General features: G+C 44.7%; 56 protein-coding genes (1 of these 56 only partly in view). 15 read left to right on the top strand and 41 right to left on the bottom strand.

Translation table 11 applies throughout. The features are described 5' to 3' along the window. The 8 genes from FHS57_RS13195 to FHS57_RS13160 all read right to left on the bottom strand — a co-directional run. A protein-coding gene (locus FHS57_RS13195) for an ArnT family glycosyltransferase (RefSeq protein ID WP_183974352.1) crosses the window boundary here: on the bottom strand, window positions 1-1,094 show its 5' portion. The gene continues 514 nt to the left of window position 1, outside the view; the window shows 1,094 of its 1,608 coding nt (coding positions 1-1,094); it begins with the start codon at window positions 1,092-1,094; the stop codon falls past the left edge of the window. A gap of 2 nt (window positions 1,095-1,096) precedes the next feature. Beyond that, a complete protein-coding gene (locus FHS57_RS13190) occupies window positions 1,097-1,420 on the bottom strand; it encodes a CU044_2847 family protein (protein ID WP_183974350.1) in 324 nt (107 codons plus the stop codon). A 23-nt stretch (window positions 1,421-1,443) separates the two neighbouring features. Then, window positions 1,444-4,389: a COR domain-containing protein gene (locus FHS57_RS13185; RefSeq protein WP_183974348.1), complete on the bottom strand. Its 2,946-nt coding sequence runs from the start codon at window positions 4,387-4,389 to the stop codon at window positions 1,444-1,446. Window positions 4,390-4,535: 146 nt separating this feature from the next. Continuing rightward, a complete protein-coding gene (locus FHS57_RS13180; protein WP_183974346.1) occupies window positions 4,536-5,291 on the bottom strand; it encodes a formylglycine-generating enzyme family protein in 756 nt (251 codons plus the stop codon). Between the two features lie 144 nt (window positions 5,292-5,435). Then, a complete protein-coding gene (locus FHS57_RS13175) occupies window positions 5,436-6,137 on the bottom strand; it encodes a formylglycine-generating enzyme family protein (RefSeq protein WP_183974344.1) in 702 nt (233 codons plus the stop codon). 150 nt (window positions 6,138-6,287) lie between these two features. Next, window positions 6,288-7,028 carry a formylglycine-generating enzyme family protein gene (locus tag FHS57_RS13170; RefSeq protein WP_183974336.1) on the bottom strand — a complete coding sequence of 247 codons (741 nt, stop codon included), beginning with the start codon at window positions 7,026-7,028 and terminating at the stop codon, window positions 6,288-6,290. 28 nt (window positions 7,029-7,056) lie between these two features. Then, on the bottom strand, window positions 7,057-9,426 hold the full coding sequence (pbpC, locus tag FHS57_RS13165; RefSeq protein WP_183974963.1) for a penicillin-binding protein 1C: 2,370 nt from the start codon (window positions 9,424-9,426) through the stop codon (window positions 7,057-7,059). A gap of 65 nt (window positions 9,427-9,491) precedes the next feature. Next, complete coding sequence (locus FHS57_RS13160) at window positions 9,492-9,794, bottom strand: DUF4286 family protein (RefSeq protein WP_183974334.1); 303 nt, start codon at window positions 9,792-9,794, stop codon at window positions 9,492-9,494. A 156-nt stretch (window positions 9,795-9,950) separates the two neighbouring features. Here FHS57_RS13160 and FHS57_RS13155 point away from each other — a divergent pair, with 156 nt between their 5' ends. After that, window positions 9,951-10,670, top strand: a complete 720-nt coding sequence (locus tag FHS57_RS13155; RefSeq protein ID WP_229601352.1) for an AlbA family DNA-binding domain-containing protein — start codon at window positions 9,951-9,953, stop codon at window positions 10,668-10,670. Window positions 10,671-10,895: 225 nt separating this feature from the next. Here FHS57_RS13155 and FHS57_RS13150 read toward each other — a convergent pair whose 3' ends face one another. Together FHS57_RS13150 and FHS57_RS13145 are read right to left on the bottom strand one after the other, a co-directional pair. Then, on the bottom strand, window positions 10,896-12,587 hold the full coding sequence (locus tag FHS57_RS13150; RefSeq protein WP_183974330.1) for an amino acid permease: 1,692 nt from the start codon (window positions 12,585-12,587) through the stop codon (window positions 10,896-10,898). A 73-nt stretch (window positions 12,588-12,660) separates the two neighbouring features. Beyond that, complete coding sequence (locus FHS57_RS13145; protein WP_183974328.1) at window positions 12,661-13,290, bottom strand: TIGR04282 family arsenosugar biosynthesis glycosyltransferase; 630 nt, start codon at window positions 13,288-13,290, stop codon at window positions 12,661-12,663. A gap of 74 nt (window positions 13,291-13,364) precedes the next feature. Between FHS57_RS13145 and FHS57_RS13140 the strand changes: the two genes are divergently transcribed. The 4 genes from FHS57_RS13140 (at window position 13,365) to FHS57_RS13125 (ending at window position 18,166) form a co-directional block, all read left to right on the top strand. Continuing rightward, window positions 13,365-15,314: a DUF3857 domain-containing protein gene (locus tag FHS57_RS13140; RefSeq protein WP_183974326.1), complete on the top strand. Its 1,950-nt coding sequence runs from the start codon at window positions 13,365-13,367 to the stop codon at window positions 15,312-15,314. A 59-nt stretch (window positions 15,315-15,373) separates the two neighbouring features. After that, window positions 15,374-15,922: an SPOR domain-containing protein gene (locus FHS57_RS13135; RefSeq protein WP_183974324.1), complete on the top strand. Its 549-nt coding sequence runs from the start codon at window positions 15,374-15,376 to the stop codon at window positions 15,920-15,922. A gap of 97 nt (window positions 15,923-16,019) precedes the next feature. Beyond that, window positions 16,020-17,135, top strand: coding sequence for a GDP-mannose 4,6-dehydratase (gene gmd, locus FHS57_RS13130; RefSeq protein WP_183974322.1), 1,116 nt, complete (start codon window positions 16,020-16,022; stop codon window positions 17,133-17,135). A gap of 107 nt (window positions 17,136-17,242) precedes the next feature. Beyond that, window positions 17,243-18,166: an Rpn family recombination-promoting nuclease/putative transposase gene (locus FHS57_RS13125; protein ID WP_183974320.1), complete on the top strand. Its 924-nt coding sequence runs from the start codon at window positions 17,243-17,245 to the stop codon at window positions 18,164-18,166. A 47-nt stretch (window positions 18,167-18,213) separates the two neighbouring features. On the opposite strand, the gene rlmB is transcribed toward FHS57_RS13125, so the two are convergent. From rlmB to FHS57_RS13105, 4 genes are all read right to left on the bottom strand, one after another. Further along, entirely contained in the window at window positions 18,214-19,002 is a 789-nt protein-coding gene (rlmB, locus tag FHS57_RS13120; RefSeq protein ID WP_183974318.1) for a 23S rRNA (guanosine(2251)-2'-O)-methyltransferase RlmB, read from the bottom strand. A gap of 87 nt (window positions 19,003-19,089) precedes the next feature. Next, window positions 19,090-19,350 (bottom strand): 50S ribosomal protein L27, encoded by a 261-nt coding sequence (rpmA, locus tag FHS57_RS13115; RefSeq protein ID WP_028524866.1) that lies wholly within the window; start codon window positions 19,348-19,350, stop codon window positions 19,090-19,092. Window positions 19,351-19,395: 45 nt separating this feature from the next. Further along, entirely contained in the window at window positions 19,396-19,707 is a 312-nt protein-coding gene (gene rplU / locus FHS57_RS13110) for a 50S ribosomal protein L21 (protein ID WP_028524867.1), read from the bottom strand. An 88-nt stretch (window positions 19,708-19,795) separates the two neighbouring features. Next, on the bottom strand, window positions 19,796-20,611 hold the full coding sequence (locus tag FHS57_RS13105; RefSeq protein WP_183974316.1) for an Fpg/Nei family DNA glycosylase: 816 nt from the start codon (window positions 20,609-20,611) through the stop codon (window positions 19,796-19,798). A 161-nt stretch (window positions 20,612-20,772) separates the two neighbouring features. Here FHS57_RS13105 and FHS57_RS13100 point away from each other — a divergent pair, with 161 nt between their 5' ends. Beyond that, window positions 20,773-22,038, top strand: a complete 1,266-nt coding sequence (locus FHS57_RS13100) for a DEAD/DEAH box helicase (protein WP_183974314.1) — start codon at window positions 20,773-20,775, stop codon at window positions 22,036-22,038. 9 nt (window positions 22,039-22,047) lie between these two features. Then, the gene (locus tag FHS57_RS13095; protein WP_221225623.1) at window positions 22,048-23,370 is read left to right on the top strand and encodes a hypothetical protein; all 1,323 of its coding nucleotides are present in this window, start codon (window positions 22,048-22,050) and stop codon (window positions 23,368-23,370) included. Here the strand turns inward: FHS57_RS13095 and FHS57_RS13090 are convergent, their stop codons facing one another. Next, the gene (locus tag FHS57_RS13090; RefSeq protein WP_183974310.1) at window positions 23,371-24,648 is read right to left on the bottom strand and encodes a sensor histidine kinase; all 1,278 of its coding nucleotides are present in this window, start codon (window positions 24,646-24,648) and stop codon (window positions 23,371-23,373) included. 6 nt (window positions 24,649-24,654) lie between these two features. Here FHS57_RS13090 and FHS57_RS13085 point away from each other — a divergent pair, with 6 nt between their 5' ends. After that, entirely contained in the window at window positions 24,655-25,359 is a 705-nt protein-coding gene (locus FHS57_RS13085; RefSeq protein ID WP_183974308.1) for a 2'-5' RNA ligase family protein, read from the top strand. 120 nt (window positions 25,360-25,479) lie between these two features. Here the strand turns inward: FHS57_RS13085 and FHS57_RS13080 are convergent, their stop codons facing one another. From FHS57_RS13080 to FHS57_RS13050, 7 genes are all read right to left on the bottom strand, one after another. After that, window positions 25,480-26,922, bottom strand: coding sequence for a sigma-54-dependent transcriptional regulator (locus FHS57_RS13080; protein WP_183974306.1), 1,443 nt, complete (start codon window positions 26,920-26,922; stop codon window positions 25,480-25,482). Window positions 26,923-27,148: 226 nt separating this feature from the next. After that, window positions 27,149-28,321 (bottom strand): ABC transporter permease, encoded by a 1,173-nt coding sequence (locus tag FHS57_RS13075; protein ID WP_183974304.1) that lies wholly within the window; start codon window positions 28,319-28,321, stop codon window positions 27,149-27,151. A 5-nt stretch (window positions 28,322-28,326) separates the two neighbouring features. Beyond that, on the bottom strand, window positions 28,327-29,577 hold the full coding sequence (locus FHS57_RS13070) for an ABC transporter permease (protein ID WP_183974302.1): 1,251 nt from the start codon (window positions 29,575-29,577) through the stop codon (window positions 28,327-28,329). 11 nt (window positions 29,578-29,588) lie between these two features. Next, window positions 29,589-30,254, bottom strand: coding sequence for an ABC transporter ATP-binding protein (locus FHS57_RS13065; RefSeq protein WP_183974300.1), 666 nt, complete (start codon window positions 30,252-30,254; stop codon window positions 29,589-29,591). 86 nt (window positions 30,255-30,340) lie between these two features. After that, window positions 30,341-31,798 (bottom strand): TolC family protein, encoded by a 1,458-nt coding sequence (locus FHS57_RS13060; RefSeq protein ID WP_183974298.1) that lies wholly within the window; start codon window positions 31,796-31,798, stop codon window positions 30,341-30,343. 7 nt (window positions 31,799-31,805) lie between these two features. Continuing rightward, a complete protein-coding gene (locus tag FHS57_RS13055; RefSeq protein ID WP_183974296.1) occupies window positions 31,806-33,056 on the bottom strand; it encodes an efflux RND transporter periplasmic adaptor subunit in 1,251 nt (416 codons plus the stop codon). A gap of 152 nt (window positions 33,057-33,208) precedes the next feature. Next, window positions 33,209-34,216, bottom strand: a complete 1,008-nt coding sequence (locus tag FHS57_RS13050; protein WP_183974294.1) for an Rpn family recombination-promoting nuclease/putative transposase — start codon at window positions 34,214-34,216, stop codon at window positions 33,209-33,211. 243 nt (window positions 34,217-34,459) lie between these two features. On the opposite strand from FHS57_RS13050, the gene FHS57_RS13045 reads away from it, so the two are divergent. The 4 genes from FHS57_RS13045 (at window position 34,460) to FHS57_RS13030 (ending at window position 39,522) form a co-directional block, all read left to right on the top strand. Further along, window positions 34,460-34,924 carry a (2Fe-2S)-binding protein gene (locus FHS57_RS13045; RefSeq protein ID WP_028524879.1) on the top strand — a complete coding sequence of 155 codons (465 nt, stop codon included), beginning with the start codon at window positions 34,460-34,462 and terminating at the stop codon, window positions 34,922-34,924. Between the two features lie 10 nt (window positions 34,925-34,934). Further along, complete coding sequence (locus tag FHS57_RS13040) at window positions 34,935-37,064, top strand: xanthine dehydrogenase family protein molybdopterin-binding subunit (RefSeq protein ID WP_183974292.1); 2,130 nt, start codon at window positions 34,935-34,937, stop codon at window positions 37,062-37,064. A gap of 130 nt (window positions 37,065-37,194) precedes the next feature. Further along, window positions 37,195-38,586: a dihydrolipoyl dehydrogenase gene (gene lpdA, locus FHS57_RS13035; RefSeq protein WP_183974290.1), complete on the top strand. Its 1,392-nt coding sequence runs from the start codon at window positions 37,195-37,197 to the stop codon at window positions 38,584-38,586. A 162-nt stretch (window positions 38,587-38,748) separates the two neighbouring features. Continuing rightward, window positions 38,749-39,522: a hypothetical protein gene (locus tag FHS57_RS13030; RefSeq protein WP_183974288.1), complete on the top strand. Its 774-nt coding sequence runs from the start codon at window positions 38,749-38,751 to the stop codon at window positions 39,520-39,522. A 3-nt stretch (window positions 39,523-39,525) separates the two neighbouring features. On the opposite strand, the gene FHS57_RS13025 is transcribed toward FHS57_RS13030, so the two are convergent. The 4 genes from FHS57_RS13025 to FHS57_RS13010 are packed head-to-tail and all read right to left on the bottom strand — an operon-like array spanning window position 39,526 to window position 42,878. Then, a complete protein-coding gene (locus FHS57_RS13025) occupies window positions 39,526-40,032 on the bottom strand; it encodes a hypothetical protein (RefSeq protein ID WP_183974286.1) in 507 nt (168 codons plus the stop codon). 57 nt (window positions 40,033-40,089) lie between these two features. Continuing rightward, a complete protein-coding gene (locus FHS57_RS13020; protein WP_183974284.1) occupies window positions 40,090-41,220 on the bottom strand; it encodes a hypothetical protein in 1,131 nt (376 codons plus the stop codon). A 37-nt stretch (window positions 41,221-41,257) separates the two neighbouring features. Next, on the bottom strand, window positions 41,258-42,409 hold the full coding sequence (locus FHS57_RS13015; RefSeq protein WP_183974282.1) for a Ppx/GppA phosphatase family protein: 1,152 nt from the start codon (window positions 42,407-42,409) through the stop codon (window positions 41,258-41,260). A gap of 19 nt (window positions 42,410-42,428) precedes the next feature. Next, window positions 42,429-42,878 (bottom strand): hypothetical protein, encoded by a 450-nt coding sequence (locus tag FHS57_RS13010; protein WP_183974280.1) that lies wholly within the window; start codon window positions 42,876-42,878, stop codon window positions 42,429-42,431. 370 nt (window positions 42,879-43,248) lie between these two features. On the opposite strand from FHS57_RS13010, the gene FHS57_RS13005 reads away from it, so the two are divergent. Further along, entirely contained in the window at window positions 43,249-43,908 is a 660-nt protein-coding gene (locus FHS57_RS13005) for a porin family protein (RefSeq protein WP_183974278.1), read from the top strand. Window positions 43,909-44,001: 93 nt separating this feature from the next. On the opposite strand, the gene FHS57_RS13000 is transcribed toward FHS57_RS13005, so the two are convergent. The 10 genes from FHS57_RS13000 to rplM all read right to left on the bottom strand — a co-directional run bounded on the left by FHS57_RS13000 (window position 44,002) and on the right by rplM (window position 50,705). Beyond that, on the bottom strand, window positions 44,002-44,382 hold the full coding sequence (locus tag FHS57_RS13000; protein WP_183974276.1) for a LytR/AlgR family response regulator transcription factor: 381 nt from the start codon (window positions 44,380-44,382) through the stop codon (window positions 44,002-44,004). A gap of 256 nt (window positions 44,383-44,638) precedes the next feature. Continuing rightward, entirely contained in the window at window positions 44,639-44,977 is a 339-nt protein-coding gene (mscL, locus tag FHS57_RS12995) for a large conductance mechanosensitive channel protein MscL (RefSeq protein WP_183974274.1), read from the bottom strand. A 58-nt stretch (window positions 44,978-45,035) separates the two neighbouring features. Continuing rightward, the gene (locus FHS57_RS12990) at window positions 45,036-45,926 is read right to left on the bottom strand and encodes a DUF3078 domain-containing protein (RefSeq protein ID WP_183974272.1); all 891 of its coding nucleotides are present in this window, start codon (window positions 45,924-45,926) and stop codon (window positions 45,036-45,038) included. Between the two features lie 33 nt (window positions 45,927-45,959). Next, complete coding sequence (locus FHS57_RS12985; RefSeq protein ID WP_183974270.1) at window positions 45,960-46,790, bottom strand: mechanosensitive ion channel family protein; 831 nt, start codon at window positions 46,788-46,790, stop codon at window positions 45,960-45,962. A 1-nt stretch (window position 46,791) separates the two neighbouring features. Then, on the bottom strand, window positions 46,792-46,995 hold the full coding sequence (locus FHS57_RS12980; RefSeq protein WP_037301054.1) for a hypothetical protein: 204 nt from the start codon (window positions 46,993-46,995) through the stop codon (window positions 46,792-46,794). A gap of 24 nt (window positions 46,996-47,019) precedes the next feature. Continuing rightward, complete coding sequence (locus FHS57_RS12975; protein WP_229598769.1) at window positions 47,020-47,640, bottom strand: RNA polymerase sigma factor; 621 nt, start codon at window positions 47,638-47,640, stop codon at window positions 47,020-47,022. A gap of 195 nt (window positions 47,641-47,835) precedes the next feature. After that, window positions 47,836-48,675 carry a translation elongation factor Ts gene (tsf, locus tag FHS57_RS12970; protein ID WP_183974268.1) on the bottom strand — a complete coding sequence of 280 codons (840 nt, stop codon included), beginning with the start codon at window positions 48,673-48,675 and terminating at the stop codon, window positions 47,836-47,838. Window positions 48,676-48,879: 204 nt separating this feature from the next. Continuing rightward, window positions 48,880-49,686 carry a 30S ribosomal protein S2 gene (rpsB, locus tag FHS57_RS12965; protein ID WP_028524894.1) on the bottom strand — a complete coding sequence of 269 codons (807 nt, stop codon included), beginning with the start codon at window positions 49,684-49,686 and terminating at the stop codon, window positions 48,880-48,882. Between the two features lie 186 nt (window positions 49,687-49,872). Then, window positions 49,873-50,259: a 30S ribosomal protein S9 gene (gene rpsI, locus FHS57_RS12960; RefSeq protein WP_183974266.1), complete on the bottom strand. Its 387-nt coding sequence runs from the start codon at window positions 50,257-50,259 to the stop codon at window positions 49,873-49,875. A gap of 2 nt (window positions 50,260-50,261) precedes the next feature. Beyond that, on the bottom strand, window positions 50,262-50,705 hold the full coding sequence (gene rplM / locus FHS57_RS12955; RefSeq protein WP_028524896.1) for a 50S ribosomal protein L13: 444 nt from the start codon (window positions 50,703-50,705) through the stop codon (window positions 50,262-50,264). A 276-nt stretch (window positions 50,706-50,981) separates the two neighbouring features. Between rplM and nadB the strand changes: the two genes are divergently transcribed. Next, window positions 50,982-52,565: an L-aspartate oxidase gene (nadB, locus tag FHS57_RS12950; protein WP_183974264.1), complete on the top strand. Its 1,584-nt coding sequence runs from the start codon at window positions 50,982-50,984 to the stop codon at window positions 52,563-52,565. A gap of 145 nt (window positions 52,566-52,710) precedes the next feature. Further along, on the top strand, window positions 52,711-53,961 hold the full coding sequence (locus FHS57_RS12945) for a DUF5690 family protein (RefSeq protein ID WP_183974262.1): 1,251 nt from the start codon (window positions 52,711-52,713) through the stop codon (window positions 53,959-53,961). Window positions 53,962-53,995: 34 nt separating this feature from the next. On the opposite strand, the gene FHS57_RS12940 is transcribed toward FHS57_RS12945, so the two are convergent. The 5 genes from FHS57_RS12940 to FHS57_RS12925 all read right to left on the bottom strand — a co-directional run. After that, a complete protein-coding gene (locus FHS57_RS12940) occupies window positions 53,996-55,396 on the bottom strand; it encodes a hypothetical protein (RefSeq protein WP_183974259.1) in 1,401 nt (466 codons plus the stop codon). A gap of 305 nt (window positions 55,397-55,701) precedes the next feature. Then, window positions 55,702-56,028, bottom strand: coding sequence for a type II toxin-antitoxin system RelE/ParE family toxin (locus tag FHS57_RS12935; RefSeq protein ID WP_183974257.1), 327 nt, complete (start codon window positions 56,026-56,028; stop codon window positions 55,702-55,704). Then, window positions 56,018-56,254, bottom strand: coding sequence for a hypothetical protein (locus tag FHS57_RS12930; RefSeq protein WP_183974255.1), 237 nt, complete (start codon window positions 56,252-56,254; stop codon window positions 56,018-56,020). The genes FHS57_RS12935 and FHS57_RS12930 overlap by 11 nt, the downstream gene beginning before the upstream one ends. A 182-nt stretch (window positions 56,255-56,436) precedes the next feature. Beyond that, window positions 56,437-56,664, bottom strand: coding sequence for a DUF8507 family protein (locus tag FHS57_RS32290; RefSeq protein ID WP_510186786.1), 228 nt, complete (start codon window positions 56,662-56,664; stop codon window positions 56,437-56,439). Window positions 56,665-56,733: 69 nt separating this feature from the next. Then, window positions 56,734-57,184, bottom strand: a 451-nt coding sequence (locus tag FHS57_RS12925) for a hypothetical protein (protein WP_183974253.1), incomplete at its 5' end; no start/stop codon positions are given.

Below are 57,184 nucleotides of genomic sequence, written 5' to 3'. Positions count from 1 at the left end.
ATCATCAGAAACGCCCCGTAGGTAAAATATAACTGCCTCCAGCCGTCGTACAACGTGGACTTCAACAAAATTACCAAAGCAAACGGAGCGGTGCTTATCACAAAAAAAGTCAGTTGCGTGCGCCAAGGCTCAAAGTTTTCCCAGAAAGCCGAGAAGTGCCTTACACTGTCTTTTAGTACATTTACTATCCCCAGTACCCATAGCACTACGTAAAGAAGGGGAGTTGTAATAATCACGTACCCGATGATGTAATACCACGGCAGCTCCATAGCGGGAATCCTGTCGCCAAAAAACAAAACGTCCATGTTGGCCCGAAACTTACTCATGTTCGCAAAGGCAAATTGAAAATTGGCAAGGGGAGCTTTCCATAAATACGGCCAGAACACCACCGTAAACATCGCCGTAAGCACAGCATAAGCTCCTAATTTGAGGGCAATAGGAGTTGTTTGTTTCCGTAAACGAAATAAATCAATTGCGCCCCATCCCAACGCAAGGGCAGGAATGATGACGCCCGTTAGGCGAATATTGATGGCAATGGCACTACAAATGCTAAACAGCAACAGGGGACGCCAAGCGTAGGTTTTGAGAAATTGGAGCAAAAAATAAGTACTAATGATAAAGGCCGAAAGGCAAATAATGTCTTTGCTATTGTAAAAAGACTCCGCAAATATCCTTGGGCTTGCAATAAGAAAGAGAGTTCCCAGCCACGGAAGCCACTTATTGGTAAAAACGCTGGCGGCAGTAGCGTAAAAAAAGAGGGTAGAAAGGAAGAAAACCAAAAAGGTCATCAAGTGACGGTAGTGGTACAATTGTTGGCTTTTGTCATCGGAATTGTAGCCGAGTGCTTTTTCGCCAATGACCAGCGGAACGTCAAACACCACGCCGTAGTCTTTGTCGTAGTAGTCGTGGAGTTTTGGAATGTCTGTGCTAGGCGCCAGCAAACCCAAGGTTTCACCCACGTATTGGATGGAAACGATACCATTGGCCCGATTGATGGGTTCGTCAAACGAAATACCGTAGTCTTTATAAATCGCCAATCCTAGCAGGAGATAGGCGCTAAAAAAAGCAATAACTCGCCAATTGGTTATTTTCATTCTTATTTTTTCCACGTCAACGTAATTTTAAACTCTGCCCCCGTAGCTGCCTGACAAATGGCAAAAAAGCCCGCTTTTCCTTCGGCTTTGAGGTTGAACTCTACCGAAAACTCATCGGGTTTTACCTCATCTACCACGTTTTTGAGCGCGCTTGCGGCCGCTTTTACAGTTCCTAGCGCTTCCTCAAAACGTACTTGTACTCTTTTGATGGTTGACTCTTCGCTGTCTCGGCCTCCACGGACATTGGAAGTACTGCGAATATCCTCGGCTTGCACCAAAATGGTTTCGCCTTTTTCGTTTTGGTATTCGTAAATGATGTTGGGCATGGTTTAGATGAGTTAATTTGAATTTATGATTTGGCAGGAGTTCCCTTCAACAAAACAGGAACATCTGCATGGGGTAAATTAGCTAACTTGATGGATAAAAGGCCATTATCAAAACAATCCTCAATTTCACTTAAGTCAAAGAAATCCATGTAAAATCCTTCTGCAAATTCAATAGCAGCTTTATCATCTACTTTACTACTGTTACAAATTACGTATGGAATTTTTTGAGCAATTGCTTCACCATGCGCAAATGAATTGCAGGCATTGAGAATAACAAGTTGAGCGTTTTTTGAGCGAACCATTAAACTTGTAAGCAATTCTGTCGTAACATCTGTATCCTCTAAATAAAGGCTATGCTTATCTCCATGCCCTGAATAATGAATAACGTGCGGTTTGTGATGCCCTATTTCTCTCTGAAAATCTTTACTTGTAGCAGCTAATACTGAAATAAATTCGAATCTATCTTTGTTTTCACTTAATTTAAGCTCAAATTGAGACTTTTTCCCTTCTTTGTCTGTTCTTAGTCTTGATGTATCATCAGGATTAGCCGCCAAAAACAAAATCTTAATCTTCCCTTCTATCTCACTGAAAGGCACAAACTTACGGGCGCCTTCGGCCATTGTTACTTCGTGGGGTGTTGAGTTGTCTATCATTTTTTTTGTTGAGGGGTGTTCTTTTTCTGAGCTTCGCTGTTCCGATTCTTTAGGTTTATCAAAACTTGCATTTTCATCCCTTTCCAAGAAAACTTCCAACCCATCCACTTCTATCCACGTTCCGTTCACTGTTTTAAGTTTAGGATTGTCTTTGGAGCGATTTTTCAATTCATCCAACAGCACATAATTTTCTCCGTCGAGACTGACGGTTTCTATACCCTTGCTGTCTCGCAGTTTTTCAAACAAGTTCCGAATTTTATTAAGCAATACTCTGCCTCCTGCCGTCACTCGTACCCGAATTTCATTGCCCTGACACTCTACCAGGGCATAATGAACGGCTCCATCGTGCGTATCTTTCAAAGAAATGCCCGACTTCCATATATCCCGCATTTCGGCAAGAGTTTGAGTACGTACAATAAAACTTTGAATAACTCCGTAATGCAGAAAATCGTGGCGATAGGTTAAATACCAACTCGAACGCCCCTCCCAAACATCTTCTACGCTCTTGGGCTTGTTTTCGGGCATCAACTGCGGGGCTACAAAACTTCTTTGCTCAAAATGAATTTCCCATTCTTTGAGGTCAGGATGTTCTTGAGAAGTGATTTCAAAACACATTTCACACGAAAGCATAAAGCTTACGAACAGATTTTGCTCTTCTGGACTGTATTTTTCTTCCCAAATTCCCTGCAAGTCCTCTCCCGTGAATCTGCCATTGCGGCTTTGAATGTCGTAATAAGTGGAGTTTCGTCGGCCTTTTTCGTTGGTTCTTCTGAAAATTGTATAAATCGCCTCAATCGCCCAAGCCTGATCCAAGATGATACTGTCCTGAAACAAACCCGCACGATAAAATACTACTCCTGTTTTGACCAGCCAGTTTTCTAAAACACTAATTGGATTGGTTACCTCTTTTGCCAAAATCAAATAATCGTCTAAGGAAAGGTATTTTTCGCCCGCTTTTTGTTTGAAGCGCAATGACTGACGTACTTCGGCTCTGTTTTTAGGCGTTTTCTGTTTTCGATTAAAACGCTTTGCTGCCAAACGCATGGCAGCCAGCAAAGAATTAAAGCCGTTTTCGTCCCAATCGTCTTCCTGAGAGTCAATGTGCTCAAATTTCAGAAAAGTAAAGATATCTTTGTAGGCTGCCCGAATCTCCGCCAAATCTTTCTCCCCATCCCGTTTTGTTTTTGTTTGAACCACAATCACGGGGCTGTTTTTGCCTTGATTGTGGGTGTAGTCTAACCAATAACCCAACGGATAGTTTTCATACTGACGGCACTCCTTCCCTATCTGATGTTCCGTGAACGCGCTCTGTTCGGTTTTTGAATCCCACAACACCAAATAGAGGGCGTTAGACTGCATAAAAAGACGGTGCGTGGCATGGTAAATATCTTGCCCGCCAAAATCCCAAAGGTTGAAGATGTAACTTTGGTCAGAAAACTGTTCCAATGAAATGCCATGCGTAGAGTCCCACTCAGTTTTGAATCTCTTGTAGACTAAACGCTCCACCAAACAGCTTTTGCCGACATTGCCATTGCCTATAATAAGTGTTTTGTACTCATTGTCCAACGTTTCTCCTTTGGATAAATCCTTGAAATAGGCTTTGATTTCGTTTAGGCAATTATCGTTATTTTCGACAAAGCCTCGAATATCATCAGGCAGTGGGTTAGCAGAAAGGCGTAAAAACTCCAAAACCACTAAAGGGGCATTGGATAAACAAAGTTGTATTTCGCCTGATTGGGTATTTTGAAAATGGAATGGCAGGTTTGAAAATTGATTGTTTTGAAGGTACAAAGTGCTCAATTTCGCCAAGTTAGCCACCTCAAGGCTTACTAACTGATTGCCGCTTAAATACAGGTAGGTCAAATTGGCAAAGCCTTGAGGCAACGAAAATTGGGTCAACTCATTCTCACTCACATCCATCAACACCAACGAAGGACAATCTCCCTCAAAAACAAGCCGTTGGAGGCCATTTTTTTGCAGATAGATTTGCTGCAAAGACCTGAAACCCGCAGGGAAAGTGATTTGCTTGATGGCGCAATTGTTTAAGTACAAATGCGTAAGCTGCGGCAGAGGGACTTCAAAAACCACCTCCGTGAGTGGCTCACTCCCGCTGAAGTAGAGGTATTCTAACGCTTCTGCTTCTTTGCCCAATACCAACTTCTTGAGTCGGCTATTGCCCAAACTAAAGGCCGTGATGTGCCCTGCGGCATTGAGCGCGTAGCTGTTGTCGTAGCCTTTCACCAAGAGCACGGCAGTGATGAGACCGTCGTCTTGTTGGAGGGTGAGTTTTGGGGTAAGTTCGTTGAGTCTTGCCATATTCTGTTTTGTCAAAAACGAGTTTCGACCCGCTTCGCGGGTATCTGTTCATTTGTCGCCATCTGCTTCATTTCGTCACAAGGCACTTGGTCGTCGTCCCTCCTCCCTGCGCTGCCTTGTCACTCCATTCCGCTTTCCTTTTTTACTCACGGGATTTTACCCGCCTGAACTACAGAGAAAGAAAGAACCAACCGAAGACCAACGAGGTCGTAGCGAATCCCAGGCCAGCCGTAGTCGCGGTTCGTAGAGCGGCAGTACCGCTCGTAGTTGAGCCAGCCACCGCCGCGAAACACGCGGAGCGAGCCCGTAGTAGGGCCTGTAGGATTCACTGTTACAGCAGCTGTAGAAGCACTATAGAAATCCTTATCATACCAATCACTGCACCACTCCCATACATTCCCACTCATATCGTACAAGCCCAACAAGTTCGGCGTTTTTAATCCTACTACCTGTATTTCATTCTGGCTATTTTTTCTATACCAGCCTACTTCCTCCAATTTATTGCTGCCTGCATACTCAAAAGGATATTTTTGTCCATATTTCCCTCCCTTGGCCGCGTATTCCCATTCCGCTTCCGTAGGCAAACGGTATGCAAGGCCCGTCATAGCTTTCAATTTTGGCAAAAACTCGTTCATAATATCATCGTGAGATACCTTTTCCACAGGTCGGTTCGCTCCTTTAAAATCAGATGGATTTTCTTTCTCTGTACCCGCCATCACATAGGCCCATAAAGCCTGCGTCACCGTAAACTCTCCCATCCAAAAAGAGTCTATCTTTACGCTATGCACAGGCAAAGCATCGCCCAATACACTTTCACCACCCATTTCAAATACACCTCCCTCCACCCAAAGCATCTCAAACGCGGCGGGGGTGTTTTCAAATTCGGTGTAGGAGTCTTGCATATTTTTAGCCTTCTAATTTCTTAAACGCAAAGTACACAAAGTAGGACACAATGGCCACAAAGTAGAAGCCTTTCATTGCGTTCTTTGTGCAAATTTCTTTGTGTCCTTTGTGGTAAAATGAACCCTTTTTTTGCTCACGGGATTTTACTCTACTGAGCTATATAAAAGAGCCAGTCGAAAGCCGACATAGCTAATACAGATACCTGAAAAATCTTTAGTAGAACGTATTAAATTACACTTATCCTGGGTATGTATCCACCCTCCTCCACGGTACGGAAATGTGCCACGAAACAGTAATCCGTCTACAATAAAGTCTGTATTATCACCTTCCTTACTACACCACTCACATACACTGCCACTCATATCGTACAGACCCAAGAGGTTCGGTGTTTTCAAACCTACTACCTGCGTTTCATTTTGACTGTTTTTATCGTACCAGCCTACTTCGTCCAATTTATTACTGCCCGCGTACTCAAAAGGGTATTTATGGCCATATTTTCCACCTTTGGCAGCATATTCCCACTCGGCTTCCGTAGGTAAACGGTAGTCAAGCCCCGTCATATTCTTCAGTCTCGGCAAAAACTCGTTCATAATATCTTTATAAGACACATTTTCTACGGGACGGTTTGCTCCTTTAAATTTCGAGGGATTTTCTTGCATTACATACGTCCATAACGCCTGAGTAACAGCAAACTTTCCCATCCAAAAACTATTTACCTCAACTTTATGAACAGGCAAAGAATCAGAATATTCACCTTCGCTACCCATCTCAAATACGCCTCCCTCCACCCAAAGCATATCAAACGCAGCGGGTGTGTTTTTAAATTCGGTGTAAGCGTCTTGCATATTTTTAGCCTTCCAGTTTCTTAAACGCAAAGTACACAAAGTAGGACACAATGGCCACAAAGTCTGAGTCTTTCATTGCGCTCTTTGTGCAAATTTCTTTGTGTCCTTTGTGGTAAAATGAACCCTTTTTTGCTCACGGGATTTACCCTTCTAAACTACAGAGAAAGAAAGAACCAACCGAAGACCAACGTCGTCGTCGCGATACCCAGGCCAGTCGTTGCTGCGGAGCGTAGAGCGGCAGTTCCGCTCGTAGTAGCTCCAGCCACCGCCGCGATTCACGCGGTACGAGCCCATAGTAGGGCCTGTAGGATTGACTGATACCTTGGCAGTAGAACTACTATAGAAATCCTCATCATACCAATCACTACACCACTCCCATACATTCCCACTCATATCGTACAAGCCCAATAGGTTCGACGTTTTTAATCCTACTACCTGCGTTTCATTCTGGCTATTTTTTCTATACCAGCCTACTTCCTCCAATTTATTGCTCCCCGCGTATTCAAATGGGTATTTGTCCCAATATTTCCCACCTCGCGCCGCGTACTCCCATTCGGCTTCGGTAGGCAAGCGATAAATCGTATTAGCAGGGCGGTTGTTTTTTGTATCCTCATTGAGTCTTGGTAAAAAAAGTTGGTCAATATCATTCCAAGAAACATTTTCCACAGGGCGGTTTGCACCTTTGAAATACGATGGGTTGACCATATCCGTATCACGCATCACATACTCCCACAGGGCTTGAGTCACGGGGTATTGGTCCATCCAAAAATCGCTCAACCGTACTCGGTAGGTATCACTCATTTTAAACGGGTCACCATTCATGTTCCCGTCAATCGCAATCATAGTGAAAGCAACGGGGCTGTCGGGGAAGGTTTGGAGGTAGTCTTTCATCAATTGTACTTTGTCTTGCTACAAGATACTAATTTACCGCAATTACGTTAATCCTCACATCCGTATTTCGTCCTTTATCGTCGCTGCACGAGATTTTTACTTTGCCCAGCGGTGGGGTTACAAAAAGCGGTTGCTGGGGCGAGGTTTTTTGGTACAAACGGTCGTTGAGGTACCAATACACTTCCTTTACGTCGTTGGCAGCTTGGCAAGCCAATTGCAACTGTTGCCCTTCTAAAAAATACTCACTGCCGTCGTTGGGGCTGATAATCACGGGCGCGCCCACCTCAAGCACCCGCGTGCAGGCGGGATTGTGCGGCGGGATTTTGGCGTAGGGAACGCGGTTAAGTTCGTAGTACGCTATCAGTTCGGGGGCGAGGTTGGGATACAACTTTTTGATGTAACCACTGTCGGGCAAGCACTCCGTGCAGTACGAACGCTGCCCTGTCGGGTCGGTAAATACCCATTTTACGTGTTGGCATTTGCGCGTCGAAGACACACCCATGATGGCGTAATCGAGGAGTTGGTGCGTACAAAACTCGCTCGGCACGTCGCCGCTTTCGGCACACACTTTTCGACGAACCACATCGGGCGCTGATTTGAACCAACCCGTAGGAGAGTTATAGTCGAGGGTGTTAAAAATATCGAACAACAGAGGAGTGGCAATATTGGCGCCGTTGAGCTCAGGCACACCCGCTCCCGAAAAATTTCCCACCCACACGCCCACCGTAAAACGGCGGTTGTAGCCAATGCTCCAAGCATCTTTTTTGCCGTACGAAGTGCCCGTTTTCCACGCAATACGCGGCAAATGGTAGGTATTATCAAAATTATTGGGCAAATCAGGGCGCGTTACTTGCGTCAGGATGCTGGTAATGAGGTACGTGGCCTCGGGAGAAATTAACCGCTCCCCAACTCCCTCCGCACGCGCGTTCTCATCTTTCGGGTGAGAGGTTTTTCGGCTCCCTTTTCCTGCAAGGAGAAGGGCTGGGGATGAGGGTGCATTTAATTTGTCATCCATAGTATAATGCAGCCCTTTCCATTGCCCTTCGTGCGCAAAAGCGGCAAAGAGTCGGGTGAGTTCTTCTAGGGTAACCCCGCAGCCCCCCAAAATCATCGACAAGCCCAACCCCGCCGATTGTTTTTTGACAGTTTGAAAATCGGCTTTTTTGAGGTAGTCAATCAACACGCTGGGCGTCAGGTCGCTGAGGACTTTCACGGCGGGGATGTTGAGGGAATTGGCGAGGGCAAACTCAACGGTCACTTTGCCATTGAACCGTCGGTCAAAATTTTCGGGTTCAAAGCCTCCAAAATTGGTCGGAACGTCGTTGAGGGCCGTCTTGGGCGTAATCAATCCTTTGTCAAACCCCACGGCATACAGCAAGGGTTTCAGCGTACTGCCCGGCGAGCGTACCGCCCGTACGCCATCCACTTGGCCACCGTCGTAGGGATTGTTAAAATCGGCCGAACCTACGTAAGCTTCCACGTTCATGGTTTCGTTGTTAATCACCACCACCGCCGCGTTGTGGATGTTCATACTTCGCAGGCGGTTTACGTAGTTGCGGGTCAATTGCTCGGCTTGGGTTTGGCGCGCAGGCACGAGGGTACTTCGGACGATAGGCAGTTGGGGATATTGTTTCCGCAAACGAATCGCCAAATGGGGAGCCAACTTGGGCGCTTCCCGACGTTCGGCGCGGAGGGGTTCGCGCAGGGCATCTTCAATCACCTGCGGGTCAAACAAAGCTGCCTTCTCAAAGCGCCGAAGCCATTTGTTGCGTTCTTGTACGATGTAGGGATTTTTTCGTCCCAAACGTAGGCTAGAAGGACGGTTGGGAATAATCGTCAGCGTCGTAATTTCGGCCAGGCTCAACACTTGGGGCAACTTTCCAAAATACAACATTGAGGCCGATTTAATGCCTTCCACGTTGCTGCCGTATGGAATCAGGTTGAGGTAAAGCTGTAAAATTTCGTCTTTGGAATAATGCCATTCGAGCTGCATTGCCCGCAGCATTTCGATGATTTTACTCCCGTACGTACGTTTTCGGGGTTCGAGCAGGCGCACCACTTGCATCGTAATGGTCGATGCCCCCGACGTCCGCCGCCCCGTGGTGAGGTTTTTGGCCAACGCCCTTCCTACCGACACAGGATTGATGCCAAAGTGGTAATAAAAATAGCGGTCTTCTTTTTGGAGAATGGTCTGGCGAAGCAGGGGCGTAATCTCGTCGAGCTCGGTGTAGAGCCGCCATTTGTCTTCTTCATTGAGGAAGGCGTGCAGCACTGTTCCGTCCGATGCTGTCACTAGGGTAGAGTAGCGAGGATTTACCCGAAAAGGAAAGGCTAAATCAATTAGTAACAACGCGATAAAAAAGCCCGCAGAAAGCCAAAAAGCCCGTTTTTTTGTCATGCTCAAGGCACTTTCCAACAACTGTTTGGCGGTTTTAGAGGCATTCGGCATGACAAAAAATACGTTTAAACTTCTTCCAGAAGTGTTCTAAATGACACGTACTTATTAACGTAACGGTCGTGGTGTTTCTGTTGAAGCTCCGACGAATGAAGTTGTTGATACGTAAAATAAGCCTCCATGGATGGAAAATAGTATTGACAAGAATACGTGATTCCTTCACTCTCAATTTCAGTAAGCAAGCGAAGCAATTTGCTGCCTTCGGGCAGTCCTGTTGCCATTACTTCGGGCATGTGTATTGCCTTCATCCACTGCAACCAATCTTGTTCGATGGCTGGGTCAATGTTTACTGTGACGCTATACAGAATCATATTTGCGTTTTTTTTGTTTTAATTGTGGGTGCAATATTTAAAAAAATGAGCAGCTTTTCGGTACCACAAAAAAATAATGTTCAAGCCTTGGGGACTTCGTCAGGAAATAGTAGCTTTAGTCAACACATTCGTTCCTCCGAATTTAGACCCTTTCCCATGGACTACAAAACACTCCGCGAATTGGTCAGACAGGGTGAAGGAAAGCACATTGAGTTTAAACTCAAGACCAATCACCCCGAAAAAATTGTCCGCGAAATCGTCGCTTTCGCCAATTCGGGCGGTGGCTACCTCTTTATCGGAGTAGGCGACGACCGCAGCATCAAGGGCCTCAAATACGCCGACGAAGACGAATACCTGCTCGTGCGAGCCATTGAAAAATACTGTTCTCCTGGCATTGAGTACGAAATCGAACGAATTCCTATTGGGGAAGAGCGTGACGTGTTGGTATTCACCATTTTGCCGAGTCCCAAACGCCCTCACTACGTTTTACAACCTGCCGAAGTAACCGTAGCGACGGTCAAACCATCGCCAAAAACGCCCCCTCAAAAGAGCAATAAAAACGCATCGTCTTCGACTAACTTAGTCAAAAAAACCTACATCCGTGTAGCCGACCGCTCGATTCAGGCGAGCTGGGAAATGCGGGAAATCTTACGCCGTCAGGACGACGACCGTAACGTCAAGTTTCAATATGGCGACAAAGAGCGAAAGCTTATGCAGCACCTGGATCAGCACCAAAGTGTGACGGTGGCAGATTTTGCAAGTGTGGCGGGAATTTCGCGGAATATTGCCTCAAAAACCCTCGTATTACTGGTTTTGGCCAATGTTCTGGATGTTCATCCCGACGAAACGGTTGATCGGTTTACGGTACACGCCTAGTCTAAAAACAAAATCCGCTTTCTCTAAAAAAGAAAGCGGATTCTTGTACTACCTAAACCTCTACCATTATACTACTTTCGATGTCACCAGTTCTATAGTCACATCGAATATGGTACTAGTAAAACTTCATTAAGGAGGAAAATGTTCGCCACTTTAGACAAATTTGCAAAAAAAAGTTTCGCGAATAGTCGGTTTGTGAACAAGGCTCGACACCCAGTTTTTCTATTATTTTCCAATCAAATTACTTTTTCGATAACCGTAGCCAAAGTAAATCACTAGGCCGATAATCAACCAAATCAGGAACATTATCCAGTTGGAGATGCCCAATTCGGTCATCAGGTACAAGTTGGTTAAAATTCCCAACACAGGGAGTAAAGAAAAACGTTGCAGAAAACTCGCGATGGCTAAACCCAACCACACCAACCACAGCACAATCAATAACGGTTTTTCGGTGAGGTGTTCTACAAAACCTCCTTGTGAGTAAGTCCAAGCCAAAGCTGCAACCATCAAAACGCCTACGGTATATTTCCCGTTTACATAAGGTACTTTAAACTTAGAAGGAGTTTTTTGCTTGTCGAGGTACAAAATACCCGCACACACGATGATAAAGGCAAACAACGTTCCTACGCTGGTGAGGTCGGTGACAAACTTCATGTTCATAAACAACGACGGAATGGCTACCAGAACCCCCGTCAAAATCGTTGAAAATGAAGGTGTTTTGTACTTAGGGTGAATTTTTCCAAACGACTTTGGTAACAATCCATCGCGGCTCATTGTCATCCAAATCCGCGGCTGACCGATTTGATAGGCCAACAGCGCGCTTGTCATCGCGACTACGGCGCTTACCGCGATAATTCCTGACAATGACGACAAAAACGACTTCTGCCAGCCTACTGCATTTTGAGAAACACTTTTGAACACGTAGGCCAACGGGTCATCCACTTTGAGTTCTTTGTGCGACACCATGCCGTTCAAAACAAGGGCAATGGTTACGTATAAAACGGTACAAATGATGAGCGAATAAATAATCGAACGCGGCAAGTCGCGCTGTGGATTCTGGCATTCTTCGGCCGTTGTTGAAACGGAATCAAAACCAATAAACGAGAAAAAGACCGCCGATACACCCAGCAAAACCCCGTTCATGCCATTGGGGGCAAACGGTTCCCAGTTTTCGGGATTTACGTAGAAAGCACCAATGATGATAACCGCTAAAATCACAATCACTTTAAACAAGACCAACGCATTGCCCGTCGTACGGGATTCTTTGATGCCGATGTAGGCCAATACTGTAATAAAAACCGTCACCAATGCCGCAGGAATATTCATCAATACCTTGAATCCGCCAATCATGGGTGCGGTACGGAAGGCTTCTTCTTGAGACACCAAGCGCGGATTAGGCACTCCTCCTGCCTTTATTACTTCCTGAAACTCGTTAAATCCATCGCGGGCTGAGATAAAATCTGTGGCTAAGTATTCGGGGAAATGAATGCCAAATCGCTCCAGCATTTCCATAAAATACCCCGACCAACCGATGGCAATCACCATGTTACTAACGGCGTACTCTAAAATCAGCGCCCAGCCAATGATCCAGGCCAATAACTCCCCAAACGAAACGTAGGTATAAGTATAGGCACTTCCACTGACAGGAATCGTGGAGGCGAATTGGGCATAACACAAACCCGTAAATGCACAGGCAAAGGCAATAAAAACAAACAAAAGCGAGACCGCCGCTCCTCCGTCGTAGCTGGCGTTTCCGATGGTACTAAAAATTCCTCCTCCAATGATGGCCGCAATTCCAAACGAGGTCAAATCTTTTACGCTCAGGACTTTGGCCATGCTGCCGTGGCCATCTTCGCCCGTTTTGATGTCGTTCAAAACTTGGCTCACCGATTTTTTTCGAAAGAGAGAGTTACTCATCGTGACTATGATTTAGGGTTTAGTTGTTGAATACGATTGGTAAAAATAGAAATTATTGGGATACCTTCTAGCATTACGATGACGGAAGCCGTGCAGATTCCCGTAAATAATCCTCCCACGTGTCCACGTCCGACAAGGTTTCGCCAACCCAAAAGGAGGTGGAGTGCGCTTGAGCATCCGCCAACGTCTCCGCTAAAAGCGACGGCTGACTCCATGATTTGTTCTCAAACAAAAAGCGGTGCAGCTGCTTCATTCCCAGCAAATAGTATCCACCATCGTCGGCTGGGCCTAGCACGATGTCGTGTTGCTGAAGCTCAGAAAATGCCTGAGAGAGATGATGAGCACGCAAAGCGAGGCAATCGCTGCCCACAATCACCACGCGTTCTGCGTTTTCGTTGAGTTCTTCTTCAAACGCGGCTTTCATTCGAGCGCCCAAGTCGGGTACATTGGGTTGCATTTTTTTGAGAAAGCCCAATCCTGACCAGCTATCCTGAGGGTTTATAAAATCTCCGTAATAAATCACCACTTTTTTCTTTTGCGCTGCTTCATCGACCAAAAACCATTCGTAAATCACTCTTTTTGTGTGCTTTAGCAGCTCAATATACACTTCTACGGCCTTTTCATCCCCTACCGTAGCCGCCACTCGGGTCTTTACTTTTCCTCGAACTGGATTTTTTACAAAAACAATAAGCGTACAATTCATTCGTTTGCGTTGGATAGTTGACAGAAAGATAGTAAGATTGACAAAAATTAACGTTGTACCCCCTTGCAAATTTCATGAAACGACTCCTTTGGATAGTATTCCTCACCACATCAGTGCTCCACGCTCAAAATGTAGCTTTCAAAAAACTCATTGACAGCAGCCCTCTCGACACCAAACTGGCTACGTTGACCGATAGCGAACAAAAAGAATCGGGCGTAATGCTCCGTCATCAACTTTATGTCGAATATACCTTCGATTCACTTGGGCAATTATCCTGCTTACAAGGCATTGTGAAGCGCATTCGCATCAATGACTCCAAGGCCATTGAAATGTACAATAAAATCGTCCTGCCTGTGCCTAACACCAACGACCTTATTTACCTCAAAGCACGTAGCATTAGCAAAAATGGTACGGTTAAAGAAGTCGGAATGGAGGCCGTGAAAGAATTGGAAGAACAAGGCAGGGTCTATAAAATTCTAGCCGTAGAAGGGCTTGAGATTGGTGGAGAATTGGAATACACCACGCTTTTCCGCCGTAGTAGTTCGCTGTTTGGGGGCGAAATTCTCCAAAGCGATATTCCCGTTCGGAAGGTAGAAGTAAAAATTATTACCCCTGCTTACCTTCAATTTGAAGCCAAGGTGTATAATGCCCCCGCCACGATTTCGTCGGATACCCTCAACGAAAAGCGTACGATTTCGGTGGGACTTCAGAACCTTTCCCCAATTTACGAGGAAAAGTACGCCAACCTCAAAGCCAACTTAATTCGCCTCGATTACAAACTTTCGTATAACCTCAGTCGCGGCCCCGAGCGCCTCTATACGTGGCAAAGTGCCGCCGAAACGTTTTTTGATTACCTTCGGTCGGGGATAGACGATTCCAAAAAAGACATTGACGCGTTGCTGGCCAAAGAAAAAATCAAAGGATTAGCTCCTGAATTGGCGGTGAAAAAGTTAGAAAATTACGTCAAAACCAACATTGCGTTGAAAGAAGAAGAGGACGCCGACGTGGCTTCGGATGTACTCAAAAAGCAGTATGCTTCAAAAGCAGGCATGATGAAATTGTACATCGCTGCCCTCGAATCGTTGAACATTCCGTACGAAATTGTCATTGGATGTAGTCGGACCGATGCGGTCTTTGATCCAAAATTTGAATCCTGGAATTTTTTGGATGAATACTTGCTCTATTTCCCAACCACCAAGAAGTTTTTGGACCCAGGTAGTCCGATTTTCCGTTACGGGATGATTGACCAAACAATGGAAGGAAATCAGGCATTGTTTATTAAAAAGAAAAAAGAAGGCAACGACATCGTGCCCGAAAGCGAGATTCGATTAGTGCCCTTTTCAACCATCGCCGACAACCACGACGACTTGTTGGTTGACGTGTCGTTTTCGCCAACCATGGACCAAATTCAAGGCAAAGTAACGCGCCAAATGACGGGGCATCAAGCCGCTCAATTGCGCCCGTATTATCATTTTGTCAAAGCCGAAGAAGAGCGGAAAGCGCTTACCAATGAAATTGTTAAATCGACCCTCAAGCCCGACGTTACTTATACCAACCCCCAAATCAAAAATACCAATCTCAACTCAGACGAAGTAAACAAACCGTTTATTTTTAGTGTTGACATCGTCCTTAAAAGTGTGGTAGAACGGGCTGGGAAAAAGTATTTGTTTAAAGTAGGAGAATTGATTGGGCCGCAGGTAGAAATGTACAACGAACGCGCCCGTCAGTATCCCATTGATATGGGCAACGCTCACGCCTACAAACGCCTGATGAAAGTAAAGATTCCTGAGGGATATAAAGTGAGTGGTTTGGAAAGCCTTCGTCGCAACATCACAGATGGCAGAACTCCCGCAGTAATGGGCTTTACTTCTGATTATAAATTGGAAGGAAACCTACTTACAATTACCATCGATGAGTTTTACAAGGAAGTATTACAACCGATTGATATTTACGAGCCTTTCCAAAAAGTAATCAATGCGGCGGCTGATTTCAACAAAGTAACGCTCTTATTGGAGAAAAAATAAAACTCTAACGGAGATTCCCTATTTTTGTATTTCAGAAACAGATTAATCGCTTTTTGAGCATGATTTTCAAGTATTTGGCATTGGGAATGGCGTCGGCCTTACTATTGATTGGCTGTGTTACCTCCAAACCCGTCGGCACGAAATCAACCACTACTGTGGACCCTTACAGTACGTATGACGAAGACTTTACGGCGATTCGTCCCCGTTACAAAGAAACCGTAATTTCGGAAAGCGCTACGGCCAAAAAGCCCGAAGTAAAACGCGTATTGTCGGATCAGCCGTTGCACATCAATCGCCAATTAGATGCGGTTGTGGATACGATTGCGCTTCGTAATAAGTCTATTCGGTTTGCGGCGGGTTTTCGTATTCAGATTTACGTTGGCAACACCCGTAAAGAAGCCGACGACGCCCGCTTGTATTCGTACCAAACTTTTCCCGAACTCAACCCTTACATGGTATATAACCAACCCACGTATCGGATTCGGATTGGTGATTTTATGACACGCTTGGATGCTGAGCGTTATCTTCAACAAGTACGTCAACGCTATGAATCAGCGGTAGTTGTGCCTGAGAAAATAGATTTGAAGAAGAGTCTATTGGTAAAATAGTTACTTTTGTCGTTCTGATTTTGTCAAAAGATTAGATTGATTGCTTAACACAAAGTTTTGCCTCCGCTTAGTGGCACAACTCTTTTTATAAATTACGATGAAAAAACGCGCACTCATTACGGGTATCACGGGTCAGGATGGAGCTTATTTGGCCGAATTTTTACTAAATAAAGGATACGAAGTTCACGGTATCAAACGCCGTAGTTCGTTGTTCAATACCCAACGTATCGACCACCTCTACGAAGATCCCCACGAAAACGACGTTCGTTTGGTGCTTCACTACGGAGATTTATCGGACTCGACCAATATCATTCGATTGATTCAGGAAATCCAGCCTGACGAAATTTATAACCTCGGGGCACAGTCGCACGTACGAGTGAGTTTCGACGAACCCGAATATACCGCTCAAGTTGACGGCTTAGGAACGATGCGTATTTTGGAAGCAGTTCGTTTGTTGGGGCTCACTAAGAAAACGCGTGTTTATCAAGCTTCTACCTCCGAACTATACGGTTTAGTACAGGCCGTTCCCCAGTCAGAAGCTACGCCTTTTTATCCACGTTCTCCTTACGCCGTGGCTAAACTATACGGCTACTGGATTACGGTCAATTACCGCGAAGCCTACGATATGTTTGCGGTAAACGGGATTTTGTTCAACCACGAGTCACCCCTTCGCGGCGAGACATTCGTGACGCGTAAAATCACCCGCGCCGTAGCACGTATCGCTTTGGGACTTCAAGAGAAGGTATTTTTGGGTAATCTCGACGCCCAACGCGACTGGGGCCACGCCAAAGATTACGTAGAAGCGATGTGGTTGATGTTGCAACAAGATACCCCTGAGGATTTTGTCATTGCCACGGGAAAAACTACCTACATTCGTGATTTTGTGCGCATGGCGTTTGCTGAAGTAGGCATTGAATTAGAATTTAAAGGAGAAGGAGTTGATGAAATGGCCGTTGTTACCAAGTGCAATAACCCAAGTTATCAACTACCTGTGGGCAAAGAAGTGGTAGGCATCGACCCACGCTATTTCCGCCCAACCGAAGTTGATTTATTGATTGGTGACCCTACCAAAGCCAACACAAAACTAGGCTGGATTCCTAAATATGACCTCCCTGCCCTCGTCAAAGAAATGGTAGAAGCAGATTTGGACATTTTCAAGCGTGACCAATTGCTCGAACGCGAAGGTCACCGTACATTGAACTACTACGAATAGTATATATTTTTTTCACAAACACCAACGCCCTGAAGCTTCGGCTTTCAGGGCGTTGGTGTTTATAGGAGCTAGTAACTATTTTTTGATTACACAACCTTTTTTGATGTATGAAACGAGACGATAGTCTATGGAAAGCCATTTTAGAAGACGTTTTCGACGATTTTCTGAGGTTTTTCTTTGATAATGCCGAAGAGCTGTTTGATTTTCGAAAACCTTTTGAGTTTTTAGATAAGGAACTCGAACAGCTTTTTCCAATAAATCCTGACGATTTCTCCCCGAAATACGTTGATAAATTGATAAAAGTATTTACTAAAACGGGTGATGAAAAGTGGATTTTGGTACATATTGAAGTGCAAGCCAATACCGATAATCTATTTGCTCATCGAATGTTTCAGTATTTTTATCGAATTTATGACAGATACCAGCGCCCGATTACTGCTTTCGCTATCTTAACGGATAAAAACAAGCGCTTTAAACCGCTGTATTTCGAGGAATCTTATTTGGGAACCAAATTACGATATGATTTTAACACGTATAAAGTCCTAGAGCAAAACCCAGAAGTATTAACCAACAGCAATAATCCTTTTGCAATGGTCGTATTAACTGTGTTGGTAGCCTTGCAAAAAGGGAAAGTGACCGAAAGCGAACTATTAAACCAAAAAATAGATTTACTTAAACGGCTGATAAGCAAGGGGTATTCTCGGGATAAAATAGAAGCGTTAATGGGCTTTTTAAAGTTGTATGTACGTTTTGGAAAGAACGAAAATGATGTTAAATTTGATAAAGCCATTGAGCAACTCCTAAATAAACCAAAAGAAACAATGGGAATCGTAGAGTTTGTGTTAGAAAGAGAACGTCGCCTAGGAGAGAAAAAGGGTATTGAGAAAGGCATTGAGAAAGAACGCTATGAGCGTAACTTTGCCTTTGTGAGCAGGCTGTTAAAGGAAACTGATTTTGACGATGCTAAAATCGCCGAATTAGCTTCAGTCCCTCTTGAGTTTGTTCAAAATGTACGTCAACAAAACGCATGAGGCGGATTTTGAAATGACCCGCCTCATAGCGGTTTTGACGTGTATTTTTATCCCCGTTGGCGGGCTGCCTCGTAGATAATCATGCCCGCAGCTACTGATACATTCAACGAAGCTACTTTTCCAATCATTGGAATTTTTACGGCCATGTTTGCGCGGCGAATCACATCAGTGGATACGCCATCTTCTTCCGAGCCCATTACAATAGCCGTAGGAGTCGTAAAGTCAATATTTGAAGTAACCTGTGCTGCTTTTTCAGTACAAACCACTACCTGAACACCGCTATCTTGCAAATACTGCACTGTATCTATCAAGTTATTTTCACGACAAACAGGAAGGTGATTGAGCGCACCTGAAGAGGTTTTGAGTGCATCGCTATTGATTTGAGCCGCTCCACGCATGGGAACTACCAATGCATGAACACCCATACACTCAGCCGTACGGGCAATAGCTCCAAAGTTACGGACATCGGTGATGCGGTCGAGTAGCAACAATAACGGCACTTCGCCTCTTTCATAGATGTCAGCCAATACGTTATGAAGCGAAACGTAGCGAATCGCCGACATAAACGCAATGACTCCTTGGTGATTTTTTCCCGTAATATTATTCAGTTTTTCCATCGGAACGCGCTGAACAGGTATTTCGCGCTCATTGGCTAACTGAATCACTTCGGCGAAACTCTGTTCGCGATAGACCATAATTTTATCAATTTCGGTCCCTGCGCGGAGCGCTTCTAAAAGCGGTTGTAACCCAAAAATAAGCTCTTTTTCGCGAGCCTTGTCCACGGGTTTAGTGGTATGAATGCGGCGTTTGGGGTTTTCGTCTCGTTGGTATGCCATGGGATTATTTTTTAGAGCATGGTAGCAAAAAACCCGTCCGAATATCTTCAGACGGGTTTTTTACCAAAATTTCTCTGTAAAAAATGCTTATGCTTCAGCCAATTCGATATGAACAAATGACTTGTTGTCACGGCCACGGCTAAACTTAACCACACCGTTTGTCAAAGCAAAAAGCGTATAATCACGGCCTACACCTACGTTACGACCTGGGTGGTATTTAGTACCACGCTGACGAACGATGATGTTACCCGCTACGGCTGGCTGACCACCGAAAATTTTAACGCCAAGGCGTTTACTTTCTGATTCGCGACCGTTTTTCGAACTACCTACACCTTTTTTGTGTGCCATTTCTTTAGGTATTTAAAAATTTCAAAAAGCTATTTAAGAAAAAAATTAAGCTACGATTGCGTCGATTTTAACCTTAGTCAAAGCTTGACGGTGACCGTTTTTCTTCTCGTATCCTTTACGGCGTTTCTTTCTGAAAACGATTACTTTCTCTCCCTTAAGGTGTTCTACGATTGTAGCCTTTACACTCGCACCGTTTACCGTCGGCGCGCCTACGCTGATGGCACCTGCATTGTCCACCAACAAAACTTTGTCAAATACGAGCGCAGCGTCCAAGTCACCAGCCAAACGGTTGGTGAAGATTTCTTGGCCCTCTTCTACTTTAAATTGCTGTCCCGCGATTTCTACGATTGCGTACATGATGATTATGATTAAAACAGTTTTTTCCAAAAATGGAGTGCAAAAATAAGGGATTCCGTAGGATTTAACAACTTCTGTTTGAAAAATATTAGGGAATTACTTGACATACAGGGCAAAAGTACGTAGCTCGCCCGCCTACTCGGGTCTGCACAATGTCGGCGTGGCCTTCGGGGCAGCGTTTGTGCTGGTCGGGATGCTCAAAGGGCGAAGCGTCCCACTCACGGGCATGAATCAAAAACGAGCGTGGAAAAAGTCCATAATTGGCCTCGTGCTCGATGGCTGTACGCAATACAAACCCAATCGCTGAGTGAATCTGCTCAAGCTCCGACGGAGTAAGTTCATTAGCCAACCGCTCGGGGTGTACTTTGGCTTGAAACAAAACTTCATCTACAATCCAGTTGCCAATCCCCGCTACGGTACTTTGGTCAAGAAGCACAGGCTTAATCGGAGACTTACGTTTTTGGATAGTTTCAGTCAATTGTTCCAAGGTAATTTCTAAACCATCGGGGGCAATTTTTTTTCGTTTCAAATAATCTTCTACGCTAGAAACAAGTCCAATGCGCTCAAATTTTCGGGGACAAATAAAACCCAAATTGAAGCCCGAACGAAACACAAAAACGATGCGCGCGTGGCGAGGCCGAGGCAACGACGAATGATAATACTCCAAATCGCCCGTCATCCCAAAATGAAGATGGAGTGTGTGCCCTCCGTCCGTAAACGCAAACAAATTTTTGCCCACTCGCCGCGTAGCCGCAAACGACTGTCCCACAAGCGTTTCAGTGAGCGTAGCGTAGTCGGTTGTAAGCAGCTTTCGGTCTTCTACCTCAATAGCTTCTATGGCTTGGTGAAAAGAAGTGGCTTCAAAATAATGGCGGTAGGTTTCGACTTCGGGTAGTTCAGGCATGGTTAACTCGCATTAGGTTTGGTTTAGTAACCATTTTTGACGCCTATTTGATTTCGATTTAGCTTACTTTCGATGAGGTTTTTGGCCTAAAAGCGCACTTAGTGTCAAATCACCAATCTACTTCGTACCTTTGCAGAATCAACCTCTGATATTAGCTGCAAATGAAGTTTGAAGATTATCACATTTCTGGCGTTGTAAAACAAAACCTCGAAAAACTAGGTTTTCGCCGCCCCACCGACATCCAATACAAAGCGATTCCGTCGATTTTGAAAGGAGAAGATGTATTGGCTATTGCTCAAACGGGAACGGGAAAAACGGCCGCTTTTGCGATTCCGATTCTTCATTTACTCCACGAGCGCAAACGCAATTCGCGCCGCCCCGACGGCATAAAGTGCGTGGTCATGGTGCCTACGCACGAGTTGGCGCTACAAATCACGGAGGTATTTGAACGCCTTGGCAAAGGAAGCGACGTAAAAACGTTGGCGTTGTTTGGTGGGGTAGCCCAAGACCCGCAAATCGCCCGCCTCGACAAGGGGATGGACATTGTGGTAGCCACGCCAGGGCGTTTGTTTGACTTGGTGAGCCAAGGTCATTTACGCCTCGAACGCGTGGAACTATTGGTGCTCGACGAAGCCGACCACATGCTCGATTTGGGCTTTATCAAAGACATTCGTGATTTGCTCAAACACTTGCCTCGCCGTCGGCAAACGCTGTTTTTTTCGGCAACAATTGATGATAAAATCAAAAAACTGGCCTATTCCATCATTCACAGCGCGGCCATTCGGATTCAGATTTCACCCAAAGACCCCGTCTCTAAAAACGTTGACCATTTTGTGACGTACGTCGAGATGGACGACAAACGTTTTTTCTTGGAACGCCTCATCAACGAGCACCCCGACAGTAAAATCATGGTGTTTGTGCGGACTAAAGTGCGCGCCGAACGGGTGGCTCATGCGCTCGAACGCATGGAAATTCAAAGCATGACGTTGCACGGTGACAAAGAGCAAAAAGAGCGTTCGTTGGCACTGGGAGCGTTTAAAAGTGGCAAAACCAAGGTGTTGATTGCGACCGACATCAGTGCCCGTGGAATTGACATTCCGAACGTGGACTATGTGGTTAACTACGACTTGCCCGATGAGGTCGAAAACTACGTACACCGCGTGGGGCGTACAGGCCGTGGGACACAACGCGGAAGCGCGGTATCGTTTTGTAGTACGGAGGAAAAACCGAAATTGACCGCCATTGAAGAATATGTAGGAAAGCCCGTTACGGTACTCCAACTCAGCAAAGCCGAATACGACGGTATTGTGGACACAAGCAACGACCCCGCAGGCAATATTAAGTCGCTTCTCCAAGAAATTGAAGACCTCGAAGCCGACAAAAAACTCCGTCAGGGGAGAAAGAGAGGAAAGAAAAAACGAGGATAGAAATAAATTATGAGGCGTTTCTTTACGTGCCACATTCATTTGTTATTATTATTCTTGCTGAATTCAACCAGTGTATTGGCTCAAAGTACGGGGCTGCAACGCCTTTATGCCTCAATTTCAGCACCAATAGACTCTACATTTTCCAAAAAGACGTATAGGGAGATATTGATAAATTCGAATGGCGAAATAGATTACATTTCGTCACTTAAATTCCAATTAGCCAATAAGAGCTTTTATAATACTCAAGGAAGACTACGTGACTACTATTACGACACAGGAATTGCTGCAACATTTATTGGCGACTCCCGCAGTGCTATTGCTTTTTTTGACAGTTCCGAAAATGTAGGTCGCACCAAAAAAATCGAACTTAGTGAAGCGAGTATCAAGCGTTATGATAGTTTAGCTTTAGGCAACATCAACCAACTTTACGCCTCCATTGACACGTCAAAAATTGTGATGCTGAACGAGTCTCATCACAAGAGTTTAAATCGTGTTTTTGCTTATACTTTACTTGATTATTTATACAAAAAAGGGTTTCGATATTTAGCGGCGGAAGCTTTGCATAACCCAACTAATCAATACATCCATCGCGCCAATTTTATTCCATCCCCCTCTCTTGGGTATTATGCCTTAGACCCAATGCTGTCTGAGTTTTTTCGGTATGCTATCCAATTAGGATTCACCCTTGTCCCGTACGAATTTGTAGGGGATATGATAGACCGAGAAGCCATGCAAGCCCATACTATATCAAACGTGTTACTGAAAAATCCCAACAGTAAGGTATTTGTCTATGCAGGCTATGGACACATTGAAAAAACATTTGACGAGTTAAAACCAATGGGGTATTTCTTAAAATTGTTTACAGGAATAGAGCCTCTATCTATCAATCAGCAACAATATACGGAAGGAAATACCAATAGTGTCGCTCAGTTGGGATATCATTATCTAGTTCAAAGACATAATATCAAGAAGACGGCTATTTTATTGAAAAACGGCCAACCCTTTTACAGAAATAAACCCAAGACGTACGATTTTTACCTCATTCATCCGCCGACAATCACTGATAAAGCTCGCCCCGATTGGATACAAGCATTCGGTATATCCAAAGAAAAAGTAGTCGTTTCAACATTTAAAGAAAACTGTTTTTTGGTTCAAGCTTATTACCAAAAAGAGGTCAAAAAGACGAAAAATATCCACTCACTCATACCTGCTGACCAAACCTACGACGGTTTTCCTACTTATACGCTCTATCTCCCCAAGGGCAAGTTTATCATCGTACAAAGAGATATTCAAAACAATATTATTCATCAAGAAAATTTGACGGTGAAATAATCAAAACCCCACTCGAAACACCGTTTTTCCCACTTCTTCGGTTTGGAGGGAGGCGGAAAAGCCGTGGTTGTGCAAAATCTCGCGGACAAGGGTGAGGCCAATTCCCTGACCGTTTTTCTTGGTAGAAAAAAATGGGGTAAACAACTGAGCCGCCACGTCGGCGGAGATTCCTGAGCCGCTGTCGATGATTTCCAACTGGGACGGTGACGTTTTGAAGATGACTTTTCCACCACGCCCGATGCTCTCAAACGCATTTTTGAGTACATTCACCAGCACTTGCTCCAACTGCTGACGGTCGGCGTCAAGCCAAATCGGTTGGGGATGAAGCGCCCATTCCAACGTTATTTCGCGACTTCGGGCATTGAACTCCATCAATTTGGCCATGTTTTGGAGCAATTCGTGCAAGTCAAGGCGCTGTTTTTGGGGCATTGGTAAACGAACGATGTCCGCAAAGTTTCGCATAAACTGGTTTAGGTGGTCGTTGCGTTCCATCGCTACCCGCACCGCACTTTGGACGTCAGGATTTTCGTCCAAATAATACAAAGTCGAGTCTAAAATCGAGTTAACGGCGCCAATCGAATTGTTGACCTCGTGGGCCATCAAGCGAATAACTTTGCCGTAGGCATTTTTTTCGGCGGCCAAAATCTCCGCCGTTAGTTCTTCCAACATCACAAAATACCGAGGAAAACCGCGGTCGATAAAATGGGCTTTTTGGCATTTAAATAACGCTACTCCGTTGAAATTGAACGTGCGCGCTTCGCCCGTTTTCAAGCGACTCAATGCTTGTAGTATCGGATGTGAGCTTTCGGTCAGCGACAGTTGAAGAAGTTGCCGAGCGGGCATTCCCACTATTTCTTCGGCCTTGGGGTTTAGGTCGGTGATGTGTTGGTCAAAATCCAACATCAATATTCCCGTTGGCGAAGTGGCAACGAGTTTTTGGAGAAAATAATGCTGTTCTTGTTGCTGCGTCCGTTCGGTACGAAGTTGGTCAATCATTTGGTTATAAACCTCAATGAGTTGGTCCATTTCGTACTTGCCCGTTTTTAAAAACTTAACGTTAAAATCGCGGTCGTGAATAGCTTCCACGCCCGTCATCAACAGCTTTAGTGGCTGAATGAGGTCTTGATATACCTGCCACGCAAAAAACAGCGAAAGCAAAATGAACGCTTCCGAAAGAATAAACAGCAGCGGCTTTGTAAAAAAAATAGCGAACGAAAGTCCCAAGGCTACCAAATGAATGATAGCAATAAAAACAATAAATTTGGTGCCTAGTCTCATAACTCCATGAATTTAGAAGCGCATTACCAACAGATGTGGCTCGCGGCCAACGAAGGATTCGCGAAGGGTCTTTTTGAGTACGACCCGTTGATTGACTCTCCCGTTGATACACGTCGTGGTATTACGCTTATTGCGCGGCCGTCGGCAGAAAGTAAGCAGCAAATTCATACGATGCTTGATGCGTTATTTCTCCTAGAACCTCAGCAATATTACTACCCTTTGACGGATATTCATCTGACCGTCTTGTCGATTATTTCGTGTTACGAAGGTTTTTCACTTTCAGCGATTCATCCGCAGGAGTACATTGACCGAATCCGTGAGGTTGTTAAAAAGTATGCGGGTTTTCGGGTGCGTTTTTCGGGCATTACCGCCTCCGCAAGCTGCGTACTTGTACAAGGTTTTCCGATGGATGACACCTTGGCGGCCATTCGGAACGACCTCCGAACGACCTTCAAAACGTCGTCGTTGCAGCATTCTATTGATAAGCGTTATAGCATTCAAACGGCGCATTCGACTGTAATTCGCTTTCGTGTCCCGCTCGTGCAGCCCGTTGCTTTTGTGGAGCGCCTTCAAGCATTTTATGCGCACGATTTTGGTACGTTTGACGTCAATATGTTAGAGCTTGTTTTCAACGATTGGTACCAACGTTCCGAAAATTTCCTGCTGCTAGAATCGTTTTTTTTGGGTGTTAATGCCAATCAATTCACGTAAAGTCGCGATGACGCAAAGGGTACAAAAGACTGATTATCTAAGCCTTAGCGGCTCTATGTGAAGTATCAATTAATTTTGCTTTTTGCCTCACTTGCAAATTTGCCCATTTACTTACTTACTTTACTCTTCATCAAAAGGGATATTAAACTTTTCCAAACGTCGGTAAAGTGCGGAACGCGTAATGCCCAACGATTTAGCCACGCGCGCCACTTTCCCGCGGTGAAACTCCATCGCTCGACGAATCATCTGAATTTCCATTTCTTCGAGCGTCATACTGCCCACATCTGGGAGTGATGAAGGAGAAGGGAAGAGTGCCGAATTTTTAGTCCCTTGGTAGTTTTGTTGAAAATCTTCAATCGTTAGCACGTCGCGATGGCTAATCAGTACCGTACGTTCTACCAAATTTTTAAGCTGCCGAATATTCCCAGGCAAGTTCAGGTTTTTTAACCACTGCAATGCCTCTCGCGTTACCTGCAAATGCGGCCGTTGGTAGATTTGGCGTAAGTTATCCACAAAAAACTCCACCAATAGTGGAATATCATTGGGACGCTCACGCAAGGCGGGCAAGTGGATGATTATCAAATTGATGCGGTACAACAAATCTTCCCGAAAAGTACCTTTAGCTACCATTTCTTCGAGGTTTCGGTTCGTGGCGCAAATGACCCGAACATCCACCGATTTGGTTTTACTACTTCCCAACACCTCGTAGGTGCGGTCTTGTAATACCCGCAACAGCTTGACTTGGCTACTGGCATCGAGCTCGCCAATTTCGTCCAAAAAAATGGTTCCTCGGTTCGCCATTTCAAAGCGTCCCGTACGGTCAAAACGAGCGTCGGTAAACGCCCCGCGAACGTGTCCAAACATTTCAGACTCAAAAAGGCTAGTCGAAACGCCCCCCAAATTGACTTTGACAAACGGTCGCTTGGCGCGTTGGCTGTTTTGATGGATGGCTTCGGCCACCAATTCTTTTCCCGTGCCACTTTCTCCCAAAATCAGCACCGAGGCATCGGTATGGGCGATGCGGCCAATGGTCTGTAAAATCTGCACCAACTGCGGCGACTCTCCCACGATTTGTCCAAAATCAAATTGTTTGTCCAACGCACGGCGGGAAAGGGCAGTGGGCAAGGGGCGAGGGGCAATCGGTGAGGAATCTGGCATTTCTTCTGCCCTTTGCTCCTTGCCCTTTGCTTCTGAATGGGCCAACGCCAAAGCCGTCCGAACCGACTGTATTAAATGCGCGTTTTGCCAAGGTTTGTTAATAAAATCAGCCGCGCCGAGTTTCATTCCCTGTACGGCCAAGTCGATGGTAGCCCAGCCCGTAATGAGAATCACGGGCAATGTTGGTTTCAAGGTCTTTAGCTCTTGAAGCATCTGTAACCCATCTCTCCCCGAAGTTTCGTTGGAAAAATTCATATCGAGCAATACCAATGCCACTTCGTGCCGCTTCAGTATCCGAAACGCATCGTCGGGGTTGTGCGCAACAGCCACGTCAAACCCCTCCTTCCGCGCCAAAAGCGAAAGTGAAGTACAAACTGCAATATCGTCGTCAATGATTAGGAGCATGGGGCGTAAATTAGCAAGGGGCAAATTAGCAAAGGGCAAAGGGCAAAAGATAAAAAGTAAGGGGCAAAGGGCAAAATGCAAAGAGCAAAATTGCAATAAGTAAGAGAAAAATTTGCTTTTGCCCCCTTGCTTTTTTGCCTCTTGCCTTTCTTATTTCTTACCTTTCTTACCTTTCTTGCCTCTTGCCTTTCTTGCCCCTTGCTTTTTGCCTTTTACTTTTTATAGGCTATTCTTCATGAAGTACCACCGCAGGCTGCAACACCGATGCTTGGCGGCTTGGGTAAAAGGCACAAATACCGACGAGTATGTATATACCAATGACAGCCAATAACATGCCGAATAAATATACACTTGCCTCCACGTCAAAAACGTTTAGCAGCGGAAACTGAACGGCAAAAAATAGCCCTAAAATCAGGCCAAAGGTGGCGATAACGGCCGTTTCTCCAATAAAATGCCATAAAATTGCTCCCTTAGTAGCGCCCATAGCGCGGCGGACGCCAATTTCTTGCTTGCGGCGATTGATGGTTTGGAACAATACCCCAAACATCCCCAAAGCGACGTTGAAGACCAAAAAGCCGCAGATAATCAACAAAATCAAAACAGGTACCAACACTAGGTTATTACGGTTCGATTTCATTTCGTCCATCTGTTGAATTTCAATGGTCCAATCTTTGCCAAGGCGTGCCAGTTCCCGTACAATTTTGGCTTCCTCCTCGGCTCCACTTCCCGCTCTCACTTTTAATACCATGGTATCGTCCCATTTTTCAGAAGGGCGAAAGAGTGTATTGTCAAGTTCTTGAAAATCACTTTTGTGTTTGTAATAATCAACCATGCCAACCACTTTCATTTTTTTACTTCCTGCCGACTCTTCACCTCCCCCGAATACTTTTCCAACAGCGTCTTCTGTTTCAAATAACTCCTTGGCTAAGTGTTTGGTAATGACGACAGGGACAAAATTGCCCGCAATGTCTGCCTTCGTAAACCAACGACCTTGCGTTATGTTCATGCTCATCGCTTTAGGAAAATCGGGTTCTACGGTGATGACATCGCTCGACGCTTTTTTCTTGTTATAGGCAAAACTGTTGCTCATCGTACTAAACGTAAACGGGGCGTTGGCGCTCGTATAAGAAAAACTTTCTACTTCCCGATAACGCTTCAGTTGCTGGCTGACCAACTCTTTGTACTCCATCTTCGCCGTGTCGCTTGAGGTATTGAAGTTGATAAAAGCCACCCAAACATTGTTGGTTTCTAGGCCAGCGGGCGTCAGGTAGTTTTGAAAATTATACACCCCAAGCGAGCAAACCGCAAACAAGATTAAGAAAGAAAAGAAGATTTCGGTCATCATCAGGGAGTTACTTTTTCTTCGCTTCCAGATGATTTTAAACAAATGTTTTATCATGGCTTTTAATATTTTAAGGCATCTACTACCTGTAATTTTGACATTCTCCAAGCAGGATAAACCCCTGACAACAACCCAAATAATAAGCTAACCAGAATCGCTACCGAAAACACTTTCCAGTTGAAACTTAGGTCGATGTAGGCAATGAGATTGCTTTGGTTAATGTAAAAAATTACCAACGATGACAGAATCAGGGCAATCACACCGCCGATGAGGGTCAGGATGATATTTTCAATCACAAACTGCATCACAAGCGTCTTGCTCGATGCTCCAAATGCTTTTCTCACGCCAATCTCCGACGCCCGTTCCATGATTCGACTCATGTTGACATTTACCAAATTGATGGCAGGAAGCGACATAAAGAGCAGAACAACGCCAAGGAGAATAGAAATAATGAACGCTGACCCGTCGCCGTCGCCTGAACCTTTTAGCTCGCGCGTAAAGCTTACAAAATAGGTGTCGGCAAATACATATAATTTGTCAGGGTTAAACCATTTGTCACCCGTTTTTGTAGGTTTTATTTTAGACGCAACGGCCTTAAATTCTTCCTGTAATTTGAGCTTATCATTGGGATTGTTAGGCAAAATAAGTGCGATATAATCCCCTCGTAAGGCGGTCTTTTTCAAATCGGCTTTTGAAGTGTTGTAGGGGAAATACAAATCTGAAGACGTATGAAGACGCGTGACGGGGCACCCTTTCACTACCCCAATGATGCGGTACTTTACGTTATCGACTTCGAGCATTTTTCCAACGGCGGGCTGTCCTTTTCCTACGTACTGATCCCGCACGTTGTCGTTGATAACCACCACGTAATCGTTGTTAGCAATATTTTGAGCAGTATAGCTTTTTCCTTCTAAGAATTCAAAAGAAGTAACTTCCCAAAAGTTAGCATCGGTGTAGCGATACATCACCTTGATTTTGTGGTTGTTCAGATAAATATTGATGCTGTTGAACATACTCACTGCGGCCACTTTTGCGGGCGTTTTGAGCGTCCGAATGTACGTATTGATAAACGAAAAACTAACAGGGCCTGAACTTGAGCCTTCATTTTTGGTATCTTTTTCCTTGATATTCCACACATAAAGTGAGTTATCGCGATTTACTTCGGGATAACCTGCTGATACCAAGTGGTCGAAAAAAGCCGTGACCACCACCAAGATAGTGAGCGTAAAACTGATGCCAAACAAACTGATAAACGTAAAAAACTTTCGACGTTTCAGCACGGCAAGGGTGATTTTTAGGTAATTAAATAGCATAGTTTTAAAAATTAGGATACCTGTGAACCGTCAAATAATCGAATCAAACGATGTGTGCGTTTGGCCATGTTTTCGTCGTGCGTTACCATCACAATCGTGGCGTTATCGCGCTGGTTGAGCGTGAGTAAAATATCCATAATCTCGTTCCCCATGTTGCTGTCCAAATTTCCCGTTGGTTCATCGGCCAAGATGATTTCGGGTTGTCCTACGATGGCCCGCGCAATGGCCACGCGTTGTTTTTGTCCACCCGAAAGTTGGTTGGGATAGTGTTTCATGCGGTTGCTCAGCCCTACTTTTTCGAGTGCTTCTGAGGCCAAGCGACGGCGTTCTGCACTCGACACGTTGCGGTAGAGCAAGGGCAATTCCACGTTGTCCAAGACAGGTAAGTCATTAATCAAATGGAAGCTTTGGAAAATAAACCCGAGGGTTTGGTTCCGAAAACTCGCCAATTGCGCATCCGAAAGACCGTTGGTTTGTTTTCCGTCAATCTCCACTTGCCCCTTCGAAGGCTCGTCGAGTAGCCCGATGATGTTGAGCAGGGTACTTTTTCCGCAACCCGAAGGCCCCATAATCGACACAAATTCTCCTTTTTCGACGCTCAAATTCACTTTGTTGAGCGCGACTGTCTCTATCGTGGTTGTGCGATAGACTTTTTCGATGTTTTTTAGCTGTATCATGGATTGTTTTTGGTTTTACCTCATCGCCTCCCCTGTAGGGAAGGAGAATAACTCTCTCCTCCCTACAGGGGAAGGGCAGGGTGGGGTTATTTTAATTTACTGTTGGTTTCAAAATCGTACAACGTCAACTGACGGAGTTTATAATAGGCGCCCCAATAATCGCGCAAGGCATAGATATAATCGCGCTTAGCTTGGTCTTTTTCGGTAAAAGCAATGCTCAAATCCGTAATGCTCAAGTTGCCTAATACGTAGCGTTCTTGGGCTATCTTGTATTTTTCTGAGGCAATGCTATCGGCTTCGACGGTAAGCGCCAACTGGTCGCGAAGCATCTCAAAGAGAGATACTTGGGTGTAAATTTCTTGGCGAAAATTTTGTTGGTCTTGCTCCACGGCATACTGCGTTAGCTGGCGCTGTGCTTCGGCGGTTTTGGTACGCGACTTCGACCGTCCCCAATCCAAAATCGGGATGTCAAGTTGTAGTTGAACGGTTTGTTGGTCTTGAGGTTTGCGGTACAGCTCAGGCACGGTTTGCCCTCGGTTCGAAAACCCCATCGTAGCCGTCAGTGTGGCATTGAGCCCATTATCGCCTTTGGCTTTGGATACAGCCCGCTCTGCCTCTAACTTTCGGCGACTAAATCCAATGGCATCGGCCCGATTGGCAAATGCTTCCGCAATGGCCTTCTCCGTTGATAATACCATTGCAATAGGAGGGCGTGGCGTATTCAAAACGAGTTTTCCTTCGTTTTGAAGGCCAATAAAGCTTTTCATATTGAGCGACGCGATTTCTAAATCACGCTTCGACACGCCTACTGCTTTTTGGGTTTTGAGCAACTCCAACTGCAATTGAAGAATTTCGTTGCGGCTTGTTTTTCCCAATTCAAACTTCTCCTTGGCTACTTTTAGAATCGCATCGGTATTGGTCAAGTTGGTTTCGGCAATCTGTAAATTGACTTGTGCCAACAACAAATCGAAAAACAATCCACTGGCCTGCAACGAAATTTGTTCCAACGATTCTACGTAGGCTTGTTGGCTTTCGTTGAATTTTAATGGCTCAATTTTTTTGTCCCACTTAAACGAGTTGAAGCGTAGCAACGGCTGCATATACCCAACGGCAAATGGGGTACCGTTGTAAAGGGTATTTTTACGGTCAAAATCATCAAAACGCTGCAACTGCGATGTCGCATAAATGCTTCCTCCCGTGGCAGCAATACTTTGGCTCAGAGACAGGTTCAAGGAAGAGTTGTTGTTCCGAACGGGTTGAAACTGAATCGTTCCATCGGGCTGACGCACTTCAATAAACGACCGACTGAAAGCGGGCAAATTTCCGTTGAGGGTTAGTTGCGGTTTGTAATTCGACAAAAACGTACGGTATTCCCAGTACTTAGTTTCTTTGGTAGTAGCCGCCTGCCGTGCCGAAATCGACTGATTACGAGCCATTTCTACTACTTCCGAAAGGGTCACCCCCACTTGCCCCCAAAGCTTCCCTCCTTGCCCCCCAAAGGACAGTATAAGTGCAATAAATGCGGATAAATATCTCTTTTTCATGCTGCTGTTAGGGAATAAGTTCGACCTCTTTCGCGTTTTTAAACTTGCTCATGTCTGAGATAATCACCTTTTCTCCCGCTTTGATACCTTCCAAAATCTCGACATAATCAAAGTTGGCCAAGCCGACCTTTACCGTGCGACGCTCGGCTTTCCCGTCGTTGCGAAGGACAAACACATCCTGAACAGGAACTCCCGTGAAACCTGCGCCATTGGCCACCCGAACAACTTTCGAATGCGCATCCGTAATTGGAAAGACTTCGACCTTCATTTTAGGGCGTAGAAGCTTATGCCCTTTCTCGTCGAGCTGAATGTCAAAATTGACAATGTTGTTTTGAACCGAAGGAGAGATATTCGTCAACGTACCTCTAAGCAATGTCTCGTTGACCCTGACCACGACTCCCATACCGATTCGGATTTGTTCGGCATAATTGTCCGAAATAGCCCCGATGATTTTGAACCCACCCAAATCGGCCAAACGCGCCAGCACTTCGCCCTCCGAGACTTTCGAGCCAATGTTTTTGTTGACATAGGTCAATACCCCCGAGCGGTTCGCCGTGATATTTGCTTGTTGCAGTTTGCGCTGAAGTTCTTGTAAATCTTTCGCCTGAATTTGCGCCTCAATTTCCGACTCTTTGATGTCGGCTTTCACCGTTTGTTGCTTAATCCGAATGTCATTTTCTAGTTGGCGTTTTTCGAGTTGGGCGATGCGCAATGTCTGTTCTGCTTGCTCAATGGCCTCCCGTGTGCCTCCTCCTGCGCGAAAGAGTCGCTTGGCATTTTCTACTTCTGCCCGAAAACTATTGATTTTTAAGCCTTTGATGGAGTCGTTGATTTTCAAGTCGTACACGCTTTTATCCAACTCCCAGCGAAGTTTGACGATTCCGTTGCGTTTCAGTTCGAGTTGGTCTTTTTGTTTGTCAAAGCTTAATTGGGTAAACTCTTTGTCCAACTCCAGAATCTTATCCCCTACCTTCACCGAAGCGCCAGGCTCTAGGTACGTTTGCTGAATGACCGCGGTAATGGGGCTAGTAATAACGGCTTCAAAATCGGGCTGTACTTCGCCCGATGCAGTGAGGGTATTTTCAACGTCTCCCACTTCTGCAGTAGCGAGCCGCACGTCTTTTTGATTGATGCTATTTCCAAAGGAATTTCGCAGCAACCATACGGCAAGGACAATCCCGCTTATGCCTACAGCTATCCAAAGCCAACGGCGACGTGATTGTTGCTTTTTACTTTCTTCCGGTAACTCTCTGTCCATTTTTGAAAAATTTTGGCTGTTTTTCTATTAATGGCTTCAATACCTGTACCAGAAGTCAATTGTTTATTTATCAGAATGTTAGCTTTGTTTTAAAAAGGAAAAAGTGTTCGATTTCGAACACTTTGTTTGAAAATGAGAACGATACACAAGTCTTATCGCAAGGCTTCGATTTCTTCTTGCGACAGTCCTGTTAAGCGCATGATAATTTCAATAGGCATATTTTCGGCCAATGCAGAACGAGCAATCAATTTCTTGCTTTCAATCATTCCCTGTTCTATCCCTTTTTCTATCCCTTTTTCTATCCCTTTTTCAATGCCTTGTTCTATGCCTTGTTCTATTCCTTGCTCGATCCCTTTTTTTAGACCCTCTTGTAAACCTTGTTCTAATCCTTCCTGTAAGCCTTCTAAATGCCCTACTGTTTTACCTCTAAGTTCACCTTCTGCGATTGCTGTATCAATCACATTCTTTAAATCTCGGTAATATTTTAGGCTGGCTTCGTACCCTGCTAATTCTGCTGCCGAAAACTTCGCGATTTCAGCCGCTTCAAATAGTTTAGTGAAAATTTTCTCTTGCAAAGCCACAGGGCGCTTTTCCAAATAAGGAAGATGTTTCAATACATACAGCCATTTATCGTAGGCCGTTTCAAGTTCAGCCTCGGTTTTGGTAAAATGAGGCATTTCTAGGTAAATAAACGTCAGTTTTTCGTAAAAAATACGGTTGTTTTGGTCTTTTAGCTTTACTTCGTGGCGGACTTCTTTTTTGTCGCTGTCTTCCGTAAAAACAAAATCTAGTATCCCAACGGTATATATTTCGGCTAATTTAAAATCCCAATCTCCGCGTTTTGCTTGTTCTTGAATCGGAAAAGACGCATAAAATACGCTTCGGTCTTTAAAATAATTTTGTTTCGCTTTTTGCATTTCTACAATAAAGCGCTGACCGTTTGTTCCTACGCAATACAAATCAAAAATGGCCTTGCGGTCAAGTTCTTTTTGTCCAAGATGTTCGTTTTTAGCATACGACAAATCAGCGATTTTATGACGACTCGGTAGGACGACTTCGTTCAAAAAATCAATAAGCAAGTCCTTATTAGGCTCAGAACCAAAGAGTTTCTTGAAACCAAAGTCAGTGAAAGGATTTACGTATTTATCTTCTAAGGCCATGAGCTACTAATTTTAAACAAAGTTACCCTTTTATAGATAAACTTTGACGATGAATTACTTTTGTATTACGTCTAGCTTTTAGACTTAGACGAAATCAACCACCCAAAGTATCAAGCTGTTACCTAGTTGGGTTATTAATCTTGAATCTTCCACGATTCGTCGCGAAAAATAACCTTTCATTGTGTCAAGGCTAACTTTTTAGACTGACTTTATGTTATAGTTCCAACTTTAATCTTCTCTAACATGGCATTATTTCAACTCAAAATCAACGGCAAAAACTATCCTGTTGATGTCGATGCCAATACCCCGCTTTTGTGGGTATTGCGCGACCACCTCGACTTAGTTGGCACTAAATACGGCTGCGGAATGGCCATGTGTGGTGCTTGTACCGTACACGTCAACGGCGATGCAACGCGCTCGTGTGTGCTTCCAATTTCGGCGGTTTCTGCCGCCAACATCACCACCATTGAGGGACTTTCAGAAAAAGGCACTCATCCCGTCCAAGAAGCTTGGGACGAAGTGGATGTTCCGCAATGTGGGTATTGTCAAGCGGGTCAAATCATGACCGCTTCGGCTTTACTTTCTAAAAATCCCAACCCATCGGATAAAGACATTGAAGAAGCGATGGTCGGCAATATTTGTCGGTGTGGTACTTACCACCGTATCCATGATGCAGTAAAAGTGGCGGCAACCAAAATGAAAAAATAACCCTACGAACATGAGCACAAATCAATCCAGAAGAGATTTTTTTAAAACGACTGCCGCCGCAGGTGGTGGCTTGGTGTTGGGGTTTAGTTGGTTCTCCTCGGAGGCTTTTCAGCCTCAAGTGGTGGGCACAGCGGCCGCTGATGCCATCGACTTCAATGCTTACTTAGCTATTTCTCCCTCAGGTACTGTTACCATATTTTCACCCAACCCCGAAATCGGTCAGGGCATTAAAACGGCGTTTCCTATCATCGTTGCCGAAGAACTCGACGCCGACTGGGAAAAGGTTAAAGTGGAGCAATCACCGCTTGATACGAAAAAATTTGAACGCCAACTGACGGGCGGGAGCGGCGCGATTCGCCACTCGTGGGAACGCCTCCGCAAGGCAGGCGCTACAGCTCGCGCATTGCTTATCGAAGCAGCTGCTCAGCAGTGGGGCGTGCCTGCCAGCGAATGCAGCGCCCAAAAAGGGATGGTGATTCACAGTTCGGGTAAAAAAATCGCTTACGGTGACCTTGCCGTTGCAGCCTCTAAACTACCCGTTCCGAAAGAAGTTAAACTCAAAGCCACTTCGTCGTTTAGCCTCATCGGAAGCCGTGTCAAAGGCGTTGACAACAAGGATATCCTGACGGGTAAAAACCTATTTGGGATTGACTACAAACGTCCAGGGATGCTCCACGCCCAAGTTCAGCGTCCGCCTGCGTTTGGTCTTAAACTCAAGTCGTTTGATGCCACCGAAGCCAAAAAAATGCCAGGGATTGTCAATGTCGTTTCGTTTGGAAACAAAGTGGCGATTGTGGGTAAGACCAACTGGGAAGTAATGCAAGCCCGCAAGGCGGTGAAAATTGAGTGGGAAAAAGAAAAAGACCTTGAAAGTTCTGCCGACCACGACCGTTTGTTCAAAGAAATGCTCAACGGCACCAACGTGACGGTACAGCGCAAAGACGGCGATGTAGAGGCTGCTTTTAAGAATGCTCACAAGGTTATCGAGGCAGAGTACCAGTGCCCATTTTTGCCCCACTCGCCGATGGAGCCCATGAACTTCTTTGCCCATTTCAAAGGAGATAGCATTGAGTTAGCGGGCCCTAGCCAAACGCCCGAAGCAGCCCAGAAGCAAATCGCCAAGATGCTCAACATCGCTCCTGAAAAAGTGACGTTGGAACTGACGCGCATGGGTGGCGGCTTCGGACGCCGTCTCAACACCGATTATGCCGTAGAAGCTGCCGAACTATCGAGTATCATCAAAGCGCCTGTTAAAGTAACTTGGACGCGCGAAGACGACATGACGGGAGGTATTTATCGCCCAGCGGTTCGCTATCGTTTCAAGGCGTCCATCGACAAGGCGGGAAACATGACGGCCTTTATGCTCCACGGGGCGGGTTTGAACGCAGGAAACTCTACCCGCCAAGATAACTTCCCAGCGGGAGCGGTTGAAAACTTATTGATTCAATCCTCTGATTATAAATCTCCGATTACAACAGGCCCGTGGCGAGCACCTATCACCAACTTCTTGGCCTATGCCGAACAAGCGTTTTTGGATGAAGTTGCGGCGGCGGCGGGCAAAGACCCCGTTCAATTCCGCCTTGAGCTGTTGGACAAAGCCGAAAAGAGCCCCGTCGGTAAAATCACATACGAAACTAAGCGCTTCCGTGAGGTGATTAAGTTGGCCGCTGAAAAATCAGGTTGGGGTAAAAAGAAAAAAGGCGTCTCACAAGGCTTTAGCGTTTATTTCTCTCACGCATCGTACGTAGCGCAGGTGGCCGAAATGACAATGGCAAAAGGAAAACCTGTTTTGAAGAAAGTGTATGCGGCGGTTGACTGTGGAATCGTCATCAACGAAAGTAGTGCCAAAAACCAAATTTACGGCGCGATTGTCGATGGAATTGGTCACGCCATGTACGGCAATTTGACGTTTAAAGATGGGGCTCCACAGCAAGAAAATTTCAACAAGTACCGCCTCATTCGATACAATGAAGTGCCAGACATTGAAGCTCATTTTGTGAATAACGGCATCGAACCAACAGGTTTGGGCGAGCCTGCACTTCCACCAACGGGAGGAGCATTGGCCAATGCGATTTTCAAAACCACAGGAAAACGCCTCTACAATCAGCCATTTGCCGACCAAGATGGGCCGCTCGGTTAGGGTTTGCGGATAGTTACTTGTCAAACCAACTTTTAAGCCTATTTTTGCGTTCGTTTTCAGGGAGGTTGTTTGCTTTCCCAGCAACAATCTCCCCACAATTCGAACATCCAACTACTCAAAATTAGAAGAAATGGCTTCACAGTACGATGTAATAATTATCGGCAGCGGGCCTGGTGGCTACGTGGCTGCCATCCGTGCCTCACAATTGGGCTTGAAAACAGCCATCGTTGAAAAAGAACACCTCGGTGGAATTTGCTTGAACTGGGGCTGTATTCCCACCAAAGCATTGCTTAAAAGTGCCCAAGTTTTTCAGTACATCAACCACGCCAAAGATTACGGTATCACGGTAGGCAGTGCAGAAGCCGATTTCGGTGCTGTTATTAAGCGTAGCCGTGACGTTGCAAACGGGATGAGCAAAGGGGTAAATTTCTTGATGAAGAAAAATAAAATCGACATCATCGATGGCCTCGGACGCGTTAAGCCTGGCAAAAAAGTAGAAGTTGAAAACGACGGTAAGAAAACCGAATATACTGCCAACCACATCATCGTCGCTACTGGCGGCCGTGCTCGCCAACTTCCTAATGTCCCTATCGACGGTCAGAAAGTAATCGAGTACCGCAAAGCTATGTCGCTCGAAAAACAACCTAAATCGTTGTTGGTGATTGGCTCAGGAGCAATTGGTGTTGAGTTTGCGTACGTTTACGCAAGCATGGGTACCAAAGTAACCATCGTAGAGTTTATGCCAAACATCGTTCCTGTAGAAGACGAAGAAATCTCGAAAGAGTTGGCAAAACAATACAAAAAACTAGGCGTTGAAATCTATACCAACTCAAGTGTTGAGAAAGTAGATACCAGCGGCGCAGGTTGCGTTTCGACCGTAAAAACTCCTTCGGGCGAAATTAAAATTGAGACTGACGTGGTACTTTCAGCGGCGGGTGTAGTCGCCAATATTGAAAACATCGGTTTGGAAGAAACGGGCATCAAGTTGGAGCGTGGCAAAATCGTTACGGACGATTATTACCAAACCAACATTCCTGGCTACTACGCCATCGGCGACGTTACCAAAGGCCAAGCTTTGGCGCACGTTGCTTCAGCCGAAGGTATTATTTGTGTGGAGAAAATTGCAGGAGAGCATCCGCATCCACTCAACTACAACAACATCCCTGGCTGTACGTATTGCTCACCCGAAATCGCCTCGGTAGGTTATACCGAAAAAGCGGCCAAAGAAGCGGGCTACGAAATCAAAGTAGGCAAGTTTCCTTTCTCAGCCTCGGGTAAAGCAAAAGCCGCAGGTGCTCCCGAAGGATTTGTGAAAGTAATTTTTGATGCAAAATACGGCGAATGGCTTGGCGCTCACATGATTGGAACCAACGTAACCGAAATGATTGCCGAAGTGGTAGTAGCTCGTAACCTCGAAACGACAGGCCACGAAATCGTTAAATCGGTTCACCCTCACCCAACCATGTCTGAGGCCATTATGGAAGCGGCTGCCGCTGCTTATGGCGAAGTAATTCACTTGTAAGATAGATACACTGGTAGTGCCTAACTACCTTTGAAAAAAGCCCTTAGCTCGTTTGGTTAAGGGCTTTTTTCGTTCTTATTTTGCAATAATTAAACCACTCATCCGTTTTGGATTGCGAATTAACACCGCAATCACCACCTTCGCGTCAAATCTCACATAGCCATGACTCGTCTCTTATCCTACTTCATTGTATTCGCTACAAGTGCATTCTTTTGTGCCTGCTCTACCGAAAACGAAAAAAAGCCCGTTACGGAAGGCCCCGTTTATACGTTGGTTTTTATGGATAAAACCCAAAGCGTAAACGTGAACAAAGCCTTTGTTACGCAAAAATACCAGCAGATTCTAACCGATTTGGTCGAACAAAACATTCACCAGAAAGGCGATAAAATGGAGGTGTATTTTATTCACGAAAATACCCAAAAAGCCCGCGCGCTGTCGCTCACTTGCCGCACTGAGGTGGACGATGTCAGCCACATGAACGCCACTGACCGCGAAGCGGCCGAAACCACCGCCGACCTCGGCATTCAGCGGGAGCGCATGATTTTCTTGAAGCAATTGTTGGCAAAACTTAATGTGCAGAATGTAGGAGCGTCGCAGCGCCAAACCGACATTTGGGCGAGTTTGCCCGTTATTACCAAAGCGGCTGAAACGGGCGCTGAGGTGCGGGTATATTACCTAAGTGACATGATTGAAAGCATGAAAGGTACCAATCGCCGCGATTTTCACTCAAACCCTCCTAAAGACAACGCGCAAGCCGACGAATGGGCCAAGGCCGACGCTAAACAAATGCAGCAGTATGCCTTGAGTGCATCTTCTATCAAAATTGCGTTACCGTTTGAGCCCACAAGTAGCACCAAAGAAAACAACCCTACGGTGACGCAGTATTGGACAACTCTCCTTCAGGAGTTGGGAGCAGGTTCGGTAGAAGAATTGTAGTAGTTAGCCAAAGAGCTTGCGCCATCCCCACAGCAATAACACGAGCAGCAACGCAAAAATGACCAGTACGTACTCAAACTTGAGGTACGAAAATACTACTATGCGCGTACGATCTACAATCCACATGAGGGCAATGGTGGCAAAAATCATCAATACCAAGCCACTAAGTTTCTGAAATCCTGGGATGTAATCAAACGACACCACGTTTCGGCGAATCAGCCAAAGGGTCAGAAACATGGAGAAAAAGGGAAGAATTTGGGTGTAAATGTTGAAATCGAAGATACTACGCCGTTCAAACAAAAACAGATACACGTTGAGGGTTACGGAGAAAATCCCTGGAATACAAATCAAATAAATCAAGAACGCATAGAAGTAATTCCACGGCGGAATATGTCCTTCATTTTTACCTAGAAGTCCTGCCAAAAACGCCATCAATGGCACTACTGCAAAATAAAAAAGCACCCAATCAGGGCGTTCTCCAATTCGGTCAAAAAACTGTTGTAAGGTCATGGGTTGCGTCAAAAAAAACTTCCCGAAAGGTTGTAGCTTTCGGGAAGTTGCATCATCCTAGTTAAAAATATCTGTAATACCGCCACCCGCATTTTTCTGCTCCGAAGTGAGCTTGTAGTTCGGGTTTGAAATCCGATTAGAGTCACTTACTTCAAACTCGCCTCCTTTGATTTGGTTGGCGAAAGTCTCCAAGCGAGCATACGCGCGTTCGTCGTTTGGATTAAAGTCTCTTACAATGCTGTCCAAATCGCGAATGTTGGCTTGCGTACTGGCAATGTCGCTGGCAATTTGCCCCGAAATCACTTCCAATGCGTAGTCCAACTGCCAATCTTGGCCTTGACCCAGCACCTTGCGAGCGCGAGTGGTAGCATTGTTGGCCGCAGCCATTGCACGAGACTCTGTTTTGAGCAAGTTAATACTCGTGGCAAAATCTTTCAATTTTTCGTCAAACGCGTGGCCGTAGCCTACCAACTTGCGGTCAAGTTTGGCAAACACATTGGCACGAGACCCAAACGTATCCACCAATCGCTTGTACGTTTCTGCTTCCGACACCGCACGATTCCCGTCGCCAATGGCCGCATTAAGTTTACCTTCAAGTTCTACAAAATCATCGGTTTCGCGGGCGTTATCACCTCCTTTTTCCACCATTTTGTCCAGCTTCACTTTCAATACTTTGGCTTCTTCTTGGCAATACACTACTTTTTGACCCGCATCTTTGGCTAGTTTCTCGGCTTTCACCGCTTCTTGTTTCATTTGAATTTTACAAGCGTTGATTTCGGCCTTTACTTTTTCAAATTGTTGACGCGAATCTTTCATCTTGTCCAATTGGTCGTCAAGCTCTCCAAAGGGATCTACTTTAATCAGAAACTTGTGTAACCCACGCACCAAACGACGGAACAACTTAAAAATAAACGGTGCCAACATTACGCCTAATACCACCGTACCTACCACCACCAATGCGGCTAGTGCCTTCGTAAAAGCCGCCACAATGACGGGTAGTACGAACATAAAAAAGCCGTATAAAATCCCCAGCATCAGGATAAGTCCGACAAACCATGCAATGGATTTTTCGCCTTTTTTCCAGTTGGCCATGTTTTCTGGCAACACTTTTAATTTATTTTCTCCACCCTCCAAATGTTTCAAGATAGGCAGGTCGCTCAATTTTGTCAATGCTTGATTATTGTCCATGAGAAAAAGAATTGGTTATACTTTGTCAAAAATAGGTTTATTTAGCTTGAAAATCACCTTTGTACGTATCATAAACGGTGGTGTTGATCCAATACGCATCTCGGGTGAAATAGAAGGTTTTACGTTCTGGATTACCGATTTCGCGAATCGCTTGTAGTACCAACGAAATCCCCGCTAGACACGCATCGCGGTTATATACTTTTTTGGTGGCTTTGTCGAGGTCGCGTACCATCAACTCTTTCAGCTTTGCATCCTTGACGTTATCAAACTTGCGAGTTTCAAACTCCGACCATCCGTCGGGTGTACGAAGCATGTTGTAAAACTTCAATAAATCGTCGTACTTAAACTCGATGATTTCGTCCTGTACTTTTTCGGGTACCAACCACGTGATGAACTGGTACGAAACGCCACCTGTGGTATAAACAATGTTACGAGTTGCCGAGCGAATCTCAGGGTTATCGTTGAGCGACGAACGAATCAGCGGCGCAATGGAGTCTTCGACCATACTTTTCAAATCCTGAACGTAAGCTTCAAATCCGTTGGTACGTTTCAAAATACGTTCCGACAAACGGCGGGCTCCGTACTCGATGTTATACGATTTGAAGGTATAGCGTTCGCGGCCATCGGCTCCAACGTATTTCTGCAAAATTCCTCCTTTGGTGTTTCCCCCGCCCACATCGACCAAAATTGCCGAATCGAAGTCTTCGCGGGCCAATCCTGCCCTTGCGCCGTAGGTGGCTTCCGCTTTGGCAGGCATATTGATGTTTACGCGCATACCAAGGTTTTTCTGGGCTAGTGCGTCTAAATCACCAATGTTAGAAGCAATATTCACCCCCGAAGACGCATAAATGATAAAGTCTTTGTTGGTGAGTTTATACGCTGACTTCACATCTTCCATCATTTCTTGCACAAAAGCAATCGCTTCTTGAATGTCAGCGGGGCGAAGTTTTCCCCCGTTAGTTTCCATGCCTTTTACCAGCCCTACTGTTTCTTGGCGGTCATAAACCAGTTTATAGCGCAGTTTGTTGTTTTGGAAATAAAAGCCCATCACCGACAGCTTTACTCCCTGCGAGCCAATGTCAAACCCGCCGCGGTAACCCGCGTATTTGGGCGTTTGTGCTATTGTTTGTAAGACTACCATGCAAAAAACAAGAAGCATGAGCAAGCCTTTATTGATGTATTTTTTCATGTTTAGAGAAATTTTAACCCTAGATATCTACTTCAACATCTTCGTTGTTTTTCGACTTCTTTTTAGGTTTTGTTGGTTCTGCCGACTCTTTTTTCGTCACCGATTTCTTGGTCGTTGCTTTTGCCTTTTTAGGTGCCGTAGTCGTCACCTTTTTGGCAGGTTCGGCCGCTTTTGCCGCCGCAGGAGCCTCATCAACGGCCACGTCGCTTACATTAGGCTGAGCTTTCTCTTCTACTTTCGCTGGCTCTTTGCTATCCGAAGCCACTTTATCTGTCGAAACCGAAGTGCTTGCTCCATCTGATACCGCAACTGTATCAGCACTCGCCGTCGTTGCTGCTGTTTCTTCCTTTCCGTTTTTCAAAATATACCAAGCCGAGCCACCTAACACGCCTGCAACGACCAAAAAGATGAGTACTTTTGAAAAAGTAGTGAGTTGTGACCAAAATCCGCGTTCTTGTTGAGGTTCCATGATTGGTTAATGATTGTTAATTGTTTTTTGATGTAATAACTAGGCTGCCAAGTAACAGACGAAGTACCGAAACTATTTTAACAGAACCAAGTAAGAATAGCATAGCTACGAATTAATTTGCTGTAAAACAGTGAGTTTGCTTGAATGTTTTGACTGATTTATTGATTTAACGGCTCAAATGTATGAGGTAGTTGGGTGCTATTTGTAAGATTTTTATGAGTGGTTAAGGGGGTGTAAGAGGTGCGTTTTTTAAGTAAGATTGGTATCATTTTCAAATTTAGAAAATTCTGCAAACAATCTCGACGATACTGTGGGCGTTAATCCGTCATCATTGTTATTATTTTTACACAATAACTCTCTATAACAAACCATGAAAAAGGCAATTTTGGCGTTTTTGGTTCTATCTGCTGCTTTACAAGCCAATGCGCAATTTAATCGCAAATTAGTTTTTGTCGGTGTGCGCGGAGGAGCAAACTTCTCACAACTTCAAACCGAAGGACTGAGCATTACACGTCCAGGAGCATCTGTTCAAGATTTTTTTAAAAATAACTCAGGCAATCGTACAGGGTATGTGGTCGGAGCTTATGCCCGTATTGGCCGAAAATTATTCATTCAGCCAGAGATTCTTTTATCCTCAAAAGGTGGAACGTTTGAAATCCTTAAAAGTGGTAGCAGCACGCCCGTCAATGTAGATGTGAAGTTTAGCCAGATTGATATTCCTGTTTTGGTGGGTTTTAAATTGGGACCATTGCGTTTTAATGCGGGCCCAATGGCATCACTCAACGTGGCGCAAGGAAGTCAATTGGGAGATGCCTTGAAGGTATATTCTTCTCAGAATATCAACAAGACCATCGAACAAGCCACTTTTGGCTACCAAGCAGGTATTGGCTTAGACATTCGCTCGTTCAATATCGATTTTCGTTATGAAAGTGGGTTCTCAAATATTTCACAGTTGAATTTACAAAACAACGCGCAGTTTAATAGCAAAGTGTCGCTTTTTCAACTCACAGCGGGTTTTACCCTGTTCTAAAATGAATTCGTCCTGCCGATGAGTCGGCAGGACGATATTTTATCAATTAACCCACTAAAAAAAAATCTTTATTCTGATAGAATTGTTTTCTGATTAAGCAGCACGCCTCAATACGGGGCACACTTCGCGAATCCGACGGCGTGATATAGCAATCTCTCTCCCCCCTTGCAACCGTAATGATCGGTCATCCTCACAGTAATCTTGCAAAAACGCCAAGTTGATAATCCAAGATTTGTGAACACGCAAAAACACAGTCTTGTCCAAAATATCTGCATAACTCTTCAGTGTTTTAGACACCAAATACCGTCTTCCGTCACTTGTATAAATATAGGCATAGTTTCCTGAGCCTTCCATGCACACCAACTGACTCATAGGAATTACTATTTGACGCGTACCATTCGGAATAATAATGCTATTGTTTGAATGTGTCCCCGAAGAAGTAGGGAAGCTAGTAAGTAGAGGTTGTGTGTTCATGAGTATGTCAGTTTTAGCGTGTGAGGGATAGGGGTTTGCGTTCTAATTTGACACAACAAACATACTACAAAAAAAGAGGGGAGTAAAACACGTATAAATACGCATTGCTTTGTAAGTCACTGTAATTCAGTATCTTATTGTAAGGTATGGCTTAAGAATGCCGTACTACCACTTGATAAAACACGTAGAAATACGTATATAAAAAAAACCCTGTTTACGGCATGTAAGCAGGGCTAGGGTAAATGGCAAAAGCTACTTATTCTTTGGGAGCTAGAGAGTTTGAAAGTTTGGCTTTGTTGGCAGCCTTCACAATGAGGAAGATTACCCACATTGTAATCAAAAATTGAATACCTACATTGATAAAGCTACCGTAGCGTATTGCCACTTCTGCGGTTTGTGTAGCAGGATCTGCGGCTTTTAATACTACTTTGAGCGCCGACAAATCAACACCGCCTACAGCTAGTCCTACGACAGGATTGATGATGTCATCCATAAAAGCAGTTACTACTTTTCCGAAAGCAGCACCTACCAATACCCCGACGGCTAGATCTAGGACATTTCCTTGGGCAATAAACTTTTTGAATTCTTGAAGCATAGTTAGTAGTTGTTTAGGGTTGTTTGGCTAATTTACAAAATCATTTTAAAGTGCCCAATTACCAGCTGTACAAAAAGCCAAAGTTGATTGATTGTGCCAACTGCATTTTGGCAATTTGGTCTTGGTCGTAAATGGCAATCAAGCCAATATTGACATTGAAGTACTTGGCAAATTTAGCGGTCAACTGTGCATCTAAGCGGTTATCAATCGCGGCAAAGTCTTTCGCGCTTGCAAAGGCTTGATAACGCCACTTTAGGTTGACATCTTTTACCAAATCTTTGTTATAGTTCATCACCAATTGCATGATTGCTACTTCGTTCCGAATGGCTTTTCCACGCTCCACACCGTAGTTGGCAAACTTATATTCTGGACTTAAACGGTCAATATCCAGATACAGGTCTTTATTGCCTAAAATGGTTTGACGAATGGCACCTGGGGCAAACTGCATGTTGAAAAACTTATTAGGTTTCCATTCCAATCCGATGGCTTCCGTAATGTAGGCTGGCGTAAAGAACCCAGAGATAAACGGTCGTCTATCGTTGGTAAAATCACGACCATTGGCCACTTGCGACAAGAAGTTTACATTGGCAAAAAACAACCATTGCGAATTGGCTCCGAGTTTATACCCATACTTTGAATCAAAGAAAAGGCGGTCAATACTTTTTCGAAAAGCATCGCCTCGGTTTTGGATGGCTCCCAGTTGGAACTGAAAATCATTCACCCAGTTTTTTGGACCTTTGGTATATTCGCCTTTAGAGTTAAGATAGATTCCTAGGGCAATGTTGTTGATACCTCCACCTTGCCAGCTATTACTAAATGTACCTTGGCTCAAATTGACGCCAAATTGTGATTTTTTCTTCCAGTAACTGGTGTCTTTTACTGCTTCTTGTGCCCAAGCACCAATTGCTGTAAGGGCCATCATTACAACTAATCTACTAACTTTTTTCATGGTAAAACTGATTTGTTTTCAGCGCTATTTGGTCTATTTATCAAAAATCTCTACTTTTTTAGATTGCAATGCTTGAAGTGGGAAGACGGTTTTTGACTCGCCCGTTTCGAGGGTAATAGAGGTGGTATCAAGGGCAATGATTTTTCCTTTGACATCGTCTATTTGAATAATCTGGCCTTCTTGGTATTTGTTTTTGTTGTAAAATGAGGAAAGTAGGTTGGCTAAAATGTCTTTTGAGGCAAAGCCGTATCCAACGGCAAAGGCCAAAACAATACCACCCATCAAAAGATTAAAACTCGACTCTAACAATTCGGTATTCACGCCTGCTTGGCCAAGGGCGCTGATGATGGTAATCACTAGGAAGAAGGAGAAAACAATCGAGCCAATTAGTTTGGCCGAAGGCACATTAAAGGACTTACAAATGGATACCACGGCATTTTTAATGGCTTCTGACACTAGCACGCCGATTTGAAGCATGATGGCCGCTACAATGAGTTGAGGTACAAAATTGACAAGTTTTTCTACCAAACTCGTAATAGCACCGACTCCCAGTGTGCGCGTGGCATCCGTTACAAAACCAAGCATGATAAAGTAGTACAATACTTTAGATACGATATGACTTAGTTTAATTTCGGTTTGCAGTTGTTTTACAATGCTGACTTCGTTTAGTTTATCGCCAATTTTATCAAAACCTACGCGTGATAATACTTTACTTGTAATCACAGCTAACCCTTTGGCGACGGCATAACCAATCAACAAAATAAAAGCAGCGAAAATAAATCGGGGGACAAACTCTACAAATTGATTGATTAGTTTGGTAAGCGTACTAATGAGTATTTCGGTGAGGTTGGGTAATTGTTTCATTCTAGCTAGAGGTTTTGTCTTGATTAGGTACAGCTTTATTTAGCTCATTGCTTGCCATGGCACCAGCGGCACTAAAAAAGTGCCCCACATAGAGCGTTACCAGCTCCATGGTGTTTCGAATCGTGTCAATTTCTGATACGATTGCTTTTTTTAGCGACTCGGGTACCTTATCGTCGGGGTCGATGTCGAAAAAAGGATTATTCATTTTGCGATTTTAGTATTCCCAGTGTTAGTGTTTCAGCCACCACTTCACTAAGATTGTTAATTTGGTTATAATCAGCATTGTGAACATCGCGCCTTCGAGGTAGCGTTTCTTGAGCTTTTCTTTGGTGCGCTTTAGTCGCATTTTAACGGCACTCTCAGTTAACCCAAAGGTATCAGCGATGTCTTTGATACTAAAGTCGTCTTGATACTTCATGAGTAGAATTGTTCGCTCTTCGTGCGAAATCCCATCCAAAGCCTGACGAAGCCGTTTAGCATCCATTTCTATTTCTTCAATATCATCTCCATCTTCGGCTACATCAATTGTTTCGGTCAATTCATCTTCGGCCATTTTCTTGGTTAACCTCAACTGATCCATGCAATAGTTGTAGGTAATAGAAAATAACCAAGTAGAGAATTTTGAAGACTCTTTGAACGTGCCAATCCGTACGATTAATTTTAGAAAAATATCGTGGGTAAAGTCCTCCGCTTTTGCCTGGTCTTTCACAAAAGACAGACACTTCCTATACACCTTATCAGCGTATCGCTCATAAAGTGCTTCAAAAAAAGTGTTGCGTTGCGTGTCAACATACATGCGCACCAACTGCTCGTCGGTATAGTGATTCATTCCAATTGAGTGTACGCTCATTAGGACGGTAAGATAGGTTTAGAGTAACAAGAAAAATTGAAGTAAAATACAGAAAATCTTCTAACACTGCACACAATGAGGCATTTAATTTTGCTCGTTATGGCTATTTAATAAGCTAAATACGTTTATTTATATAATAAAAATACCCTCAGAGATAATTTTCTGAGGGTATTTATTATATCTAAAAGGAATAAACTAGGCGCCGATAGCGATGTGCTTGAATGCCTTAATTGTAAGACCTTTTTGAGTTTTGTCTAATAATTGAGAAATTGTCAAAGAACCATCTTTGATAAATTCTTGGTTCAACAAAGTATTCTCTTTGTAGAATTTGTTCAAACGACCCAAGGCGATTTTCTCAAGCATTGCTTCTGCTTTGCCTTCGTTGCGGGCTAGTTCTTTACCAATTTCGATTTCGCGCTCGATGACAGCTGCATCCACATCGCCTTTATCTACTGCGATTGGCTTCATGGCTGCGATTTGCATCGCAATGTCACGGCCTACTTCTGAAAGATCCGTTCCTTCAGTTACGCCATCAAATGCCACCAATACACCACGCTTGTTGTTTGAGTGAATGTATGAGCTGATCGCGTCGGCTGTTACGTTTTCGTAACCTATAACTTCAAGTTTCTCACCGATTTTACCAATCAATTCTGTGATAAGCTCCTGAAGTGTTTGGCCGTCGGCTTGAGGAGTTGCCAAAAGTGTTTCTTTGTCAGCAGCGTTAGTAGCTACTGCTTGGCTCATGATATTCATGGCCAAATTTTGGAAACTTTCTACTTTTGATACAGGTTCAGTTTCGCAAGCCAATGCAACGATTTTGCCGTTTTTGCCATCAGGGCTTACATGAACCAATACTACGCCTTCAGATACAACGTTGTCAGCGCGTTTGGCTGCTACTTTTTGACCTTGTTTACGAAGGATGTCAACCGCTTGCTCAAAATCACCATCTGCTTCGGTAAGGGCTTTTTTGCAATCCATCATACCAGCGCCAGTCATTTGGCGGAGCTTGTTTACATCTGCTGCGGTAATTGCCATTTTTTATAAAAGTTAATTTTAGTAATTTAATGATTAATAAGTACTGACTTCCAATAAAATAAGTGACTTGGTAAAACTACGCAATCGGTTTTGTATTTGTTTCACCTCTTACTTTATGAAATCGTTAAACGGAATAGCCCATAGCCTATGAGCAGCTACGGGCTATCCGACCGCCGCCGAAGCGGTGGTATATATATTGAGTTCTTAGTCCTCGTCAGTTGCTTTAGCTACTGGAGCTTTGGCGGCTGGCGCTTCTGAACCTGTGTCTTCCGAACGCTTCGCGTCTTCTTCTTCGGCCATACGTGCGTCATCGCGCTCTTGCTTACGCTCGATGAGTCCTTCTTCGATTGCCTTACCGATGGCAAGGGTAATCAATGAGATTGACTTGTAAGCATCGTCGTTTGCGGGGATTACGAAATCTACTTCATTAGGATTTGAGTTTGTATCGCACATTGCGATTACAGGAATACCCAAACGTTTTGCTTCTGCTACCGCAATGTGCTCACGCTTCACATCTACTACAAACAAAGCTGCTGGCAAGCGCGTCAAATCAGCTACACCACCCAACAAACGCTCCAACTTATCTTTCTCACGACCTTTGATAAGGCGCTCACGCTTTGCAATATTGCTTGCAGTAGCTTCGTCACCCAACAACTTCTCCAAGCTCTGCATTTTTTTCAATGACTTACGAATGGTAGCGAAGTTTGTCAACATACCACCTAACCAACGCTCGGTTACGAATGGCATTTTCAAGCGACGTGCTTCTTCCGACACGATTTCTTGTGCTTGCTTCTTAGTAGCTACAAACATCACTTTACGGCCTGAACGAACTACGCCTTTTACGTATTGGCAAGCTTCGTCAAGTGATGCGATTGTTTTATTAAGGTCAATGATATGGATATCGTTTTTCTCCATGAAAATATATGGAGCCATACGGGGATCCCACTTACGTGTCAAGTGACCAAAGTGTACACCTGCATCCAACAGGTCTTTGTACTCTAATTGTGCCATTTTATTAGCTAAATGTAAATGTTGTTAGAAAAATTTTAAATACGCAGCACCACGCAACGGACACCATAAGCGCAGTCTGGACTTGGCTAATTTGAAAATTTGATAATTCAGTAATTTGAAAATGGGTGAATTGTAAGCCCTTAATTTTCAAATTTACTAATTCTCCAATTTTCAAATTGAAAGGTATTAGCGTTTCGAGAATTGGAAACGACGACGAGCCTTAGCGCGACCGTATTTCTTACGCTCAACCATACGAGCATCACGTGTCAAGAATCCTTCTTTCTTAAGGGCTGGACGGAACTCAACATTGATTTCGCACAATGCACGAGCAATCGCCATGCGAGTTGCCTCCGCTTGACCACGAACACCACCACCGCGAACGTTCACTTTAATATCATAACTTGAAGCTACATTAACGGTTGTCAAAGGCTGCTTCAAAATGATTTGGAGCGTTTCGATTGGGAAGTACTCAGCAAACTCACGGCCATTCACCTTGATATTGCCTTCTCCGGCTGATACGTAAACGCGAGCTACGGATGTTTTTCTTCTACCTACTGTGTTAGTAACTTCCATGATTAAAATTTAATTTCTTTCGGTTGTTGAGCGGCATGTGGGTGCTCTGCACCTGCATACACGTGCAAATTAGTGTAAATGCTACGACCAAGACGATTTTTTGGCAACATACCTTTCACAGCCATTTCAATGACTTTGTGTGGTTGTTTGGCCAAAATTTCACGCGGAGTAGCAAAACGCTGACCACCTGGGTGACCTGTGTGGCGAACGTACTCTTTGTCGGTCATTTTCTTGCCAGTCAAACGCACTTTATCGGCATTGATGACAATTACATTGTCTCCACAATCTACGTGAGGAGTGAAATACGGCTTGTGCTTACCGCGTAAAATTTTGGCAATTTGGCTAGCCAAACGACCCAAAACTTCACCCTTAGCATCTACTACTATCCATTCCTTTTGTACGGTAGCAGCGTTAGCCGAAACGGTTCTGTAACTGAGTGTATCCACTTTGTTAAGTGTTTTTTCGTTGAAAATCAATTAATTAACTATATAAACGGGCATTATGAGGCGAAAATCGGACTGCAAATATAGCGGTTTGGTTTTTGAAACACAAAATGATTCAAAAAATTAAATTTTTACTGATTTATTCTTTATCCTTGCAGGCGCAGACAACCGCGCCATTTCCGAGTAATCACCGCCTGTGCAGTCGCTGCTGTATTGGTAGTTTTGGTTTTATTAAGACTTTAACATTCGTATTTCAAACCTTCGTCATTCTACATCAATATGCCTCAGTTCGATTTTTTAGTGATAGGTTCGGGGATTGCGGGCCTTAGCTACGCCGCCAAGTTGGCGCGCCATTTTGATGCCCAACAAGAAAAAGTTTCTATTGCTGTCATCACTAAAGTACAAGCCGATGAAACCAACACCAAATATGCCCAAGGGGGGATTGCTGCCGTGTGGTCGGAAGAAGATTCTTTTGAAAAACACATCGAAGATACGATGGTGGCTGGCGGTGGCATCAGCAAACGAAATATCGTAGAAATTGTCGTCAAAGAAGCACCTGAACGTATTATGGAGCTGATTTCGTACGGCACGCGCTTCGACAAAGAAGCCGATGGCGATTATGATTTGGCCAAGGAGGGGGGGCATTCTGATCATCGAATTTTGCACTTCAAAGATGCCACGGGAGCGGAAATCGAACGGGCATTGCTCGATGAGGTAAAACGCCATCCTTCTATTCAAATATTTACGCATTACTTCGCCGTCGATTTAATTACGCAACACCATTTGGGTGAAACCGTTTATCGTCACCGCGATGATATTAAATGTTTTGGTGCGTATGTATTGAATACCAAAACGGGGAAAGTGGAGAAGTTTTTGGCCAAAACGACTATGCTGGCCACGGGCGGCATTGGTAATATTTACCAAAATACAACCAATCCTCGCATTGCAACGGGTGATGGCATTGCGATGGCCTACCGCGCCAAGGGTGTTTGCGACAACATGGAGTTTATTCAGTTTCACCCAACGGCCCTTTATCAACCTGGTAAAAAACCCAATTTCCTGATTTCGGAAGCCGTTCGGGGTTTTGGGGGCATTCTTCGTAACAAGAAAGGGGAAACCTTCATGGAGCATTACGACCCTCGACTTTCGTTGGCTCCGCGCGACATTGTGGCGCGGTCGATTGACTCTGAAATGAAAAAATACGGCGATGACCACGTGTATATCGACGTGACGCATTGTGATTACGAAAAATTCATTGAACACTTCCCCAACATTACGGCCTATTGTAAAGAACAACTGGGTATCGACGTTCGTAAAGACTATATTCCTGTCGTGCCAGCACAACACTACATGTGTGGCGGAATCAAAGTGAACGAGTTTGGACAAACCAATATTTTCTTTTTGTACGCGACTGGGGAGTGTGCTTGTACAGGTTTACACGGAGCCAATCGTTTGGCGTCTAACTCGCTCTTGGAGGCAGTGGTATTTGCACACCGTGCGTTTGTCAAAACCATCGAAAATTTGGCAGATGCGTATATTCCAGACCATATTCCCGAATGGAATGATGAGGGAACTTCGCATCCTGAGGAGGCGATTTTGGTCACTGAAATGACCAAAGAGTTGGAAGCAATCATGTCGAACTATGTGGGCATTGTACGCACTAACCGTCGTTTGAAACGCGCGCATGACCGTGTGGAATTGATTTATAAAGAACATGAAGAACTCTACTGGCAATCAAAGGTTTCGGTGCCGATTATGGAACTGCGCAACATGATTAACGTGTCGTATTTGGTACTAAAAATGGCCATGGCGCGGCGAGAAAATGTCGGTCTGCATTTTAACCTTGACCATGTGAAGAAATAGTTTTCCATTTTGGGTTGATGGTTCCCCGTTGGTTAATCGGCAATAAAACCAGTTTGGAAGAATAACATTGCCGCAACATAGATTTTACTATTTTTGGGTGTTTATCAACAAGCACCCATTTTTTTACTATTTCTAAACCCTTTTTATGAAACGACCTTCAGAATCCCGCCTCATGCTTTGGGGGGCTACCGCTGCTTTTTGTGCTTATGCCTGCATGTACGCTTTCCGACGAGGGATTACCGCCGCTACTTTTGATGGGATGGTTTTCTGGGGAATTAACTACAAAATCTGGCTGATTACTTTACAGGTTTTTGGCTACGCGCTTTCAAAACTCATTGGTATTAAGGTGGTTTCGGAAATGAAACCCGCCCAACGCGCCATTTATTTGTTGTCGTTTGTAGGATTTGCCGAACTTGCCTTGCTGGGTTTTGCCCTTGTCCCTGCACCTTATAATATTCCGTTTTTGTTTCTTAACGGTCTTCCGCTCGGTATGGTCTATGGTACCGTTTTGGGCTTTTTGGAAGGACGCCGTCAAACCGACGCGCTCGTGGCGGGGCTTACGGCTTCGTTTATTTTTGCGTCTGGTTTTGTAAAAACCGTTGGAAAAACCTTGCTCAACAACGGCATTTCGGAGTTTTGGATGCCTTTTCTGACGGGGTTAATGTTTGCCGTTCCGCTCGTGTTGGCCGTTTGGGCATTGGCCAAATTACCTGCCCCTTCGGACGAAGACCGAGCCGAACGCACCGAACGCGCGCCGATGAATGCCGCCGACCGTAGTCGTTTTATCAGCACCTTTTCGGTGGGGTTGATTACCCTGATTGTATCGTACGTTTTTTTGACGGCATTCCGCGATTTTCGCGACAATTTTGCCCCCGAAATCCTCAAAACCGCAGGCGTGGACGACCCGCTTATTTTTACCCAAACTGAAACCTTTGTGTCGGTTTTTATCCTGATTTTGATGGGAACATTGCGCTGGGTGAAAGACAACTGGAAAGCGTTTATGCTTATCAACGTGCTTTTGGTGGCGGGAGGGCTTACCGTGGGCGTTAGTACGTGGATGTACCAGCAAGGAATGCTTTCGGCGGGTGTATGGTTTACGCTGACGGGCGTGGGGTTGTATTTGGCCTATGTACCTTGCAATGGCCTTTATTTTGAGCGTTTTGTGGCCTCGTTTAAGTACGTCAGCACGGTAAGTTTTGTGGTGACGCTCGCCGATTGGTGGGGGTATTTGGGAACGGTATTAGTGCTGCTCTACAAAAACTTCGGTCAACCCAACATCAGTTTTCTGGATTTCTTTATCTACGGGGGCTATATTTTGGCGGTGGTGTATGTGGTGTTGGTGGTGGTGTCGTTTGGATTTTTTAAGCGGAAGTATGAGACGTTACAAGGGTCTTGAATGAGTTCTGTACTAGGCTATTTTGAATACCAAGTTAGGCTTTTGATTCTACTTCTTTGAGTTCGTATTGCAACGCCCACAGGCCATTTTCATAATCGAGAATTTCGCGTAAGGTTGCGGTGTGAACCTGTAATATTTGCTCGGTTTTGCAGTCGAGTACTTGCTTTTGTATGGAAGTGAGACGGGCCACGATTTCTTTCGAGGTGCGAATGTCTTGTTTCCAAGCCCCAAAATACTTGACTCCCTCCAAGGCCGCGTAGGAAGGTGGTAAGACAATGACAAAGAAATTCAAACAAGGCATCCATTGGGTCACCTCAAAGGGTAAATGAAGGTGAAAATGATGGGCTGTTTCAAGCAAAAACTTGACCCCTACCAAGCCAAAAAAGCTCCACTTGATGACTTTAAGTAGGAGTTCGACTGTGTGTTCGTGGCCGTGTAGCCGTGGAATACGCGTGTCTTGGTGGTACGCTATCTGCCCCGCTGCCAAGCTCCAAACCAAGCGTTTGGCGTGGGCTAAGTTGAGCTTTTGAGGCAAATTAGCCATCATCTTAGCTTCCTGTTGCCGCATCATTTCCGACACTTGGTACTGAGGCTTTGCAAGTTTTGGTATGGCTACCCCCGCTTTTTGGAACTCAACGAGACTCCGCAAAAACTCGGCATCGCGGCGATGGGTGAAAAATCGTACTTTGCGCTGTTTGGCAAATTTTTCCAACAGAACCCACGAAACCAACACCCCCAATACTTCCAAGACCGCCAAAGCATACAATAAATGATGTTGATGATGCAGGGTATCTTTGAAGGCAATACCCACCGCAAAAAACACCACCGCCAACCACCCCGCCACCAAGCCCCTTATCCATACGCGCTCAAAAATACTTTTGTACTTAATTGCCTGTCCATCAAGCTCTCCAAGCAGTACCGCTGCCTCTTCTTTGGGAGTTTGGTCATCGCGAAGGGCTTTGATGTACTGAATTTCTTTGCCCTGCTCCTGTGCATAAGCCACCACCGCACCCGTACCGCCCACGCCTCGTGCGGGTAAGCCATCCCACACGGCCACGAGGACATCGGCCTTCTGCACCAACCGCTGCCCGCAGGCCAAATAAGCCGCGTCGCGCTCCGCTTCGTTGGTGGGGGTAGCACTTACTGTTTGTACCTCAGTAGCGGTATTGAGGAGTAGGTGTAGCTCCGTAAGGTTGCCACTTTTGATAAAATCTTTCTCATACTCCGCCTGCGCAAAGGGCAGCAACACCCGAAGTGGCAAACCAAGCCGACGGGCCTCTTGGGCAAAGAGGGTATCGGCACCCACCGCCAAGGCCGAAAGCGCTTCTATCTCAGTCTCTTGGGCTTGGTAGTAGGCCAACACTTGCCGTAGGGCCTCACGGACGTTGTCTTTTTGATGCAGGCCACGGTGGCCTGTGATACCGATGGTGAGCATGAGGTGAGTACAAATAGAGTTGGCTTCCAATTTACTCAAAATCTCAAATCCTGACCTTATTTTTTTCCACAAAATGCTTTTGTACCTGACTGAATCGTGGTATTTTTAGGTACATTCAGCCATGTATAGATATGTACTCAGTTTCTTTGGGCTTGAGTGAGGGTGAAGATTACTTTTGAAGAACAAGAAATACTGCATTTCAAAAAGCACTCCTCAATGGCCCAACCATGACCGACGAAGGCTATGCTGAAACGGTAAAAATCCGAAAACTGCTCAACGAAAGATGGAAAACGAAGTGATAGTTTTCAAGCCAGTAGTTCGAGCATTTGATCCAGTTCTTCATCGCTGATGCTTTCCTGCTCGGATTTATCATAAATGGTGAGTAAATAGACATTTTCAAGGCTGACGTGTACGTGCGTGATGACCCTTGCACCGCCCGATTTTCCTCTGCCTTTTGAACTAATTTTGAGACGAATCTTATAGGAGGATTTTCCCAATGAACTACCCTGAATCGGATTTTCCTCCAAATCTTCGATTAATTTGAGTAAGTCGGTTTTGATGGAAGGATACTTTTTCGACAATCGCTTTGCTTCTTTCTGAAACCGATGGGTCACTTCGACATTATAGCTCATGCAAAAATGCTCGGGCGGATTTTAGTTTCATTTTTCCTTGTTTCGCCAAATTGACCTCTTCGATAGCTTCTTTTAAACCCGTCAGAATTTCCGTTTTGGTAGGTTCATCGTCTGCCAAAAGTGCGATGAGTTTGGCACGTTCATTTTGAGACAGCTGACGAATCATGTCTGCTATTTGATGGACTGTTATCTCAATATTTGTATTGAAACTTAACGTCGTTTTCATACGATAGGAACAGTTTGAAAGTATTTGTTCAAACAAATTTACCAAAATTTTAAAGTCTTTGAAGCTTAGCTAATCTATTAATTCCAATTTTCCTTCCAGAATGTCATCATAAATTCACCTGAACGGAGAGCGTTTGGGTACCGCCACCAAAAGACAGTTGGTATCTAACAGGATTCGGGTTTTCATTTTTTCAAATCCTGTTCTACTATTTCAAGCATTTTGGCTTCGCTGAGGTTTTTTTCTTGCCAAATATCCTCCATCAACTGATCAGCTTTTTGGGCGTAGTAGTGTGCTATGAGTTTTTGAAGCTCTTGGGTTTCTTGTTCATTGACGTTTCGTTCGCTAAAAAACGCAACAAATGCACCTGTATCGGGCTGAGTTTGGGGGGAGTTGCTGCCATTGCTTTCTATCGTTTTTCTTACAAAAATAACTGTTTTTTTATATGGTTACCTCCCAGCAAAGCCTCTCAACCCATTGCCTCAAAACCCATACCACGCCTCATCGCCCAACTCTGCCAGTAGCCATTTTTGGTTTTCTTGCAGTACGCCCGCCTCGGCGAGAGGGTGCAAGGCGGCGTGGCCCTCTTGCCGCATGGCTTTGATGGCTTCTTTGATGGCGGGGGCTTGCTCGGGCGGATATTGGTTGTTTTCTATTAAGAATTTGACAATACGAGTTACATCGTGGGTATTCATAGCAAAATAGTAAGTAAACTGCACAATTTGCCCCTGCGTGGCTTGCCAAAGCTCCGCAAAGAGTGTGCGGCTCTCCAAAAAGTGAGTAAGGGCTTCCCCGATTTGATTTTGTTTCAAATAAAAAGTACCCAAACGAGCAAGCGATATGGCCAATCCGTTTTTGTAGGAAAGGTTTTCGGGACTGCTTTCATAAATCTCTTTAAAAATCCGAAGCTGTTCTTGATAATTCAAAAGAGCG

The sequence above is a fragment of the Runella defluvii genome, assembly GCF_014195535.1.
Lineage (GTDB): Bacteria > Bacteroidota > Bacteroidia > Cytophagales > Spirosomataceae > Runella > Runella defluvii.
The sequence above is the reverse complement of the archived record's forward strand: the minus strand, read 5'-3'. Positions and strand labels throughout refer to the sequence as shown.

Excerpts from the sequence above, each read along its gene's own strand:
- FHS57_RS13190 (WP_183974350.1), bottom strand. The coding sequence starts at position 1,420 with ATGCCCAACATCATTTACGAATACCAAAACGAAAAAGGCGAAACCATT.
- FHS57_RS13185 (WP_183974348.1), bottom strand. The coding sequence starts at position 4,389 with ATGGCAAGACTCAACGAACTTACCCCAAAACTCACCCTCCAACAAGAC.
- FHS57_RS13180 (WP_183974346.1), bottom strand. The coding sequence starts at position 5,291 with ATGCAAGACTCCTACACCGAATTTGAAAACACCCCCGCCGCGTTTGAG.
- FHS57_RS13175 (WP_183974344.1), bottom strand. The coding sequence starts at position 6,137 with ATGCAAGACGCTTACACCGAATTTAAAAACACACCCGCTGCGTTTGAT.
- FHS57_RS13170 (WP_183974336.1), bottom strand. The coding sequence starts at position 7,028 with ATGAAAGACTACCTCCAAACCTTCCCCGACAGCCCCGTTGCTTTCACT.
- pbpC (WP_183974963.1), bottom strand. The coding sequence starts at position 9,426 with ATGACAAAAAAACGGGCTTTTTGGCTTTCTGCGGGCTTTTTTATCGCG.
- FHS57_RS13160 (WP_183974334.1), bottom strand. The coding sequence starts at position 9,794 with ATGATTCTGTATAGCGTCACAGTAAACATTGACCCAGCCATCGAACAA.
- FHS57_RS13155 (WP_229601352.1), top strand. The coding sequence starts at position 9,951 with ATGGACTACAAAACACTCCGCGAATTGGTCAGACAGGGTGAAGGAAAG.
- FHS57_RS13150 (WP_183974330.1), bottom strand. The coding sequence starts at position 12,587 with ATGAGTAACTCTCTCTTTCGAAAAAAATCGGTGAGCCAAGTTTTGAAC.
- FHS57_RS13145 (WP_183974328.1), bottom strand. The coding sequence starts at position 13,290 with ATGAATTGTACGCTTATTGTTTTTGTAAAAAATCCAGTTCGAGGAAAA.
- FHS57_RS13140 (WP_183974326.1), top strand. The coding sequence starts at position 13,365 with ATGAAACGACTCCTTTGGATAGTATTCCTCACCACATCAGTGCTCCAC.
- FHS57_RS13135 (WP_183974324.1), top strand. The coding sequence starts at position 15,374 with ATGATTTTCAAGTATTTGGCATTGGGAATGGCGTCGGCCTTACTATTG.
- gmd (WP_183974322.1), top strand. The coding sequence starts at position 16,020 with ATGAAAAAACGCGCACTCATTACGGGTATCACGGGTCAGGATGGAGCT.
- FHS57_RS13125 (WP_183974320.1), top strand. The coding sequence starts at position 17,243 with ATGAAACGAGACGATAGTCTATGGAAAGCCATTTTAGAAGACGTTTTC.
- rlmB (WP_183974318.1), bottom strand. The coding sequence starts at position 19,002 with ATGGCATACCAACGAGACGAAAACCCCAAACGCCGCATTCATACCACT.
- rpmA (WP_028524866.1), bottom strand. The coding sequence starts at position 19,350 with ATGGCACACAAAAAAGGTGTAGGTAGTTCGAAAAACGGTCGCGAATCA.
- rplU (WP_028524867.1), bottom strand. The coding sequence starts at position 19,707 with ATGTACGCAATCGTAGAAATCGCGGGACAGCAATTTAAAGTAGAAGAG.
- FHS57_RS13105 (WP_183974316.1), bottom strand. The coding sequence starts at position 20,611 with ATGCCTGAACTACCCGAAGTCGAAACCTACCGCCATTATTTTGAAGCC.
- FHS57_RS13100 (WP_183974314.1), top strand. The coding sequence starts at position 20,773 with ATGAAGTTTGAAGATTATCACATTTCTGGCGTTGTAAAACAAAACCTC.
- FHS57_RS13095 (WP_221225623.1), top strand. The coding sequence starts at position 22,048 with ATGAGGCGTTTCTTTACGTGCCACATTCATTTGTTATTATTATTCTTG.
- FHS57_RS13090 (WP_183974310.1), bottom strand. The coding sequence starts at position 24,648 with ATGAGACTAGGCACCAAATTTATTGTTTTTATTGCTATCATTCATTTG.
- FHS57_RS13085 (WP_183974308.1), top strand. The coding sequence starts at position 24,655 with ATGAATTTAGAAGCGCATTACCAACAGATGTGGCTCGCGGCCAACGAA.
- FHS57_RS13080 (WP_183974306.1), bottom strand. The coding sequence starts at position 26,922 with ATGCTCCTAATCATTGACGACGATATTGCAGTTTGTACTTCACTTTCG.
- FHS57_RS13075 (WP_183974304.1), bottom strand. The coding sequence starts at position 28,321 with ATGATAAAACATTTGTTTAAAATCATCTGGAAGCGAAGAAAAAGTAAC.
- FHS57_RS13070 (WP_183974302.1), bottom strand. The coding sequence starts at position 29,577 with ATGCTATTTAATTACCTAAAAATCACCCTTGCCGTGCTGAAACGTCGA.
- FHS57_RS13065 (WP_183974300.1), bottom strand. The coding sequence starts at position 30,254 with ATGATACAGCTAAAAAACATCGAAAAAGTCTATCGCACAACCACGATA.
- FHS57_RS13060 (WP_183974298.1), bottom strand. The coding sequence starts at position 31,798 with ATGAAAAAGAGATATTTATCCGCATTTATTGCACTTATACTGTCCTTT.
- FHS57_RS13055 (WP_183974296.1), bottom strand. The coding sequence starts at position 33,056 with ATGGACAGAGAGTTACCGGAAGAAAGTAAAAAGCAACAATCACGTCGC.
- FHS57_RS13050 (WP_183974294.1), bottom strand. The coding sequence starts at position 34,216 with ATGGCCTTAGAAGATAAATACGTAAATCCTTTCACTGACTTTGGTTTC.
- FHS57_RS13045 (WP_028524879.1), top strand. The coding sequence starts at position 34,460 with ATGGCATTATTTCAACTCAAAATCAACGGCAAAAACTATCCTGTTGAT.
- FHS57_RS13040 (WP_183974292.1), top strand. The coding sequence starts at position 34,935 with ATGAGCACAAATCAATCCAGAAGAGATTTTTTTAAAACGACTGCCGCC.
- lpdA (WP_183974290.1), top strand. The coding sequence starts at position 37,195 with ATGGCTTCACAGTACGATGTAATAATTATCGGCAGCGGGCCTGGTGGC.
- FHS57_RS13030 (WP_183974288.1), top strand. The coding sequence starts at position 38,749 with ATGACTCGTCTCTTATCCTACTTCATTGTATTCGCTACAAGTGCATTC.
- FHS57_RS13025 (WP_183974286.1), bottom strand. The coding sequence starts at position 40,032 with ATGACCTTACAACAGTTTTTTGACCGAATTGGAGAACGCCCTGATTGG.
- FHS57_RS13020 (WP_183974284.1), bottom strand. The coding sequence starts at position 41,220 with ATGGACAATAATCAAGCATTGACAAAATTGAGCGACCTGCCTATCTTG.
- FHS57_RS13015 (WP_183974282.1), bottom strand. The coding sequence starts at position 42,409 with ATGAAAAAATACATCAATAAAGGCTTGCTCATGCTTCTTGTTTTTTGC.
- FHS57_RS13010 (WP_183974280.1), bottom strand. The coding sequence starts at position 42,878 with ATGGAACCTCAACAAGAACGCGGATTTTGGTCACAACTCACTACTTTT.
- FHS57_RS13005 (WP_183974278.1), top strand. The coding sequence starts at position 43,249 with ATGAAAAAGGCAATTTTGGCGTTTTTGGTTCTATCTGCTGCTTTACAA.
- FHS57_RS13000 (WP_183974276.1), bottom strand. The coding sequence starts at position 44,382 with ATGAACACACAACCTCTACTTACTAGCTTCCCTACTTCTTCGGGGACA.
- mscL (WP_183974274.1), bottom strand. The coding sequence starts at position 44,977 with ATGCTTCAAGAATTCAAAAAGTTTATTGCCCAAGGAAATGTCCTAGAT.
- FHS57_RS12990 (WP_183974272.1), bottom strand. The coding sequence starts at position 45,926 with ATGAAAAAAGTTAGTAGATTAGTTGTAATGATGGCCCTTACAGCAATT.
- FHS57_RS12985 (WP_183974270.1), bottom strand. The coding sequence starts at position 46,790 with ATGAAACAATTACCCAACCTCACCGAAATACTCATTAGTACGCTTACC.
- FHS57_RS12980 (WP_037301054.1), bottom strand. The coding sequence starts at position 46,995 with ATGAATAATCCTTTTTTCGACATCGACCCCGACGATAAGGTACCCGAG.
- FHS57_RS12975 (WP_229598769.1), bottom strand. The coding sequence starts at position 47,640 with ATGAGCGTACACTCAATTGGAATGAATCACTATACCGACGAGCAGTTG.
- tsf (WP_183974268.1), bottom strand. The coding sequence starts at position 48,675 with ATGGCAATTACCGCAGCAGATGTAAACAAGCTCCGCCAAATGACTGGC.
- rpsB (WP_028524894.1), bottom strand. The coding sequence starts at position 49,686 with ATGGCACAATTAGAGTACAAAGACCTGTTGGATGCAGGTGTACACTTT.
- rpsI (WP_183974266.1), bottom strand. The coding sequence starts at position 50,259 with ATGGAAGTTACTAACACAGTAGGTAGAAGAAAAACATCCGTAGCTCGC.
- nadB (WP_183974264.1), top strand. The coding sequence starts at position 50,982 with ATGCCTCAGTTCGATTTTTTAGTGATAGGTTCGGGGATTGCGGGCCTT.
- FHS57_RS12945 (WP_183974262.1), top strand. The coding sequence starts at position 52,711 with ATGAAACGACCTTCAGAATCCCGCCTCATGCTTTGGGGGGCTACCGCT.
- FHS57_RS12940 (WP_183974259.1), bottom strand. The coding sequence starts at position 55,396 with ATGCTCACCATCGGTATCACAGGCCACCGTGGCCTGCATCAAAAAGAC.
- FHS57_RS12935 (WP_183974257.1), bottom strand. The coding sequence starts at position 56,028 with ATGAGCTATAATGTCGAAGTGACCCATCGGTTTCAGAAAGAAGCAAAG.
- FHS57_RS12930 (WP_183974255.1), bottom strand. The coding sequence starts at position 56,254 with ATGAAAACGACGTTAAGTTTCAATACAAATATTGAGATAACAGTCCAT.